55 protein-coding genes and 4 tRNA genes (1 of these 59 running past the window's edge) are annotated in these 56,513 nt (G+C 61.9%); 12 read left to right on the forward strand and 47 right to left on the reverse strand.

All coding sequences use genetic code 11. The annotated features are described in order from the left end of the window. Positions 1–534 precede the first annotated feature (534 nt). The 9 genes from BUA26_RS19945 to drt2 form a co-directional block, all read right to left on the reverse strand. On the reverse strand, positions 535–888 hold the full coding sequence (locus tag BUA26_RS19945) for a hypothetical protein (RefSeq protein ID WP_143154124.1): 354 nt from the start codon (positions 886–888) through the stop codon (positions 535–537). Between the two features lie 21 nt (positions 889–909). Then, positions 910–1,866 carry an RHS repeat-associated core domain-containing protein gene (locus BUA26_RS00005; protein WP_083572813.1) on the reverse strand — a complete coding sequence of 319 codons (957 nt, stop codon included), beginning with the start codon at positions 1,864–1,866 and terminating at the stop codon, positions 910–912. 110 nt (positions 1,867–1,976) lie between these two features. Beyond that, positions 1,977–2,246: a YlcI/YnfO family protein gene (locus BUA26_RS00010; RefSeq protein WP_072756920.1), complete on the reverse strand. Its 270-nt coding sequence runs from the start codon at positions 2,244–2,246 to the stop codon at positions 1,977–1,979. A 181-nt stretch (positions 2,247–2,427) separates the two neighbouring features. Then, positions 2,428–3,171, reverse strand: coding sequence for a Type 1 glutamine amidotransferase-like domain-containing protein (locus BUA26_RS00015; RefSeq protein ID WP_072756921.1), 744 nt, complete (start codon positions 3,169–3,171; stop codon positions 2,428–2,430). Between the two features lie 304 nt (positions 3,172–3,475). Continuing rightward, a complete protein-coding gene (locus tag BUA26_RS00020) occupies positions 3,476–3,979 on the reverse strand; it encodes a hypothetical protein (RefSeq protein WP_072756922.1) in 504 nt (167 codons plus the stop codon). A gap of 125 nt (positions 3,980–4,104) precedes the next feature. After that, complete coding sequence (locus BUA26_RS00025; protein WP_072756923.1) at positions 4,105–4,749, reverse strand: XAC0095 family protein; 645 nt, start codon at positions 4,747–4,749, stop codon at positions 4,105–4,107. A gap of 539 nt (positions 4,750–5,288) precedes the next feature. Next, positions 5,289–5,639 (reverse strand): hypothetical protein, encoded by a 351-nt coding sequence (locus BUA26_RS00030; protein WP_072756924.1) that lies wholly within the window; start codon positions 5,637–5,639, stop codon positions 5,289–5,291. 78 nt (positions 5,640–5,717) lie between these two features. After that, positions 5,718–7,031, reverse strand: coding sequence for an ATP-dependent nuclease (locus BUA26_RS00035; protein ID WP_072756925.1), 1,314 nt, complete (start codon positions 7,029–7,031; stop codon positions 5,718–5,720). Between the two features lie 84 nt (positions 7,032–7,115). Then, a complete protein-coding gene (gene drt2 / locus BUA26_RS00040) occupies positions 7,116–8,387 on the reverse strand; it encodes an antiviral reverse transcriptase Drt2 (protein ID WP_072756926.1) in 1,272 nt (423 codons plus the stop codon). 464 nt (positions 8,388–8,851) lie between these two features. Here drt2 and BUA26_RS00045 point away from each other — a divergent pair, with 464 nt between their 5' ends. Together BUA26_RS00045 and BUA26_RS00050 are read left to right on the forward strand one after the other, a co-directional pair. Next, entirely contained in the window at positions 8,852–9,772 is a 921-nt protein-coding gene (locus tag BUA26_RS00045; RefSeq protein WP_072756927.1) for a hypothetical protein, read from the forward strand. Next, positions 9,769–10,503 carry a TIGR02391 family protein gene (locus tag BUA26_RS00050; RefSeq protein ID WP_083572815.1) on the forward strand — a complete coding sequence of 245 codons (735 nt, stop codon included), beginning with the start codon at positions 9,769–9,771 and terminating at the stop codon, positions 10,501–10,503. Before BUA26_RS00045 ends, BUA26_RS00050 begins: the two co-directional genes overlap by 4 nt. Positions 10,504–10,625: 122 nt before the next feature. On the opposite strand, the gene BUA26_RS00055 is transcribed toward BUA26_RS00050, so the two are convergent. From BUA26_RS00055 to BUA26_RS00135, 17 genes are all read right to left on the reverse strand, one after another. Then, a complete protein-coding gene (locus tag BUA26_RS00055; RefSeq protein WP_072756928.1) occupies positions 10,626–11,933 on the reverse strand; it encodes a hypothetical protein in 1,308 nt (435 codons plus the stop codon). Positions 11,934–12,289: 356 nt separating this feature from the next. After that, positions 12,290–13,213 (reverse strand): ChaN family lipoprotein, encoded by a 924-nt coding sequence (locus BUA26_RS00060; protein WP_143154125.1) that lies wholly within the window; start codon positions 13,211–13,213, stop codon positions 12,290–12,292. 77 nt (positions 13,214–13,290) lie between these two features. After that, positions 13,291–14,493, reverse strand: a complete 1,203-nt coding sequence (fabV, locus tag BUA26_RS00065) for an enoyl-ACP reductase FabV (protein ID WP_072756930.1) — start codon at positions 14,491–14,493, stop codon at positions 13,291–13,293. A gap of 420 nt (positions 14,494–14,913) precedes the next feature. Further along, positions 14,914–15,249: an antibiotic biosynthesis monooxygenase family protein gene (locus BUA26_RS00070; protein WP_072756931.1), complete on the reverse strand. Its 336-nt coding sequence runs from the start codon at positions 15,247–15,249 to the stop codon at positions 14,914–14,916. Between the two features lie 132 nt (positions 15,250–15,381). Beyond that, on the reverse strand, positions 15,382–15,780 hold the full coding sequence (locus BUA26_RS00075) for a VOC family protein (RefSeq protein ID WP_072756932.1): 399 nt from the start codon (positions 15,778–15,780) through the stop codon (positions 15,382–15,384). A 57-nt stretch (positions 15,781–15,837) separates the two neighbouring features. Beyond that, a complete protein-coding gene (locus BUA26_RS00080; RefSeq protein WP_143154126.1) occupies positions 15,838–16,347 on the reverse strand; it encodes a hypothetical protein in 510 nt (169 codons plus the stop codon). A 400-nt stretch (positions 16,348–16,747) separates the two neighbouring features. Next, positions 16,748–17,485 (reverse strand): copper homeostasis protein CutC, encoded by a 738-nt coding sequence (locus tag BUA26_RS00085; protein ID WP_072756934.1) that lies wholly within the window; start codon positions 17,483–17,485, stop codon positions 16,748–16,750. After that, complete coding sequence (locus BUA26_RS00090; protein ID WP_072756935.1) at positions 17,482–18,561, reverse strand: glycosylasparaginase; 1,080 nt, start codon at positions 18,559–18,561, stop codon at positions 17,482–17,484. Before BUA26_RS00090 ends, BUA26_RS00085 begins: the two co-directional genes overlap by 4 nt. 79 nt (positions 18,562–18,640) lie before the next feature. Then, a complete protein-coding gene (locus BUA26_RS00095; RefSeq protein WP_072756936.1) occupies positions 18,641–18,844 on the reverse strand; it encodes a cold-shock protein in 204 nt (67 codons plus the stop codon). A 408-nt stretch (positions 18,845–19,252) separates the two neighbouring features. Continuing rightward, complete coding sequence (locus BUA26_RS00100) at positions 19,253–19,996, reverse strand: S-methyl-5'-thioinosine phosphorylase (RefSeq protein ID WP_072756937.1); 744 nt, start codon at positions 19,994–19,996, stop codon at positions 19,253–19,255. Between the two features lie 46 nt (positions 19,997–20,042). Then, a complete protein-coding gene (locus BUA26_RS00105; protein ID WP_072756938.1) occupies positions 20,043–20,597 on the reverse strand; it encodes an NADPH-dependent FMN reductase in 555 nt (184 codons plus the stop codon). Positions 20,598–20,644: 47 nt separating this feature from the next. Then, positions 20,645–21,193, reverse strand: a complete 549-nt coding sequence (locus tag BUA26_RS00110; RefSeq protein ID WP_072756939.1) for a hypoxanthine-guanine phosphoribosyltransferase — start codon at positions 21,191–21,193, stop codon at positions 20,645–20,647. Beyond that, positions 21,190–22,206 (reverse strand): beta-N-acetylhexosaminidase, encoded by a 1,017-nt coding sequence (gene nagZ, locus BUA26_RS00115; protein ID WP_072756940.1) that lies wholly within the window; start codon positions 22,204–22,206, stop codon positions 21,190–21,192. The genes BUA26_RS00110 and nagZ overlap by 4 nt, the downstream gene beginning before the upstream one ends. Beyond that, positions 22,200–22,721, reverse strand: a complete 522-nt coding sequence (locus BUA26_RS00120; protein ID WP_072756941.1) for a CYTH domain-containing protein — start codon at positions 22,719–22,721, stop codon at positions 22,200–22,202. The genes nagZ and BUA26_RS00120 overlap by 7 nt, the downstream gene beginning before the upstream one ends. 159 nt (positions 22,722–22,880) lie before the next feature. Further along, positions 22,881–24,218: a 23S rRNA (uracil(1939)-C(5))-methyltransferase RlmD gene (gene rlmD / locus BUA26_RS00125; protein WP_072756942.1), complete on the reverse strand. Its 1,338-nt coding sequence runs from the start codon at positions 24,216–24,218 to the stop codon at positions 22,881–22,883. Positions 24,219–24,414: 196 nt separating this feature from the next. Then, the gene (locus tag BUA26_RS00130) at positions 24,415–25,023 is read right to left on the reverse strand and encodes a YdbL family probable chaperone protein (protein WP_072756943.1); all 609 of its coding nucleotides are present in this window, start codon (positions 25,021–25,023) and stop codon (positions 24,415–24,417) included. A gap of 48 nt (positions 25,024–25,071) precedes the next feature. Further along, positions 25,072–27,093: a translocation/assembly module TamB domain-containing protein gene (locus tag BUA26_RS00135; RefSeq protein ID WP_072759865.1), complete on the reverse strand. Its 2,022-nt coding sequence runs from the start codon at positions 27,091–27,093 to the stop codon at positions 25,072–25,074. A 45-nt stretch (positions 27,094–27,138) separates the two neighbouring features. On the opposite strand from BUA26_RS00135, the gene BUA26_RS00140 reads away from it, so the two are divergent. Beyond that, entirely contained in the window at positions 27,139–27,876 is a 738-nt protein-coding gene (locus BUA26_RS00140; RefSeq protein ID WP_255368096.1) for a response regulator, read from the forward strand. Positions 27,877–28,022: 146 nt separating this feature from the next. Here the strand turns inward: BUA26_RS00140 and recO are convergent, their stop codons facing one another. The 11 genes from recO to BUA26_RS00195 form a co-directional block, all read right to left on the reverse strand. Further along, a complete protein-coding gene (gene recO / locus BUA26_RS00145; protein ID WP_072756945.1) occupies positions 28,023–28,745 on the reverse strand; it encodes a DNA repair protein RecO in 723 nt (240 codons plus the stop codon). A gap of 66 nt (positions 28,746–28,811) precedes the next feature. Further along, positions 28,812–29,744, reverse strand: a complete 933-nt coding sequence (gene era, locus BUA26_RS00150) for a GTPase Era (RefSeq protein WP_072756946.1) — start codon at positions 29,742–29,744, stop codon at positions 28,812–28,814. Positions 29,745–29,905: 161 nt separating this feature from the next. Then, on the reverse strand, positions 29,906–30,565 hold the full coding sequence (gene rnc, locus BUA26_RS00155) for a ribonuclease III (RefSeq protein ID WP_072756947.1): 660 nt from the start codon (positions 30,563–30,565) through the stop codon (positions 29,906–29,908). Positions 30,566–30,568: 3 nt separating this feature from the next. After that, complete coding sequence (locus tag BUA26_RS00160) at positions 30,569–30,952, reverse strand: DUF4845 domain-containing protein (RefSeq protein WP_072756948.1); 384 nt, start codon at positions 30,950–30,952, stop codon at positions 30,569–30,571. A gap of 158 nt (positions 30,953–31,110) precedes the next feature. After that, the gene (gene lepB / locus BUA26_RS00165) at positions 31,111–32,022 is read right to left on the reverse strand and encodes a signal peptidase I (RefSeq protein WP_072756949.1); all 912 of its coding nucleotides are present in this window, start codon (positions 32,020–32,022) and stop codon (positions 31,111–31,113) included. 57 nt (positions 32,023–32,079) lie between these two features. Beyond that, complete coding sequence (lepA, locus tag BUA26_RS00170; protein ID WP_072756950.1) at positions 32,080–33,873, reverse strand: translation elongation factor 4; 1,794 nt, start codon at positions 33,871–33,873, stop codon at positions 32,080–32,082. A gap of 196 nt (positions 33,874–34,069) precedes the next feature. Further along, a complete protein-coding gene (locus tag BUA26_RS00175; protein ID WP_072756951.1) occupies positions 34,070–35,542 on the reverse strand; it encodes a DegQ family serine endoprotease in 1,473 nt (490 codons plus the stop codon). 204 nt (positions 35,543–35,746) lie between these two features. Then, positions 35,747–36,430, reverse strand: coding sequence for a sigma-E factor negative regulatory protein (locus tag BUA26_RS00180; protein WP_255368097.1), 684 nt, complete (start codon positions 36,428–36,430; stop codon positions 35,747–35,749). Between the two features lie 24 nt (positions 36,431–36,454). Next, positions 36,455–37,036 (reverse strand): RNA polymerase sigma factor RpoE, encoded by a 582-nt coding sequence (rpoE, locus tag BUA26_RS00185; protein ID WP_178368504.1) that lies wholly within the window; start codon positions 37,034–37,036, stop codon positions 36,455–36,457. Positions 37,037–37,254: 218 nt separating this feature from the next. Continuing rightward, positions 37,255–39,819 carry a putative bifunctional diguanylate cyclase/phosphodiesterase gene (locus BUA26_RS00190; RefSeq protein ID WP_072756953.1) on the reverse strand — a complete coding sequence of 855 codons (2,565 nt, stop codon included), beginning with the start codon at positions 39,817–39,819 and terminating at the stop codon, positions 37,255–37,257. 45 nt (positions 39,820–39,864) lie between these two features. Further along, complete coding sequence (locus tag BUA26_RS00195) at positions 39,865–40,359, reverse strand: hypothetical protein (protein ID WP_072756954.1); 495 nt, start codon at positions 40,357–40,359, stop codon at positions 39,865–39,867. Positions 40,360–40,661: 302 nt separating this feature from the next. Between BUA26_RS00195 and BUA26_RS00200 the strand changes: the two genes are divergently transcribed. Then, positions 40,662–42,722 (forward strand): 3-hydroxyacyl-CoA dehydrogenase NAD-binding domain-containing protein, encoded by a 2,061-nt coding sequence (locus BUA26_RS00200; protein ID WP_072756955.1) that lies wholly within the window; start codon positions 40,662–40,664, stop codon positions 42,720–42,722. An 80-nt stretch (positions 42,723–42,802) separates the two neighbouring features. Here BUA26_RS00200 and BUA26_RS00205 read toward each other — a convergent pair whose 3' ends face one another. The 5 genes from BUA26_RS00205 to BUA26_RS00225 form a co-directional block, all read right to left on the reverse strand. Then, positions 42,803–43,396 carry a DUF2058 domain-containing protein gene (locus BUA26_RS00205; RefSeq protein ID WP_072756956.1) on the reverse strand — a complete coding sequence of 198 codons (594 nt, stop codon included), beginning with the start codon at positions 43,394–43,396 and terminating at the stop codon, positions 42,803–42,805. A 27-nt stretch (positions 43,397–43,423) separates the two neighbouring features. Continuing rightward, on the reverse strand, positions 43,424–43,648 hold the full coding sequence (locus tag BUA26_RS00210; protein WP_072756957.1) for a SlyX family protein: 225 nt from the start codon (positions 43,646–43,648) through the stop codon (positions 43,424–43,426). After that, on the reverse strand, positions 43,645–44,988 hold the full coding sequence (locus BUA26_RS00215; RefSeq protein WP_072759869.1) for a UDP-glucose dehydrogenase family protein: 1,344 nt from the start codon (positions 44,986–44,988) through the stop codon (positions 43,645–43,647). The genes BUA26_RS00210 and BUA26_RS00215 overlap by 4 nt, the downstream gene beginning before the upstream one ends. Positions 44,989–45,138: 150 nt before the next feature. Then, positions 45,139–45,891, reverse strand: coding sequence for an FKBP-type peptidyl-prolyl cis-trans isomerase (locus tag BUA26_RS00220; RefSeq protein WP_072756958.1), 753 nt, complete (start codon positions 45,889–45,891; stop codon positions 45,139–45,141). Positions 45,892–46,056: 165 nt separating this feature from the next. Continuing rightward, positions 46,057–47,823, reverse strand: coding sequence for a cation:proton antiporter (locus BUA26_RS00225; protein ID WP_072756959.1), 1,767 nt, complete (start codon positions 47,821–47,823; stop codon positions 46,057–46,059). Positions 47,824–47,993: 170 nt separating this feature from the next. Between BUA26_RS00225 and BUA26_RS00230 the strand changes: the two genes are divergently transcribed. From BUA26_RS00230 to BUA26_RS00240, 3 genes are all read left to right on the forward strand, one after another. After that, positions 47,994–48,069: transfer RNA gene (locus BUA26_RS00230), tRNA-Ala, on the forward strand. A gap of 9 nt (positions 48,070–48,078) precedes the next feature. Further along, positions 48,079–48,154, forward strand: a tRNA-Glu gene (locus BUA26_RS00235). A gap of 30 nt (positions 48,155–48,184) precedes the next feature. After that, positions 48,185–48,261, forward strand: a tRNA-Asp gene (locus BUA26_RS00240). Between the two features lie 75 nt (positions 48,262–48,336). Here the strand turns inward: BUA26_RS00240 and BUA26_RS00245 are convergent. Both BUA26_RS00245 and BUA26_RS00250 read right to left on the reverse strand, forming a co-directional pair. Then, positions 48,337–48,798, reverse strand: a complete 462-nt coding sequence (locus BUA26_RS00245) for a DUF1249 domain-containing protein (protein ID WP_072756960.1) — start codon at positions 48,796–48,798, stop codon at positions 48,337–48,339. A 26-nt stretch (positions 48,799–48,824) separates the two neighbouring features. After that, a complete protein-coding gene (locus BUA26_RS00250; protein WP_072756961.1) occupies positions 48,825–49,640 on the reverse strand; it encodes a posphoenolpyruvate synthetase regulatory kinase/phosphorylase PpsR in 816 nt (271 codons plus the stop codon). Positions 49,641–49,872: 232 nt separating this feature from the next. Between BUA26_RS00250 and ppsA the strand changes: the two genes are divergently transcribed. The 3 genes from ppsA (at position 49,873) to BUA26_RS00265 (ending at position 53,434) form a co-directional block, all read left to right on the forward strand. Beyond that, on the forward strand, positions 49,873–52,245 hold the full coding sequence (gene ppsA / locus BUA26_RS00255; RefSeq protein WP_072756962.1) for a phosphoenolpyruvate synthase: 2,373 nt from the start codon (positions 49,873–49,875) through the stop codon (positions 52,243–52,245). A gap of 100 nt (positions 52,246–52,345) precedes the next feature. Next, a tRNA-Ser gene (locus BUA26_RS00260) sits at positions 52,346–52,435 on the forward strand. A gap of 297 nt (positions 52,436–52,732) precedes the next feature. Continuing rightward, positions 52,733–53,434 carry a PP2C family protein-serine/threonine phosphatase gene (locus tag BUA26_RS00265; RefSeq protein WP_072756963.1) on the forward strand — a complete coding sequence of 234 codons (702 nt, stop codon included), beginning with the start codon at positions 52,733–52,735 and terminating at the stop codon, positions 53,432–53,434. A 25-nt stretch (positions 53,435–53,459) separates the two neighbouring features. Here the strand turns inward: BUA26_RS00265 and dnaQ are convergent, their stop codons facing one another. The 3 genes from dnaQ to BUA26_RS00280 are packed head-to-tail and all read right to left on the reverse strand — an operon-like array spanning position 53,460 to position 55,322. After that, positions 53,460–54,170: a DNA polymerase III subunit epsilon gene (gene dnaQ / locus BUA26_RS00270; RefSeq protein ID WP_072756964.1), complete on the reverse strand. Its 711-nt coding sequence runs from the start codon at positions 54,168–54,170 to the stop codon at positions 53,460–53,462. Beyond that, positions 54,167–54,610: a ribonuclease HI gene (gene rnhA / locus BUA26_RS00275; protein ID WP_072756965.1), complete on the reverse strand. Its 444-nt coding sequence runs from the start codon at positions 54,608–54,610 to the stop codon at positions 54,167–54,169. Before rnhA ends, dnaQ begins: the two co-directional genes overlap by 4 nt. A 25-nt stretch (positions 54,611–54,635) precedes the next feature. Beyond that, positions 54,636–55,322 (reverse strand): methyltransferase domain-containing protein, encoded by a 687-nt coding sequence (locus BUA26_RS00280; RefSeq protein ID WP_072756966.1) that lies wholly within the window; start codon positions 55,320–55,322, stop codon positions 54,636–54,638. Positions 55,323–55,572: 250 nt separating this feature from the next. Between BUA26_RS00280 and gloB the strand changes: the two genes are divergently transcribed. Then, the gene (gloB, locus tag BUA26_RS00285) at positions 55,573–56,337 is read left to right on the forward strand and encodes a hydroxyacylglutathione hydrolase (protein WP_072756967.1); all 765 of its coding nucleotides are present in this window, start codon (positions 55,573–55,575) and stop codon (positions 56,335–56,337) included. Further along, on the forward strand, positions 56,334–56,513 hold the beginning of the coding sequence (locus tag BUA26_RS00290) for a transglycosylase SLT domain-containing protein (RefSeq protein WP_343124216.1). The gene runs 1,029 nt beyond the window's last position; only the first 180 of its 1,209 coding nucleotides appear in the window; the start codon lies at positions 56,334–56,336; the stop codon falls past the right edge of the window. Before gloB ends, BUA26_RS00290 begins: the two co-directional genes overlap by 4 nt.

The following is a 56,513-nucleotide window of genomic DNA, read 5'->3' on the forward strand; positions in this document are numbered from 1 at the left end:
ACCCCAACCACGACATCGCCCATCCGATAACGGCCAAGCCCAAGGCAAAGTTGGCAGCTGTCGTCCTCTTCATATGTTCAAGCCCTTAATTTCACCCGTGAAATCGCACTATCTCGATCGGATAGGTTAGCGGTCCAACGTCCGTTATGGGTCGAAAACGGACATCGTCGAGCAACGCCCTGGACCACTTCATCACGACTGCAAACGGCTGACCACTTTGGGCAGCGAACTGCCCACGGGGCAAATGGATGGCGAAGCTGGTCAGTTCATTGGCCTGAACTGGTCAGCTGTGATGGCAATGGGTGGTCGGTTCGGTGGCGATACGCAGAAATGATCCCAGGCACCTTTTCCCGACTTCATTAAACGCTCGGCTATCGGACGCCGACGGTTGTGGATGACTAAGCCATGAGTGCCTAATTAACGTATCCGAAAAACCCGGGCCAGCTCAGGCTCACTTATTGCCGTGAGAAAGTGACCTGACCCCGATCTTTGTTTCAGGATCGAGGCAATACAAGACGCGCCCCTTTAATTTATCTACGCAGAGCACAAAAGCTTTAATTGAATATTCCTCAATGTTGCCTGTTCCGGCGTATCTATGGTTCCTTCCGCTGTAACTCGATATGCTTGGCAGTCCTGCTCCGGACGCGGACGAATGAAGCAAGTGGCCGAATAAGTAAAATAGTGCAGTCCATCGCGATCATTACGGCGAACGGTTTCATTTTTACATGGCCCAAGAGTAGCTTTAAAAACATAATCTGTTGCTTTAATCTGCTTAATAAGCTCCATGCTGTTATTGTTAAGATCAGGAGTGGAAGCTAACGCAACCGATTGAAAAAGCGCCGCGAATAAAAAGGCAGCCATGACACTATTAAAATAAATTTTAATCATAACAATTTCCTGTAGAAAAAATTACTGCTGACCTGCCTCATGAATATGATTTTGGTGATCCTCAGACACGCTAGGCAAAGGTTGTGAAACTCCGCCAGGGGTGTAAGTTTTTTCTTGGAATATTGGACCGAAATTTTCTTGAATATTTGGCTCATTCCTAAACGCATTCTGTAAAGAAGTAACGGCGTTATTGTTAGATTTATCGCCAACATGTTCTCCATTAACTCTATTTATATCCACCGCTTTAGCAGAGTAATGATTACTGTGGATTGCATGTACGCCACCTGTAGTGCTATTAATATTAACAGATTGGACCCCCGATTTTGTAATAGCACTTTCAACCATGTTAGCAGTTTTTGTTGTCAGCGGTTGATTTGGGCTTGCTCCCGCCGGATTATCGTTCTTAAAAGTTACGGCAGATACATACCCCGCTTGAACATTTCGGCCTATCGATGAATTTAGCTTGATGCCCTCCATTCCATTGACGGGTGGAGGCTGTGAATTCGCGCGAGGCAATACACTATCAATAGTTGAATGAACGCACATGCTGTCCACACATGTACTTTTACCAGTTGGGTCGGTATTCAAAATTGGGTTGTTGTTAACGTAATCGTACCGGCTGAAGTTGAAAACGTTACCAGGTGTCGGATCGATGGGGTCAGCACTCAGGAAGCGCCCCGTACTGGGATCGTAATAACGCGCCTGCATATACACGAGCCCAGTGTCCGGATCGTTCACATGCCCCGTATACCCAGGCCCGTTCGGCGCCGGGCTCATGCTCGCCACCGCAGTGCCATACGGCGCATAGTCGTAGGTGGCAATGATGGCGCCGCTGGCGTCGGCCTTAGCTAACACTGTGCCCTGCGGATCAGTGTAGTAGTAATGATGCGTCCCTGCGTGCAAAAAGCCAGAAGAAAACAGGACAAAAAAACCGCCAACCCACCGACGGCTAGACCACCTTTCCTTCCGATTGCACATATCCCTTCCCCTTGCATGCTCCGATGTCGTTGCAGGAGCCTACAACAAACTCTGACTTAAACTCTGACTTAGAATGCAAGTCGCCTCCCCCGTGAAGCGGATCTTGAACGTCATACCGAGACTTTCTTTGCCATGGCCAATCGCGCTTCGAGCTTTTTCAGCACCGCACCCGACGAAAAGTACACCCCCGTACTCTTCGCCTGATCCCTCGAAGCCAGTCCACGGGAGATGAAGGCGGTCTGCTGCTGGCGCTGCTGAATGTGCGCCCGCAACGCGGACTCGACAAAGCCGGACAGACTTTCTCCGTCACGCAAGAGCTGTTCTGCAGCCTCGCGCAGAGCTGGCTCCACACGCAGCGAGGGGATGGTCGCGGTCTTCATGAAACCTCCTGATGCGATGCCATTGCGATACATAGTGGCGCATTCAGCGACAGGGGCCAATCGCACTGGCCCGGCATGGTATGTCGCCCGCTCCTCGCTCACGCCGGTTTGCGAACCGCGCACCTGTCGAGATCGCGGTCAGGTTCACTTTCTCACGGCAGTAAGCGAACCTGACCCTCTTTTAGCCCGCCGTCGGCAAGAACAATTTCCACTGGCCTTCGGAAACGACTTGAACGGCACCGTGATTCACGGCGATGGCGGTCTGATCATCGATGGCATAGACCGGCGCCGGTATCTTGGCGGCCCATTTTTCAGCGTTCTCCAAGGAGGCATCCAGGTGATTCGGGTTATCGAGGTGCGGGATCAATGCAAAGTCGACCCACCCTGCTCCGTGGGCCGTGACCAGAAGGCTGGCGACCTCACCCTCTGCGGTGGTGAACGAGAAGTTCTCAGACGTCAGCGCATCGCGATGACCACTGGGCGGCTGGGTGTAGTTTTCTGAAAATGTCGAAGACACCGCCATGCTCCCGGCGCTCACACCCACGTAAACCCATTCATGTCGCAATGAAGGCAGCAGCTCGGCGAGGCCGGATCGACGCATCCAGTCAGCCAGATAGACAGGATCACCGCCCCACACCAACAGGGCATCCGCCTCCTCCACCAGGGGAACCCAATCTTCTTTGGCGAGGCTCGGCAAGGCGGTGAGTTCCAGAACGCCCAGCGACTTCCAGCCCAGTTCGCACAAAGGGCTTCGCGTTTTTCCAGCGAACGCCTGCCACGCCATGGCAGCATGGCGCGGATAGGCATACATGGCGGTGGGAATGAAGAGCGCGCTGCACTCGGCGATGGGCTTGCCCAACAGCTCGACCAGTGCGGCGTGGATGCTGGCGTTGGTGATGCCGCCAGACGTCAGAAGAAATTTCATGCGGTTTCCCTCGTTTCGGTGAGCGTGTTCAGCAACTCATAGGTCGACGAACGGCGTCTGCCGTATTCGACAAAGGGTCCGTTTTTCTTTTTCGGAAACCGGGGTCGGCGCGGTACACAGGGGAGGTGATGTACCGCACCACCGGGTAGGCGCGTCAGGGGGGTAACGCGCCATGCCTTCAGGATCGAGGATGCGAGGACGTGAGCGAGGGCGAAAAACGTCGCTCAAAACAAAACGGCCCCGGATGATTTCCGGAGCCGCTCTGATGATGCCAGCCATGCTGAGCGCTAGTCAGCAAACGGGGCTATTTCTTGCTCAGCTGTTCCGCGAGCTTGGTTCCAAAATCGACCATGTGCGCGACCTGATCGGGAGTGAAGCGGTATGCATCCTTGCAGATGCGAAGCTCGATTGACTTACTGCGTAGAAACCCGGCCAGCTGATCTGGCGTCAATGATCCCTGCCAGCGCTCTAGCACCTTTTTCGTCATCCGGACTTCATCGTAATAGAAGGGCGTCAGCTGCACGATCTCGCCGTCGACGAGCCAACGGGTGTCGTTGCATCGCAGATATCGCCAATGGTCACTTTTGAGCAGGATCTCCATATCGATGCGATGGACTTGCCCGTACTCTACCCTGGCATCCCAGAGTATCAGCGGACCGCCCATGGCCAGCACATCAATAGACATTCGATCGCTTTCGACAAAGACCCTGCCAGGATCGAGCGTTAAGACCCGTACGGTCGGCTGCCTCGCGATTGCCGCGAACGAGATGCTGAGCAAGATAGCCGCGAGAATGCTGGATAGCTTCATGCCTATTTCCCCTGTGAGTTGTCCAGGGCGCACATTAATGGAAGCCGGGGTCGGAGTGCGCCGTTCTTTAAGGCAACACTGACCCCGGTTTTGTCGGACGCCTGCTTCTCGTCTTGATGGACCGGCTATTGGTAGGTAGGCAACTGCCGCGCGACATGCGACGCGTGGCCCGCGGGCAAACACGCTCGCCCCGCATGGTAGGTGGCCCGCTCTTCGCCCACGCCGGTTTGCGAACCACGCGCGTGCCCGAGCCTCTGCGATTCCACCTGGCGGATGATCTCGCGCACCGCCCTCGCGTCGTTGAAGATGGCATCCCCCAACACCGACAGTGTGTGGTCGGCGAACTCGGCCTCATCACTGGCGATCACCACATCGCCATGGGCCACGATCATGGCGATCAGCCGGTTGAGCGTGTCGATCTGGTCCATGGTCATGCCGAAGCGGTAGCGCTCATCCGCGCCGCCGGGCATCTCCTCTGCAGGCTCCGCGCCGGCCTCGGCCCCAGCCGCAGCCTCGCTCTCGGACCGGTAGGCCGGCCACGACATCTCGTCCAACACCAGCCCCACCTGCTCGGCCAACAATTCCAGGCAGATCGCCACCTCGCCCACGCGAATCTCGGCGGTGCACTCCTGTTCCTCGTCCGCCCTCCGCGGTTGCGCCAGATGCGACAGGAATTCGGCATACTCGCGCAGCTTCTTCAGCCGCAGTTGGCTGTCCTCCGGCAGGAAATAGCCCATCGTTTCCAGATCTTCCGAATCGAACTTAGACATGGTCGCCTCCTCATTCCATCGAAGTGCCCGTCCACGGCATGACGACGGACGGGGTGTCGGGAGGTTCGAAACCGCTAAGAGCCGGCGGGCGTATTCCCCCGAAGGGTGTTGTATTAGCCGCCCTCCCGACGCAGGAATCACGTCGGCTTGCACCTGCGAACAGGTACAAAAAACCCACCGGTTTGTCGGAGGTGGGTACCGCTCTTAGGGGAGTTTCGACGCTCCTTGAGTTGGAGTCTGCTATTGCAGCTGGAGGGTGTCAACAGCTGCGCTTTGTCCACTGCGCTGCGCACCTGACGCACAGAAGTGGGAACTCCTCGGAATTATGCAAACGCCTGAACTAAGCCGCGCCGCGAAGCGGCGGCGGCTTGTGCATATTCCACTCGAAAGTCGGCCAGTATGATTAGTCTCTGCCGACGCCAATCGGCAGAAACCGATCCGTTGCAGCCGGTGGCGAACGGCTTCTTTCGAGAAGACCCGTCTTCAGCGCTGGAGTTAAGCGGCGGCGAAGCCCGAAGCCGTCCGCCTTGGACGAATAGTCAGGGATCAAGCGCGACATGCGCTGATGCTGCAGCAGCGATAACAGATTGCCAAGCGGTTAGCGAAAGGAGCTGCTCAACGTTGGGCACATGCTCCCCGATCTGCGTAAGTGCACTCTCAAACGCATTGTTGAAGTTACTTAGGATGACAATTTCTGTGGGGCTGAATGCCGAACGGAATAGTTTGCTGTCCGGATGAAAGTCATCGGCCCACCAACAAGCAAACTCGTCGTAAGCATAGCCTTCGCTTTTGCAGACCTCAGTTTGAAATCTACGTTGCTCCTCAGCCGACGCGAAGAATTTCAGCAAGTGGATGCGCGACGTTCTAAACGTAAGTGCATGCTCATCCATTCAACTAGGCCCCAACGTTTGACATGAGCAGCCGCAAATGGGCGAAGTCCGCTTGTGAATGCCCGCTCGATGGGGGAGTTAACCCACCCGTTCCGCCAGTGCGTGCAGGAAGCGAGCTTCGAACTCTTCGTGCATCGCGGTATCGGCTTGAAGCAATGACACCACTTTATCAACAAGTTCGCTCTTGTTGTACGAGAGTCCGTTCCTAGAAATCACATCGCCAACAATCGTGATTTCGGAGCCTGCGCCAAAGATCTTGTCGATGATAGCGGGTGGGTAGTAGTACTCGATGCCATTCTTCGGCCAAACAACGATGTTCCCTGTGGGGATGCCCATCGCCACTAACTGGCCTGGTAGGCCAGCTGAGTGAACGGAGTCCAAAACAACAAAGATTCTGTCCTTATATGGGCTCCGCTGTATGTCGGAGAAGATCCCTTTGACGACGTTTAGAATTTCCTTGATGCGGCTGTCCGAATTCGCGGAAATTACACTGACTTGAGATTCTGGATGCCGCAGAGAGACTACGCGCTCGATGAACTTGTCGTCGCACTTTCCTTCAACGAGGACGATCGCCGAGGGCAAGTACAAGGTCTCGAATCGATTCCCAAGAAGGAAGAAATGAATTCCGTTGAAGTCCGACTGACTTTGGATCGGTTGAATCGAAATTTCATCGCCAACCTTTTGTACCGTGTAGTTGTTCGAAATTCGAGCCCGGTCTAGGAAGATCGTGGAATGCGTGGCGAATACTAGTGTCTTGATGTGAGGGAAGTACCGAGCGCGATGCTCCCGATCGAAGAGAAAGTCAGCCAGAATTCCTTGGGCTTCTGGACTGATCCCGAGTTCGGGCTCATCGATTAGGAAGGTATCGTAGTCAGCGTCAAGAAGACTCGTTACCAAAGTCGTGATCAGTCTGAATCCCGAACTTGTGTAAGAGATGTTGTGCCCGCCACACGAGATGTACTTCTGAGACATCGAGTTATCTTCGACGGTTTGGCGCCATTCAAGCTCCACGCCTAGAAGTGTTTTGATGATCTCAGCGAGACGGATGCGCTGACCGTCAGAGAGCTCTGCGATAGCTTGTTGCAAGTTTACCGGCGAATTGTCGATGTTCTGCTGCTGCTGTTGCCACTGCTGCACGAACTGGCTCCATCTATCGCTTCGTCTATTCTGATTCGGCGTGAAGTGGCCAAGAAGATTGAAGTTTTGATAACGTGCGGGACCCAAATATGAGGCGGACTGCCCCCACTGTTGCGTCAATGACTTCAAGAGGAACGACTTACCGCAATTGTTTCGCCCAACAAGTACGGAGTACTCCGAGTCGCGAATGGCTTGGAGTGAGGCGGCCGAAGAGTCGGCGAAATGCGTTCCTGGTTTTTGGTCGTATTGGTACATGGACGCTCGCGAAGGGTGGGCTAACAAAGATCGGAGTCAGGTTCACTTTCTCACGGCAGTAAGTGAACCTGACCCTGATTGTCCTCAAGATCTATCCCGGGCGCGAATGGCGCGGTCAAGAGCCGACCACCGTCGCGCGACCTGTCCGGCAATGGCAGGGCTCTTCGCGATTTTTGCGGCCCGATGAGCATAACTAACGAAATTCTGGTGCCCGGTGAATGTGTAGGCGCGATTCAATTTACCACGTTTAATCGACACACTAGTCTTCGCAAGACCCGCGTTCCTAGCCGCTTTAGACCGGGCAATGTCGGCCACGCGCACACCCTTTCGAAGACGACTGTAGAAACGACCAACACTGCCCGAACGAAGCAGTATTTTTTTCCCATTGAAGGTCAAACCCAGATATTGAAGTGGTTTTTGGATGCTTGTTCCGGGAGGGCCGAAAGTGCATTCTTCCAGCTTCTCCTTCTGTACTTCCAACTTGATTTCCGGGACGAGAGTTTCGATAAATGCTTTAGCGGCAACAGCGCGATGCGGCGGCACGACACACAGCACGTCATCGCAATAGCGACGGTAGAACCCGCCCCAAGCGAAAACCTGATTTGCCACGCGCTCGTCGAATTCAAGCATGTAGATGTTCGAAAGGGTGGCGCTGATGGGCGTGCCTTGGGGGATGCCTTTAGCATCGGGATTGACCTTCAGATGTTTGCCCTCCACGACGAGCTTACGAAATTGTTCGGGCGAGCAAATGCGCTTTCGGCCCGAGGCCTTCGGTGCATAGCGACTGATGCCAAACAAGGCGTAGAGCACGACTTGCTCGACCTTGGCATTACGGGTCAACGAGTGGTAGATGCTGTAATGATCGGCAGGTAGAGCATTCCTCCCTAACACCTCACTCCATTTCTTTTTCAGCAACTGATGGTCCAGAGCATCGAAAAAGCCGCTGATGTCATAGGCGAGCGCTGTGCAAGGGCGATGCGCTTCAATCCAGGTAAAAGCGTCGAGCGCAAAATGGACGTTGCAGCGGCCATCGCTAGTCCGAAATGCGGTCACGGCTTCTCCAAGCCCGCGAGCAGTGAGCAGCGCCTCGTAGCGTTTGGTGAGCTGCTGGGAGTAATAGGCATAGAGCGCCGCATCTCGGTGGGACGCGTAGCAGATGGGTCGCGTCTTTTTCTTGACTTGGAACCCGCTGGCATCCCGCCAAACCTTTTTCGTGGTCACGCTGGCCATAATCAAGGGCAGAAACTGCCACTTGGCCACGGTTGCCGGGGTCGAGACGAGTTTCAGCAGAGCTTCCCGGGGGATCCGCTCATCGAGGTGTAAATAGGACCTTGGGCGAAGTGGGTCGGCAGCCATGGGAGTTAACTGAGGGAGAGGGTCGCGGCAACCCATACTAGCTCCCTCAGCTTCCGGAATCCCGAAGGTATCCTCGAAAGTGGCACGCCACCAACACCGCGGTCGCAATCATACTGATGATAAAGTCATCACTGAGGAAACTACTCGTGGACATCGCTGCCCATCTGATAGCTAGTCAGCTATTCGCCTTGATGTGGGCGGGCGGCGGGGTGACCCCGTCGACCGTTGACATCGCAACAGACTCCCGCGTCACTGTTGCCGACGCGGTAAGCAAAAGTTAGGGGCTCACGGCGGCCACGTCAACAACCTTCCTACCCATGTGTCCCTATATCCATCCTTTTAACTTCCTCCGCCCCGGTTCCGACGTGGGTTTCGGCGTGTGAGACCTGCTCGCCTCAGGACGAGCCTTGTCAGTTCACTCCCAGTCCCCATGTGGACAGAGACCCCCATCGAACAGGGCAACGATGACCACCATCTATCGCGTCGGCACTTGGCAGGAACTCTTTGCCCTCCCCAACTTTGAGAAGGATCCAGTGCATAAGGATCTGATCAGCAAGGGGGACCTCGTCAGTGAGTACGAGATGACGCCCAGCGACGGGCTCAGGCCATGCGGCATTCTCAAGTGCGAGACCGATCATCGTCACGGCTACATCGTTCGGCTCCCAGATCAGCGGTTGAGTCATGTGGGTCGAAATTGCGGGAAAACACATTTCGGCGAATCCTGGTCCCGCGTCCGCAAGGCCCTTACCGCTGCACAGAAACTGGCCGCCAAGACCAAGGCTATCGACGAACTCAAGGCCGCGATCCACACCGAATTGAATCGCTGGCCTGTGTTTGATGCACCGGCATTCCTGGCTGCACGATTGGCCCTGACCCACTTCGATCGCCTGCCAGAGAAACTTCGGTCCAGCCTGGAAAGCCGGGCTCAGAGCGGTGACGTCGCTGTTCATGGATGGCGCACACCAACGGACGAGGACAAGCGCCTAGCCAAACTGCATGACCAGAGGCTCCCCACCTCCATCCGGTTTGATCGCGGCCCCCTTCAGGGGTTGCGCGGAATCAACCGCAAGACGCGGATCGACTACCTGATCGATCGGCACGGCCCATCGCTGATCCAAGAAGCCCAGTCGCTGGTCGACGCACCGGACATTCGATCGGACGACTTGAACACGATGCTGCGTCGCCTCACTGCGTTTCCTGATGGCCTCGACACCGGCATCAAGCACCTACTCACCTTCCTGACCGATGCCAACCTCAAGGTGGTTACGTACCTGCTGGCCGCCCAAGATCTCGGCATCGTCGGTCTTCGGTACGATGTTGGTGATCAGAACGGCTTCGTTCTCTCGTACAAAACTTCCTCCATGTCTCCGCGCGCCACTCGATGATGCAAACACTGACTTCCCTCATCCCTGACGTCGACGTGTTGGTTAGCCTCTCTCAGGAGGAGCTCGCAGGGGTCGTCCTGCAGTTGGCCAAAGAGCACCGACAGAACAACAAAATTCACATTCAGGCGATCGCCTCACACATCAACGGCACGGTCGGAATGAACAACGGCTACCCGCAGAAGCGCCTCCAGGAGGCCGAGATCGCACTATCTGAAGCCTGGAACTGGCTCACCGTCCAAGGTCTTCTGATCCCCGAACTGGGAATTAATGGTAGCAACGGCTGGATGCTGCTCGGTCGACGTGCGGAGGCGCTGCTCGTCAACAACGGATTTAAGAGCTACGCGCAAAGCGTGAACTTCCCAAAATCACTTCTGCACCCAGCAATTGCCGATGAGGTTTGGATTGACCTTGCGCGAGGCGATCTTGAAACGGCTGTATTCAAGTCATTTCGAGCGGTCGAAATCGCGGTGCGCGCAGCGGGCAAATTTGAGGATACGGATGTGGGCACGCAGCTCATGCGCAAAGCCTTTGACAAAACAACAGGACCACTGACTGATCTCCAGCAGCCTGAGGGAGAGCGTGAGGCGTTGGCGCACCTTTTCGCGGGCGCCATCGCCTCGTACAAGAATCCCCATTCACATCGTACCGTGACGATAAGTGACACGGGAGAGGCCCAAGAGATGGTGATCCTTGCAAGTCATCTGCTGCGCATCGTCGATAGCAGGCAGTGATCGCTAACTTCACCGCGAGGTAATTGGCGAAAAACCGCGTTGCGAAACGGGTCAGTGTGAGCTGGCCCTTGTTTGATGGATAAGCTTTATTACAACTGGTTCGTGGGCTCAAGGGTGTGCGGCTAATTATTTAAGTCTGCGCGCGCCGCCTTCAGAATGTCCTTCAACAATTCAGCAAATTTATCTGGCGACATTTTTTTAAGCACACGCGCTAATGCGTCATGAATCGGACTTACCGGCTCATCGTTTGCTATGACTCTGACCGGATTGGCGCCGAAGTTCTCAATAGCGGTACGTCGAAGCAAATCAAGCATCTCTTTATCTTCTCCCATCTCCGAACGGTACCCAACGAAGGAAAGCGCAGAGGCTTCCTTAAAGGCATAGTCTTCTGTGAGACGGGAAAGTTGCCCGTGTTTCCTTGCCGCGAACCAAGTCAGCCAAATACCTGGACTGAGAATTAGTACGTGTGTCACATAAGTGAACACACGCTCAAGAGGTGGCGCTGCGGAAGCAGTGGATGTGTCTTTGATCGGGGACGCCAGAGCAATCGTCTTAAATCCAAATAATGCCAGAACATCTCCCAGCGATATCAGGGCTCCTAGGAACAAAAGAATCAATCCAGCGACAAATATTTTTGTCCAAATCGATTGATCTCGCTCCAAGCTTTCCCGCCGATCCTTGAATGATTTGGCGAGGCCAATCTTGCTGGCACCCTGAAGCGTTTCTTCAACAAAATTTCGCTTCCGTACAAACTCGTCAATCAGCTCTTTCTGAGTGCTGACGTCTCCGTTCAGGTCAGTGACCAAGTCATCAACCACAATCTTCGCTTGAGTTGCGGCTGAAGCGCTAGCAGTCGCGTTGGTCTGAGCATTACCAGCTTCGCGCTCGTGCCCCTGAATTCTTGCTACCGATTCCTTGACCGCGCTTTCAAAGTTTGAAACAGCCCCTTGTGAGGATGTCGCAGCTTGTTGCGCGCTTACCGCTAACTGGGCGGCATTTTGGATGAGCTGAACATTGGCTCTAACCTCCTTGATGGTCGGCGCTGTAACGATGCTTGAACCCTGTGTTGGATCCGGCGCAACCCACGCTATCAGTTTGCGAATTTCCCAAAGGGCGATCAGCATCAACTGAGGCCGATTATTCCCGAGGAACCAGTCGGGACCGTTTCCAATGCCTTGCTGCACGTAACTCTGGATAGTATTGATCTGCTGAGTGATGTTTGGCCAAGTCAACGACTTCATAGCGGGATCAACTTTATTAATTTCCGCGTATTGGAGGCCAGATATACAAAGCGTGAACCAGTCCAAAATGCTTGATACCGGTATTTCATTGCCCCCCGAGTCTTTAATCACATTGGGTAACTTCGAGGCGAATTCCTCCCATTGGATTTTTAATCCAAGCAGCTCGTTGGCTTGCGGCATTTCACTCATAGATCCCCCGTTAGTATGACATGACTGGTGTGGGCTAATTTAACGTAAACTCTCGGCGAAAACGCTGGTTATCGCGCACTTGCAAACAGAGTTAAAAAAATGGTGTGAGATTTTTCTGTCATCTGAAAGAAAAAGTGGTATTCGAAAACTCGGGTAGCGAAAACTCGAGTCATTGTGCGCTTTTGAAGACTGTATAAACTGAGGAACACAGTTGGGAGGCCGTTTGTCGTCTGCACCCCTCTCACTCACCCCTCCAAACGATCAAACCGCAGATCCGAAGATCGGGGTCAGATTAACTTTCCCATTGCAGGTAAGTGAACCTGCCCCAATAGTTTTCGCCACTGCGGCCAAAACCTTTACGGCGTCGCCTTCCCGGCCGGAAGCGCAGCTGTTATCGTCGATAACCAGAGCCTCACCACGGCCGGCCCCTTCGGTTCTGCAGAATCACTGACGAACTGCGGCAGGTTGCCTTTGGGCACATTCGTGCTGGTGTACGTATGGACAGCACAGCCATCCTGCTGGCAATTCCAGGTGGCGTTGGTCCGGGCGAACGGAAGCACGACGTAGGGGCGTTCGCTTGCCAGACGATCAACCACCGAGGGACCGAGCTTCAAAGATGGCGGGTTGTCGCTGCCATAGCGGGCATGGAAGTTGCCCATCAACGCAATGACGAGCTGTCGCGAATCACTCTTGTCGACGGCGCGCTGAATTGCTTGAGCCATGCTGCTTTCCTTGAACTTCTGCGGGCCGCCCGCGCTCGCTATCGCGGCTTGATCGCCGTAGTCCGGCTCCATCGCGAAGACTTCCAGCTTGGCGCCCTCGGCGCGCAAGGCACGCGCCGTATCGATCAAGCGCAACATGGCCGTGCTGGAGCGGCCATCCTGCATTGACCAGAATGGGCTCTTCAGAAACATCGCCTGATCGGCGGCGCTGCCGGCAGATTGCAGGTAAGCGTCCAGGGGGGCCTGTTCGGAGCCTTGCATTTCCAGGCCGAGTCGCACCGTGCGCGTCGGCAGTGCCTCCCTCACGAGGGAGGCCACTAAATCAGGAGCTTCGTTACTGCCGTGGACTTCCCCGACGATCAGTAGGCGCCGGTCGGTGACAGCGCAGACGACGGCCTTGGCGGCTTGAGATAGCGACGTGACTTTTGCCGCACTTGCCGGTGCACAGTGTCTCGAGTCGATATCGGCCGGTGGGCGCTTTGCTGCGTGGCTGCTTGGCGCCGTCAGCACCATCAGTGTCAACGTTGCCAGCCATTTGCGCGAATTGAATCCGGTCATCCGTCATCCCCCTGGTCCGTGGGCGCATTCGATCCGCGCTCCGGTCGATTCAATCGAAGGAGCGCAGATCTTTCAAGCTAAATCTCCAAACAATCAAACCGCCGATCCGCCTCCACCTCCGCCTCATAGTCCACATCCCCCCGGTCAAACCCGAACAGCTGCAAAAACTCGTGCTTGTAGCCGGCGTAGTCGGTGATCTGCTTGAGGTTTTCGGTGGTGACTGTAGGCCAGAGGGTTTTGCAGGGGATCTGCACGTCGTCGCGCAGCTCCCAGTCGTCCAGCCGCAGGCGGCCTTCGTCGTCGGTGGGTGCCGCTTTGCCATCAGCACGGTAGAGGCGGTCGTGGAAAAGGCGGTTGGCCTGTTCGATGGGGCCTTCGTGGATGCCCTTCTCCTTCATGATCTTGAAGGCGATGGACACGTACAGCGGGATCACCGGGATCGCGGCGCTGGCCTGGGTGACGACGGACTTCATCACGCCGACGTAGGCTTCGAGGCCGGGGTGGCGGCTGCGCAGTTGCTTGGCGGTGTTGTCCAGGTGCTGCTTGGCCTGGCCCAAAGTGCCGTGCCAGTACATCGGCCAAGTGATCTCGGTGCCGATGTAGCTGTAGGCGACGGTCTTGGCGTGCTCGGCCAGTACGCCGGCGGCGCTCAGCGCGTCGATCCACAGCGCCCAGTCCTCGCCGCCCATCACGGTGACGGTGTCCTTGATTTCCTGCTCGGTGGCCGGCTCGATGGTGGCCTCGATCACGGTGTCCTTGTTGGTGTCGACCGAGGTGTTGGTGAACGGCTTGCCGATGGTCTTGAGCGCCGAGCGCACCACTTCGCCGGTGTCCGGCAGCTTGCGCACGGGCGAGGCCAGCGAATAGACCACCAGGTCGATCTGGCCGCCCATCTCGTTCTTGATGATCTCGATCGCGCGGGCGCGGGTTTCGTTGGCGAACGCGTCGCCGTTGATCGACTTGCTGTACAGGCCGGCCTGCTTGGCCGCCTTGTCGAACGCGGCGGAGTTGTACCAGCCGGCGGTGCCGGTCTTCTCCGGGCTGCTGGGCTTCTCGAAGAACACGCCCAGCGTGGCCGCGCCGTAGCCGAACGCGGCGGTGATGCGCGAGGCCAGGCCGTAGCCGGTGGAGGCGCCGATCACCAGCACGCGCTTGGGACCCTTCGCCGCATCGTGGCCCGCGGCCTGGGTGACCTTGATCTGGTCGAGCACGTTGTGCTCGCAACCGACCGGGTGGGCGGTGATGCAGATGAATCCGCGGACTTTGGGCTTGATGATCACTCGATGGCTCCTGCTGCTGTTCGGCAATTCGCCATATTAACCAAGCTGGGGGGCCATGCGCTGCCGTAGGGAGGTTCGGGTGGCCCGTTTTACTCGTCATCCCGGCGAAGGCCGGGATCGCAGTTGCTCGTGCAGTTGCTCGTGCGAAAGACCGGATGGATGACTGGCTTTGTTGCTGAAGAGCGATTCCGGCCTTCGCCGGAATGACGATATTCGGTTTTGCTCGTCATCCCGGCGGAGGCCGGAGAAGTGTTTCAACAGCGAAGCTGGTCATCGCCGTTGCTCGTGCGAAAGACCGGATGGATGACTGGCTTTGTTGCTGAAGAGCGATTCCGGCCTTCGCCGGAATGACGACATGAGGGAACGAGGCATTCCGAGGGAGCGACTTCGACTGAAGCCCACTTCGGAATCGCCACACGCTCAGGCGACGTCATGCGGAAGCGGGACGAGGAAGTCCGCTACCGGCTCAAGGATGATTTCCGGCAGGCTTTCGGCAATGGCTCCACGCAGTTGGGCCCAGGCTTCGGGATCGACCGAGGGACGGGCCAGACCTTCCGCCTTGGCCTCGGCCGATGGCCACTGGGTGTAGCTGTACCAAATATCGTCGGGCCCGCGATGCAGACGCGAGCCCAGCGAGCCCCGTTCGCTCACCAGCAATGGAGTGACCCGCGACCAGGCCTGGACAAAGGCTTGTTCGGCCCCGGGGTGCAGGCGCCAGCGGTAGAGGGCGCAGAAAACAGTATGGGCGTTGCTCATGGACTCTCACTATGTTGTACACGGCGCATGCGGTTCGCAGCGCCAATGTTGGGATCAAGCAATGCCGGAAGGGTCTGCCTCGAACAAATGACTAGCCCGCAGGATCCCGTGTCTGAATCGCGCGGGTCACTTCTATTCCGGCATGGCGCCTACGTGGAAGAGTCCCCAGCCATGGCCGTCCGGGTCGACAAAGCTGTGCGAGTACATGAAGCCCAGATCTTCCGGCTTGTCGTAGGTCGAACCGCCCGCGGCGAGCGCTTTGGCAACGAGGCTATCGACTTCATCGCGACTCTCGCACTGGAGGTTGAGCAAGACTTCGACAGCCTTGCTCGTGTCGCAGATGGCTTTGGGCGTGAACTCCTGAAACCTGGCGTGCGTGGTCAGCATCACCGAAATCGTGTCGCTGATGACGATGCACCCGCCAGTCTCATCGCCGAGCTGCGGGTTCCGTGAAAAACCGAGTGCCTCGAAGAAGGCCAGTGACTTCGGGAGGTCGACGACCGGGAGGTTGATGAATATTTGTTTGCTCACAGGTCGGTCCTCTGTGTTGATGGTGGTGTGGATATCCGCTGCAGCCTAGTGCTGGAGTTAGGCCTCACCGCGATAGATACTCTGATCGCAGTGGTAACGATTGTCAGGGTTGAGCGCGCGCAGACGCTCCACTTCAGCCCAAGTCGAATCCCAGGATCCTTCGGCCGAGAGTGGCCTACCAGGATATTCGTCTTCGAGCTGCTGGAACACGCGCCATACCGGCAAGTCAGAAGCTGCGCTGGAATCAAAGTAGGCATCCAGGAAACCCGGAAACCAGCCTGAGTCCATGCCCATGGACATATGCTCCGTACCCCCGAGGAAGACCAAGCCCCAAGGGTTACGGGGACCGAAACCATTCTCGCAGTACGCGATGCCAGTGTTGGATGCCTTGTGTTCGAGCACAGACCAGCAAGGATAGGCTTCGTCGGCGGCACCGTAGTCCCAGCCGCGCATAACTGGGTTCGGCGAAACCAATAGTGCTCGCACATGAGCCACGACCCGAGCATCATCCAGCACGGCAAGTTCGGCTTCGACTATTTCGAGCAGTTGAGCAGCAGTGATAGTCACAGTGAGGCCTAACGCCAAGTAGATTTCGAAATGAAGTCTAATCCTGCAGCCTGTCTCAGAAGAACCAATTCCCTTGCGGACTTCGTTCTCAAAGCACCCATAGCCTGGTTGCCTTGTTGCAGCCTGAACCCGCCAACCCATCCCGCAGCAAGTCAGGGTGATGCAGCCGCGGCATTCAAAGCCGCGACCATGCCTCGTATCTGCTCGGCATCACTGCCCAGCTCGCTGCCTTCCATATCACTCAGCAGCGGTCGTCGATGGTGCATGCCCGACGGCAGCTGGTGTTTGGCGGATGACCACGGTGGGAGCGGCTTCAGCCGCGATGCTTTTGTTTGTGGGCTCTGAAGCAAGGGCATCGCGACTGAAGTCGCTCCCACAGGGGCTGTGCAGGCCGCGAAATTCAGGGGTTCTCATGGACCTGGGCTTGCAGTGCGACAACGAGCGCACGCACCTGCTCCACATCGCTGCCCAGCTCGCCGCCTTCCATGTCGCTCAGCAGCGGGCGCCGATGGTGCATGCCTGACGGCAGCTGGTGTTTGGCGGAGGCGTGGAATTCATGCGCGCCGGTGGCGGCGGCCAGCGCGGCGATGTTCTGCGCGGTGACACCGGCGCCGGGCATCACGACAAGACGTCCCGCGGCTTGCACCACCAGCTGGCGGATCAGCGCCGCGCCATCCGGCGCGCTGGCCTGTGTGCCCGAGGTGAGGATGCGTTCGCAGCCTAGCGCCACGATATCTTCCAGCGCTTGCGCCGGTTCGCGGCTGAGATCGAACGCGCGGTGGAAGGTGATGCCCATGCCCTTGGCCGCGGCGATCAGCGTACGGCAGCGCGCCACATCCACGCCGCCATCGGCATCGAGCGCGCCGATCACCACGCCATCGCAGCCCAGCGCAACGCAGACTTCGATGTCGCGCCGCATGGTCTCGCATTCCAGCTCGCTGTAGAGGAAGTCGCCGGCGCGCGGGCGTATCAGCACGTACAGCGGAATATGCAGGTGTTCGCGGGCCAGCGCGATCTGCGCCCGCGAAGGGGTCAGCCCGCCCAGCTCCAGTGCGGTGCAGAGTTCGACCCGCCCTGCTCCGCCTTCCTGGGCGGCCAGCGCGGAGGCGACGGAGTTCGCAGCGATTTCGAGGATCATGAGTAGTTCGTCGTGTAGACGCTCTGCGCGGGGATCAAACCGTCCTGCTTCTTCGCATCGCATACGGCGTAGGAGAAGCCGCGCTGGATCGCGTACGCGCCGACCTCGCCCGCGCGGTTCATCGCCAGGAAACCGACTTGCAGCGTCTTCGACGCCTCCGGGCGGCGACGGACGATGCGCATCACCGCCTCCTTGCACGCTTCCTGCGGCGAGCGGCCCTGGCGCATCAGCTCGACCACCAGGAAGCTGCCGGCATTGCGTATCACTTCCTCGCCGACTCCGGTGGAGGTGGCGCCGCCGATCTCGCCGTCCACGTACAGCCCGGCGCCGATGATAGGGCTATCGCCGACGCGGCCGCGCATTTTCCACGCCATGCCGCTGGTGGTGCAGGCGCCGGCCAGGCGGCCTTGCGCGTCGATCGCCAGCATGCCGATGGTGTCGTGGTTGTGGGCGCCGCCGGGCATGCCAGTCTTGCCCTTGCCATAGTCATGCACTTCGCTGTTGATCGAGGGCTGGTACTTCGCCGTCTTCTGCCACTCGTGCCAGGCCTTTTCGGATTCCGGCGTGAGCAGCTCTTCTTTCTTGAAGCCTTGTTCCAGCGCGAACTGCAAGGCGCCCTCGCCGACCAGCAGCACGTGCGGCGTGCGCTCCATCACCCGTCGCGCCACCGAGATCGGATGGGCGATGTGTTCGATCGCCGCGACCGCGCCGCAATTGCCATCGGCATCCATGATGCTGGCGTCGAGGCTGACGTGACCATCGCGATCGGGATAGCCGGCCCTGCCGACGCTGTGATTCTTCAGGTCGGACTCGGGCACTTGCACGCCGGTCTCGACCGCGTCCAGCGCATGGCCGCCCTTGCCGAGGATCGCCCAGGCCGCCTGGTTCGCGGCGATGCCGAAGTCCCAGGTCGAGATCACCCGCGCGGTCGTCGTTGGCGGCGTGCGAGGTGCGGGACCGGCGGCCAGCTTGCCGCTTTGGTCTATCGGTCCGGCGGCCAGCTTGCCGCCCCAGGCCAGCATCGAAGCGGAAGCTCCCAGTAGGGAAGCCTTGAGGAAACGTCGGCGATCAGTCATCACTTTCTCCAGGTCACAAAGCAAAAACCCCGCACAGGATGCGGGGTTTCCTTCTTGCTGTACAAGGTTGCCTGGTTGATCAGGCAGCTTCGACGGCCGAAGCCTGGGCGCCCTTCGGCCCCTGGGTGATGTCGAACTTCACGCGCTGACCTTCCTGCAGGCTGCGGAAGCCCTTGCTGGTGATCGCCGAAAAATGGACGAAAACGTCCGCCCCTCCGTCCTCAGGCGAGATGAAACCGAAACCCTTGGCGTCGTTGAACCATTTGACCGTACCAAAACTCATTGCGCGAACCTCTGGATCCATGAATGGGTGCGCCAGGCTTCGCGCTGAACCACCTACTTCCCCCGGTTCGCCGCCCTGGCTGGCGAAAAGTAGCAATATGTGAAGGCCGAGCGCAATACGAGAAATACCCGGGACACGCAAAGCCGGACGCCGTACTCAGCTTTTCGGCATATGAAGAGTGTCGAAACTCAGCCATGCTTCTGCCGTTCGCCCCCGGATCAAGTCCGGGGCAGGCTCTGAGCGTAGGCCGTAAGGCCGCACGCGGGGAGTGGCCATGGATGGCCACGGCTTTGAGGAGCGAGGAAGTCGAAGGGCACCAGCGAAGAAGCGCTTCGACTCCGCTCGCTGACGCGAGCTACGCTCAGCGCGAACGGGGGGGTTCACTTTACGGCTGAGTTTCGACACTAATCAGCTTTTCGGCATGGCGGCGAGGATGCGCGGCACCTCGGCGGTGGCTGCCGCCAGATGCGCGAAGATTTCTTCGATGCTGATTTCCGCCTCGTCGCCGCAACCGGCAGCGAAGTTCGCGACCAGCGCCAGACACGCGTAGTCGAGCATCAGCTCACGCGCCAGCGCGGCCTCGGGCATGCCGGTCATGCCGACCAGATCGCAGCCGTCGCGCTTCATGCGGGCGATCTCGGCCCGCGTTTCCAGCCGCGGCCCCTGCGTCGCGCCGTAGCAGCCGCCGCCGATCACCGCGATGTCCGCCGCACGCGCCGCCGCCAGCAGTTGCAGGCGCAGCGACTCGGTATACGGCTCGCTGAAGTCGATGTGCTTCACCTCGGCGCCGTCGACATCGCAGTAGCTGGTGTAGCGGCCGTGGGTGTAGTCGATGAGTTGATCCGGCACCACGATTACCCGCGGGCCCAGGTCGCCACGGATGCCGCCCACCGCATTGACGCCGATCACCCGGCGCGCGCCGAGACTGTGCAGCGCCCACAGGTTGGCGCGATAGTTGACCCGATGCGGCGGCAAGGTATGGCTCTCGCCGTGGCGAGCCAGAAACGCCAGGCGCTTGCCGGCGAAATCGCCGATCACCACGTCGCCCGAGGCTGTGCCGTAAGGCGTGTCCACGCTGTGACGCGACGCGTTCTCCAGGCCGGGCAAGTTGTACAAGCCGCTGCCGCCGATGACGGCCAGATCGATGTTCACGGGTCAGTCCTGCTCTTGATGGATCGCGAGTTCGGAGATCGCACGCTCAACCACGCAGAGCGGCGAGCCGGGTCGCATAGCTTTGCAGATGGCGGGCCAGTGCGTCACGGGTGCGCTCGTCGGCCAGGCGGCCGTCGACGATCTTGGTATGCGCCTGAAACACCAGCACCTCGCCTAGCGGCTCCGTCTGCGCACCGGCGCGGCGCAGGACCAGGCGCAACTGGTCTTGCGCGCGCACCGTGCCGGTGATGCCGGGGCTGGCACCGGCGATGCAGACGATCTTGCCGGCCAGCACCGCCGTGTGGCGGTCCCTGCCCGATCGCGAGGCCCAGTCGATGGCGTTCTTGAGCACGCCGGTGATGCCGCCGTTGTATTCAGGGCAGGCCAGGAACAAGCCATCGGCGTTATCGATCGCCTGTTTCAGGGCGGCGACGGGTTCGGGATCACCTTGATCCTCGACGTCCTGATCGAACAACGGCAAGTCATGCAGTCGATGGATGGCGATGGACATGCCGGCCGGCGCCAGTTCCTGCGCGGCATGCAACAAGGCGGTGTTGAAGGAGGCCGCGCGCAGGCTGCCGGAAATGCCGAGGATGTTCATGCACGATAGTCCTGTTCTGTTCGCACGATGGGGCGTCGCGGGAGGAGCTACCTCAGCGCATAGATACCGGGGAGATTGCGGCCCTGTTCGTAGTAGTCCATGCCATAGCCGAACACGTAGCGATCCGGCAGCTCGACGCCGTTGAAATCGGAAGCGATGCCTTCGACCAGACGGTCGTGCCGCTTGGTGCACAGGCTGACGATCAGCACCTTTTTCGCGCCGCGCACATAGCAGTCCTCGCGCACCGCCTTCAGCGTGTGGCCTTCGTCGAGGATGTCGTCGACCAGCAGCACCACGCGACCGGCCAGCGGCACGAGCGGTTCACGCAGCCAGTGCAGCTCGCTGCCGGAGGTGGCGCCGCGGTAGCGCGTGGCATGCACGTAGTCGAATTCCATATCGGTGCGGATAGACAGCGCCAGCTGGCCGGCGAAGATCAGCGCGCCGTTCATCACGGTGAGGAAGACCGCGCGTTCGCCATCCAGCGCGGCGTCGATGCGCCGGCCCATGTCGGCGATCACGGTGTCCAATTCGCCGCGCCCGTGCAGCAGATCCGACTGTGCCAGCGCATCGGCAAGCGAAGGTATGGGGGTATTCATGCGATTCCTTGAACGGCGTGCAAGGCCGTGATGCGCGCCACGAAACGGTCGCGCTGCGGATTATTCGTGAGGCTGTCCCAGCTCGCGCCCAGTGCGCCACGCAAGGCTGCCAGTCGTGCCGGCATCGGCGACGCCTCGCCTTGCATCGCGGCGATCGCCTCGTCCACGACCTCGGGGAAGCAGGCCAGCACCAGATCGCAACCGGCGCCCCGATGCGCCCGCACACGCTCGCCCACGCTGCCGGCGGCGCCGGCGGCAGCCATGCTGATGTCGTCGCTGATCACCGCGCCGGCGAAGCCCAGCTCGCCGCGCAGGATCTGTCCTATCCATACTCTCGAATAGCCGGCCGGCTGGCTGTCCACCGCCGGATAGGTCACGTGCGCCATCATCACCGCCTCGACCCGCGCCTCGATGCACTCGGCGAACGGCAGCAAGTCGTCGCGGCGGATCTCGTCCAGGCCGCGCGGATCGATCGCCTGCGCCTTGTGCGTATCGGTGGCGACCGACCCATGCCCCGGGAAATGCTTGAGCACCGCCGCCATGCCGCCCAGGTGCATGCCGCGCACGTAAGCCTGGGCCAACTCGGCGGTCACCGCCGGATCGGCGTGGAACGCGCGCAGGCCGATCGCCGCATTGCCGCGGGCCAGGTCGACCACCGGAGCGAAACTGAAATCGACGCCGCTGGCGCGCAGCTCGCTGGCCATCACCCAGGCGTGCTCTTCCGCCAGCCGCACCGCTTCGGTCGGGTCACGCGCGTAGACCGCGCCGATCGCCGCCAGCGGCGGCAGCCGGGTGAAGCCGTCGCGGAAGCGTTGCACCGGACCGCCTTCCTGATCGACCGCGATCAACAACTCCTCGCCGCCGGCTTCGCGGATCGCATCGCATAGCGCGATCAGCTGCTCGCGCGATTGATAATTGCGCGCAAACAACAGCACGCCGGCCACGCCCGGCGCGGTGAGCCAGCGCTTCTCATGTTCGGCCAGTTCCAGCGCGGCCACGCCGATCATTAGCATGCGGCATCCTCGGCAGCGCGCTCGGCCGGCGACCACTGCCGGTAGGGATGCGCGATCAGATTGACGTTGTAATAGCGCGTCAGCGTGCTCACCTCGCGGCCCAGCCATGCCGGCCGCGGAAACGGTGCATCGATCGCCGGCAATTCGATCTCGGCGACGATCAGCCCGTGGTTGTCGCCCTCGAACTCATCGACCTCGAACAGCATGCCGTCGACCCGCACATGATGGCGCACTTTCTCCAGCACGCCATCGCACAAGCTGTCCAGCAAGGTCCTGGCATCGGCCACCGGTATCGGGTACTCGAACTCGGCGCGCGCGATGCCCGGCGTGGCCGCCTTGATATTCAGCCACGCCTGTTCACCGGCGAGGCGGGCGCGCACCGAAGCGCGCGCATGGCCGTCGCGCAGCGCCTGTGCACCGACCAGGTAACCCTGCGCGATGGGCTCGCTGTGTTCCACGGCTGCACGCCAGGCGTCGCTGGCCAGCAGAAATTTTCGTTCGATCTCGATGGGCATGGAGGTCAGGAGTGAGTGGAGAGAAGTGAGGAGTGCGAGAGGGCAAAGGCAGGCGCGTCAGGCGCACCCTGCCCCGCCCGAATCGACATGGCGACGGCGAACAGTGGCACGCGTTGGCTTTCTCTCACTCCTCACTCCTCTCCACTCGTTCCTCGCTCTTCAGCGTTCGAACAGCGCGATCGACTCGACGTGCGCGGTATGCGGAAACATGTCCATCACGCCGGCCGACTTCAGCTTGAAGCCATGCTGGTTGACCAGGATGCCGGCATCGCGCGCCAGCGAAGCCGGATGGCAGGAGACGTAGACGATGCGGTGCGTCTGCTTGTGCGGCAGATACTCCAGCACCTTGTCGGCGCCGGCGCGTGGCGGATCGAGCAGCAGCTTGTCCCACGGCTGGCGCGCCCAGTCCGCGGCGCGCTGATCCTCGAACAGGTTCGCCACCTGGAAGCGTGCGTTGTCGATGCCGTTGCGCGCGGCGTTCTGCGCGGCGCGTTCGACCAGGCCGTGCTCGCCTTCCACGCCCACCACTTCGGCGACACGGCGCGCGATCGGCAAGGTGAAGTTGCCCAGACCGCAGAACAGGTCCAGCACGCGATCGGTCGGCTGCGGATCGAGCAGCTCCAGCGTGCGCGCCATCATGCGCTGGTTCATGTCGGCGTTGACCTGCACGAAGTCCAGCGGATGGAACTCCAGTTCGACGTCGGCGACGGCCGCGTCGCCACTGGCGATGCGGAACGCCAGCCGCGGGTTCTCGGGCCACAGCGGATGCACGCTGCTGTTGCCGCCCGGCTGCAGATAGATCGCCAGCCCGTGCTGCTGGCCGAACGCGGTCAGCGCCGCCAGATCGCGCTCGCTCAGCGGCTGCATGTGGCGGAACACCAGCGCCATCAGCTCGTCGCCGGCGGCGAACTCGATCTGCGGGATGGTGTCGACCGCGTCCATCCCGCTGAGCAGGTCGGCGAGCAGGCCGACCTTGGGACCCAGCGCCGGATGCATCACCTCGCACTGCTGGATCTCGGCGACGAAGCGCGGGTTCTGCTCTTCGCGGAAACCGACCAGCACGCGGCCCTTCTTCATCACGTTGCGCACCGACAGACGACCTTTGCGCCGATAACCCCACGGCTCGCCGGTCAGTGGCGGCAGCCACAGCTGCGGGCTGACCTTGCCGATGCGTTCGAAGTTTTCCGACAACACGCGCTGCTTGGCCGCGATCTGCGATTCGGCATCCAGATGCTGCAGCGAGCAGCCGCTGCAATGCGCGAAATGCCGGCAGCGCGGTTCGACCCGATGCGGCGACGGCACGATCACTTCGACCACGTCGGCCTCGTCGAAATGGCGATGGCGTTTGCGCAGGCGGGCCATGACTTGTTCGCCCAGCAGCCCGCCACTGACGAATACCGTCTTGCCGTCGATGCGGGCCACGCCGCGGCCGTCATGGCTGAGGTCGGTGATGTGGGCTTCGAACGGAGTCGACGGAACGGAGTTGGATCGGGACATGAGGCTCGGATGGATAAGGCCGCTAGGGCTGGCCGCCGATTATCCCAGATCGGCCCGGATGACGCCTGGCGTCATCCGGGGCCTGCATGGAGCCCCTTTTTGTAGGAGCCCGCGTGCGGGCGATGCTTTTGGTGAATACGCGAAGAGCATCGCCCGCACGCGGGCTCCTACACAGGAGCAGCGCGCGACCGCGCGCTTATTTCTTCTGCCAGGCCCCGGCGGCGTTCTGGTAGTACCAGCCGGCGCGCGCCTTATCGATCCAGGTCTTGGCGAAGGTGGCGCGGATCTGCGGTGCCCACTCGGGGTGGTTGTTGGCGTTGGCGATCTCGCCGTACAGCGCGGTGCGGTCGCGGTTTTCGTCGGCCACCGTGGCACTGGCCTGCGCGCGCTGGCTCAACGGCACCTTGGCGGCATCGCGCATGGCGACCATGCCGTCGTTGGTGAAACCGACCGCGCCGCTGTCCAGCAGATCGCCCAGCGGGCCCTGGAAGCGGTCGTGCATGCGTCCGCGAATCGCCTCGGTGGCAGGGGTCTGGATACGGATGTTCGGCGTGTCGGCGGCGTAAGCGGCCGGAATCAGCAAGTCAAGCAGCATCGCCGAGGGGGGCTGGGCATCGCTCTTCGCCGCCGGCTTCTGCTCTTTCGGCGCCGGTGTGGTGGCGGGACTAGCCGACTCCAGCACGTTGCCGATGAACTGATCGGCGGCTTTCTGCGCCGCCGCCTCGGGGAAATACACGTTGATGGTGACGCAGCCGACCAACGCCACGGCCAGCGAGGTCAGGATGACGTAGACGAGCTTGCGCATGACAGACTCCAGCGGTTTGGAATACGGAAAGAACAGACGACCCGTCGATCAGCGGATTTGCGGGGCAGAGCCATTGATGGCTTCGCGCAACCGTCGCACCAGCGTCGGCCAGTCGACCTGAGTCTGATGGCCGATCACTTGCAACCGCGGCAAGCCGCTGCCTTCGACGATAGTGTAGCCGTCGCCGGTGGTCTGCAGACCGCTCATCTGGCAGACCGTGCCCTGCAACGTGCAATTGAGGCCGATCTGTTTGTAGCCGAAGGTCTTGAACAGTTTCAGCATGGCGCCTTGCAAGCCGGCGGCGATGCCTCCGCCGCCGACGGCGGTGAGGTTGTTCACCGCGCGCTGGCTGATCCGTCCACCGCTGCCGGCGAGCAAGCTCGCCTTGAACGCAGCCGGACTCCAGTCGACCAGCCGCAGGTCGTCGATCGAGCCGTCCATCCGTCCGGTGATGCCGCCGAAATCGAACACGCTGGTGATCGCCGCCAGATCCAGCTGCTTCATGGCGATGTCGCCATTCAATACCGGGTTGGGCCCGAACGGCTGCTGCAGCGAAAGCCGGGTGACGTCGACGAAGCCGCCGAACAGGCTGGCCGACAGCCCGCCCTGCAATTCGAAGCGGTCATCGACCCAGCGCAGCGAGGGAATGGCGCCGCCCAGCGTGCCGGGAAATGCCGGCCAGCCCATCGCCTGGCTGAACGCTGTCATGTCCACGCCGGTCAGCACCGCCGATGTCGACAATCGCTGCCCTTTCGCCGCCGCCGGACGCCAATCCAGATCGCCGATGCGCAGGCGTCCCTTCAACACCGGTACCTCGAGCGGTTGCTGCAGGCTGAGCGTGCCGGCATGACTGCGCCACTGCGACTGCGCGGCCCCGTTGAGCACCCGATAGAACTGCACGCTGCGCCAGGCCAGCGTGGTCGCCGGCCGTTCGCCCTGACTCGCCCAGTCCAGTCCACCGCGCAAGTTGTCGATCGCCAGCCGCCCATCGGCGTCAGCCAGATTCAGCCCATCGGTCGTGAACGCGAAGCCATGCGGACCATCCGCGCGCAGATCCACGCTGCCGCCGAGCTGACCGACGATATGCATGTCGCGCAGGCCCAATGTGGCCAGCCAGGCTTGGCCGTAGCGCTGGTAGGCTGCGGGGAAACTTGCGTGCAGGCGATCAAGCTTGAGCATTTTCAGCTCGCCTTTCGCACCGAATGCCAGCGCGCCGTCGAGCTGCAGCGCATCGGCATCATTCACCCGCAACCGGCTCAATTCGATCGCGCCGTTCTGCGCATCGGCGTGCAGGCCAAGCTGCACCGGATGATCCGGCAACTTGGCGTAAAGCGGGCCCAGCAGCAACTCGCCGCCATGCAGGCTGGCATCCAGATCGATCCGGGCCGGCCCACCGGTGCTATCGAGGCTGAACCGGCCCGTGCCGTTCAGCCCCTGCCCGGCCAAGGTCCCGGTCGGGGTGTCGAAGCCCGCGCCATTGAGCGTGAATTGGCCGGAGGATTGCAGTCCGGTATCGCGCAGATCCAGCGCCAGTTCGGCATCCACCCGGCCGCTGGTAGGACGGCCTGACCACACCGTGCTCAGCAGTCCCTGCAGCCATCCCGCGGGAAGATCGTTCAAGTGGATCTGCGCGTGCGTGGTTTGATCCAGCGGCAATGCGGCGCTCGCGTGCGTCTTGCCCTGCAGGATATCGATCAGCAAGGTATTGGCCGACGTGCTGAGCTGGACGTTCACATGGGCATCGCTCAGCGCCCCGCCCGGAGCGCCGGCCACACGTGCCGTGCCGTCGAGAGTCCAGAGCAGGTGTTGGTCCCGTTTCAGGTTGCCATCGAGGTTCAGGCCCAGCCGCCGCCAGCCCATCGCCGGCACGTCCGCCTGGCCGGCACGCAATTGCAGCTGAAGTCCGCCGGCAGTGTCCTCACCGAGCCTGACGGTCACCGTCTGCAAATGCACGCCAGGCAAGGTGATCGACTTCGCCGTCAGCAGCACGTCCGCCCGTGCGGGCAGCATCCAGCCCAGCCCCAACAGGAGGCAGCAACACAGCAAAAGATGGCTTGATGTCGGACGCATGTCGCGCCATTCTGCCAAATTAAGCTGAACGACATGGATTTCGTCATGACCAGCCATCCCGCCAGGCCCGATTTCGCCCCTACCGATGCCACCGGTCCACGCGTACTGGTGGCCGACGACGACCCCGGCAGCTGCCGTTTCCTGTGCGACGGGCTGCGTTCGCTGGGTGCCCGGGTGGAAACCTGCACGGATGGACGGGCGGCATGGGAACGCGCCCGCACCGAGGCGTTCGACCTGTTGTTGCTGGACTGCCGCATGCCCGGCGCCGGCGCCTTGTGGATTCTCGGCTCGCTGCGGGGCGACGCGCAGGCACGGTCGACCGACGGCGTGGCGGTGGCCACCACCGCCGAGCTGGACCCGGGCGACCGTCAGTCGCTGCTTGCGGCCGGCTTCAGCGAGATTCTGATCAAGCCCTGCAAACTGGCCGATCTGCAACGCGTGCTGGCGCTGGTGCAGCCCGAGCAGGCTGATGCCTCTGTACTCGATAACCATGCCGCGCTGACCGCCACCGGCGACGCCACCACCATGCAGGCGCTGCGGCTGCTGTTGCGCGAAGAGCTGGCCCTGCTCCATCAGGAACTGGACTCGCTGAGCCAGAACCATGCCGGCTTCAGCGAACGACTGCACCGGCTGCGCTCATCCTGCGGCTTCTGCGGCGCTACCGCGCTGTCATCGCAAACCATCCTGCTGCAGCAACAGCTGACGCAACACGGCGCAACCCCGGCTGCACTGGCAAGATTCCGCAAGGCGCTGCTGGAGACGCTGCAGGCGCTCGATCACTGAGGATGCTCTGATCAACCTCTATTTTCGTCATTCCCGCGAAAGCGGGAACCCAGTGTCTTTCATCATGTAACACGTGGATACACAAAGGCACTGGATCCCGGATATCGCTTCGCGATTCCGGGATGACGAGCAAAATCAGACGTTCCCTAACGGTTCGTCGGTTGCCGCGAAACCGCCATCGCCAGCACGCGCCAGGCACGCAATTCGCCGCCGCCCAGATGAAATCGAATGACGTCGCGCATCATGTCGCGCAGCGCTTTCAAGCCGATGTTGTCGGGCATCTCGTCCTGCTCCAGCGCCAGCAGGTCGCTGCCGCGCAGGGCGTGCGCGCTGCCGGGAGCACAACGCACGGCACCTTGCTCGACCATATAACGATAGGACGCCTCGGGCAGCAGGGCTTCGCCGGTGGCCGAGTCGTATTGCAGCTGCAGGCCGTAACCGATCGCCTCCAGCAGGTCGCGCTCGAACCGGCGCAGGCTCCACGCCAGCGATTCGCCGGCGGCCAGCCGCGCCAGCGTCTGCGCATAAGCGTCGAACAGCAGCGGGAACGGGTCCTGCCGCTCGGTCAGGCGAACCACCAGTTCGTTGAGATACAGCCCGGCCAGACCGGCGTCGCCGGACAGGCGCACGGGGGCTCCCACCACCTCGACCGCAGTCAGCGTGGCCATCTCGCCACGCAACAGCAGATCCATCGCCAGCGGATGGAACGGTTCCAGCTGGGCGCGGCGCAGGCGCGCGCGTTCGCCACGCACGCCCCGGGCCACCACCCCGAGCCGGCCATGTTCGCGGGTCAGGCATTCCAGCAACAGCGACGTCTCGCGGTAAGGCCGCGCGTGCAGGACGTAGGCGGGTTGCTGTTCAAGGCGCATGGGGAACCGACAGTGACGAATCGGAACAACCCGGCATGGCCGTGGCGATTCCCGACTCCATGGGGCTTAATCCGTATAGCCGAATTTCTTCAACATGTTCTCGTCGTCGACCCAGCCCTCGCGCACCTTCACCCAGAGCTTGAGGAACACCTTGCGCTCGAACATGCGCTCCATGTGGCGCCGGGCGCTGGTACCGATGGCCTTGAGCTGGGCGCCGCCGTTACCGATCACGATCGCCTTCTGGCCGTCGCGCTCGACCCAGATGATGGCGTGGATTTCGGCAATGCCGTCGGGACGGTCGTTGAACTGCTCGATCTCCACCGTGGTCGCGTACGGCAGCTCCTGATCGAGCCGCAGCATCAGCTGCTCGCGCACCATTTCGGCGGCGAGGAAGCGCTCGCTGCGATCGGTGACTTCGTCCTCGCCGTACACCGGTGGCTGCACCGGCAGGCGCTTCAGGATGGCCTGTTCCAGCTCCTTCAGGCCTTGCTCCTTGAGCGCGCTGACGTAATGAATTTCGTCGTAGCTGTGTTTCGCCACCAGATCGGCCACGAACGGCAGCATCACCGTCTTGTCCTTGTTCAGATCGACCTTGTTGATCACCAGCAAGCGCGGCGACGATTGTTCGACCAGCGCGGCGTACAGCGCCTCGTCCTCGTCGGTGAAACGGCCGGCCTCGATCACCTGTACCACCAGGTCGACATCATTGATCGCCGAACGCGCGGCGCGGTTGAGGCTGCGGTTCATCGCCCGCTTGGCGCCACGGTGCAGGCCGGGCGTGTCGACATACATGATCTGGCCGGCTTCGGTGGTGTTGATGCCGAGGATGCGATGGCGCGTGGTCTGCGGCCGCGGGCTGATGATCGACAGGCGATATCCGATCAGCGCATTGAGCAGCGTGGACTTGCCCACGTTGGGACGGCCGGCCAAGGCGACCGTGCCGCAGCGGAAATTCTCATGCGGCAAGGTGCCGGCGGCTGGATCCAGTTCGTGGTTCATGACGTGATGTGCTCGACAAGTCGGATGGCAAGTGTAGTGCTTCGCCGGAAGCGGCATGCTGCCGACGAGCGCGCATGCCGCGGCGGACGGCGGCGCAAGGCCCGCGCCGGCTGGCGCATGGATGAAGATGAACGCGTCAGGATCCGAGGCAGGGATCCGGTTCAGGGTTTGCGCGGCTGCTCCAGCAACCGGTTCAGCACGATCTCGGCCGCGTCCTGCTCGGCGGCGCGGCGGCTGCTGCCGCGAGCCTCGGCCGCCAGCGGCAACGGCTCGTCGATCGCGCAGCTGACATCGAATGTCTTGGCATGATCATCGCCATGAGTGGCGGTCAGCTCGTATTGCGGCAGCGGCCAGCCACCTGCCTGCAGATGCTCCTGCAGCCGTGTCTTGGCATCCTTGGAGGATCGCCGCAACGCCGCGATACGCTCGCCGAACAGCGCGCGCACGACATCGCGGCAGGCGTCGAAACCGCCATCCAGATACACCGCGGCGACCAGCGCCTCGAACGCGTCGGCCAGGATCGAATCGCGCCGGAAACCGCCGGTCTTCAACTCGCCGGGACCGAGTTTCAACTCGTCGCCCAGCTCGAGTTCGCGGGCGATCACCGCCAGTGCCTGGCCGTTGACCAACTGCGCGCGCAGCCGCGACAGTTCACCTTCGTTGGACTTGGGGTGAACTTCGAACAGCAACTCGGCGATGATGGCGCCCAGCAGCGCGTCGCCGAGAAATTCCAGACGCTCGTTGTTCGGTTTGCCGATGCTGCGGTGGGTGAGCGCCAGCAACGCCAGCGCCGGATCGCGAAAACGATAATTGAGCTTCAAAAGTTACTGACTCACATTGCCCTGCAACGGCACGCTCTTGTTGAAGTGCAGCAGGAAGTCGATGTTGTACATGAACGGAATCTCCTTGTCGTAGGAGACCTGCAGCTGGCTGGCACCACCGGCATCGCGCTTGATGGTGATGTCGGCGGGCTTGATGGTGGCGTCGTCGACGTACTGGAAGCCCATCTTGAACATCAGGCCACGGCGGATATCGTCCAGCGTCTTGCCGTTGGTGCCCTCGCTGGCGACCTGGTTCATCGCCTTGACCACACCCATGTATTCGGAATACGACGGCACCAACTTCATCGCCATGTAGCCGAGAAAGGCCACGATGGCCATGATGATCAGAAACCCGATCAGGGTGACGCCCGACTGCTTCGATTTCATAGTCCCCTCGCTATGCCGCATGGTGCGGCGTGCCCGTTGTCTGTGCCGATCGCCCGCTCGATCCGCCTGTCGTGCCGATTATGCCGTGGATTCTCGCACTGTTAGCAGCCCGGCGTACGGGACGTTTCGACCCCGTCACGCTTTGGACCATCGACAGCTCAATGGATCACCGTGCCCATCCGCGAGAAATCCACGCCACCGGTACCCCAACCCTTCCAGCTCATCCAGATCAGGAATGCCTTGCCGGCCAGGTTCTGTTCGGGCATGCAGCCCCACCAGCGGCTGTCGAGGCTGTCGTTGCGGTTGTCGCCCATCACCAGGTAGCAACCCGCCGGCACCTTCGAGGGCACCCGGTCGTTCGGAATCGAGTTGGGCGTGGTGTAGGCCGGCATCTGCGCCGTGGTGTGGTTGACCACGCTGCCGTCCTCACGATGGAGGTGCTCGTTCCAGACCGTGGCCCCCATGTTCAGCATGATCTCGTCCACGCTGCGCTGCGGATTGCCCTGATACGGGCCGACTTCGTCCGCTTTCACGGGCTCGCCGTTGATCAGCAGGTCGGCGCCATGCACCTCGATGCGGTCTCCGGGCAGGCCGATTACCCGCTTGATCCAGTTCTGCTGCTGTACCGGCGCATGCGGATCGTTGCAGCTCATGTCGCCGCTGCGCACCAGCGCGCCGCCGTCATGGCACAGATAGCCGGGAAAGCGGAATACCACCACGTCGCCGCGCTTGGGTTCGCCGAGATCGACGAACTTGTTGTTGAACGCCGGCAGGCGAAGGCCATAGGCAAACTTGTTGACCAGGATGAAATCGCCCACGTCCAGCGTCGGCATCATCGAACCGGAGGGAATCCGAAAGGGTTCGGCTACGAACGAGCGCAGCAGCAACACCACCAGCACCACCGGGAACAGCGAACGGGCCCAGTCCACCGGCATCGGATCGCGATACTCGGCACGCGCTGCGTCGAGGCGCGCCTTGCGCTTCTTGTACAGGAACAGGCGATCCAGACCCCATACCACGCCGAACAGCACGGTGAGGCCAAGCAGAATCGCCGAAAAATCAAATTCCATGCCTTAACTCCAGGTTGCCAGGCAGATCATCGCTGATCATGCCTATTCAGATCGGGCTTATTTATCCACTCTCAGTACGGCGAGGAAGGCTTCCTGCGGAATCTCCACCCGGCCGACCTGCTTCATGCGTTTCTTGCCTTCTTTCTGCTTTTCCAGCAACTTCTTTTTGCGGCTGACGTCGCCGCCGTAGCATTTGGCCAGCACATTCTTGCGCAGCGCTTTCACGGTGGAACGCGCGACGATCTGCGCGCCGATCGCGGCCTGGATCGCCACGTCGAACTGCTGGCGCGGGATCAGATCCTTCATGCGGTCGACCAGCTCGCGACCCCGCCGTTCGGCATGCGTGCGATGCATGATCAGGCTGAGCGCATCGACGCGCTCGCCGTTGATCAGCACGTCGGTACGCACGAACGGACCCGCCTCGAAACGATCGAAGTGGTAGTCCATCGAGGCATAACCGCGCGAGACGGATTTGAGCCGGTCGAAGAAATCCATCACCACTTCGGCCAGCGGCATCTCATAGCTGATCTGCACCTGGGTCGCCAGATACTGGATCGAACGCTGCACGCCGCGCTTCTCCTCGCACAAGGTGATCACGTTGCCGATGTAATCCGGCGGCGTGAGGATATTGGCGACGATGATCGGTTCGCGGATTTCCTGCACCAGGCTGGAATTCGTCGGCAGCTTGGCCGGGTTGTCCAGCATCAGGATCGAGCCGTCGGTCTTGAGCACCTCGTACACCACGGTGGGTGCGGTGGTGATCAGGTTCAGATCGTATTCGCGCTCCAGCCGCTCCTGCACGATCTCCATGTGCAGCATGCCGAGGAAGCCGCAGCGGAAGCCGAAGCCCATCGCTTCGGAGGACTCCGGCTCGAAGAACAGTGCGGCATCGTTCAGACGCAGCTTGTCCAGCGCCTCGCGCATCGCCGGATAGTCGTCCGAGGACACCGGGAACAGCCCCGCGAACACGCGCGGCTGCATGGTCTGGAAACCGGGCAACGCCTTGTCGGCGGGCTTGCCGGCGTGGGTCAACGTATCGCCGACCGGCGCGCCGTGCACATCCTTGATCGAGGCGTTGATCCAGCCCACCTCGCCGGCGCCGAGCTTGTCCAGCTTCTTGCGCTTGGGCGTGAATACGCCGACGTCGCCGACTTCGTGGGTCCGTCCGGTGGACATCACCAGCAACTTGTCGCCCGGCTTGATCTCGCCCTGCATGATGCGCACCAGCGACACCACGCCAAGATAATTGTCGAACCAGGAGTCGATGATCAGCGCCTGCAGCCGGTCGGTATCACGCGGCTTCGGCGGCGGAATGCGGGCGACGATCGCCTCCAGCACCTCGACCACGTTCTGGCCGGTCTTGGCACTGATCGCCACCGCGTCGGTGGCATCGACGCCGATCACCGCCTCGATCTCGAGTTTCACTTTCTCGACATCGGCGGTCGGCAGGTCGATCTTATTGATCACCGGCACCACTTCCAGCCCCTGCTCCACCGCGGTATAGCAGTTCGCTACCGACTGCGCCTCGACGCCTTGCGCCGCGTCCACCACCAGCAGTGCACCTTCGCAGGCGGCCAGCGAGCGGCTGACTTCATAGGAAAAGTCGACATGCCCGGGGGTGTCGATGAAGTTGAGCTGATAGGTCTTGCCGTTGCGCGCGGTATACGGCAGCGACACCGACTGCGCCTTGATGGTGATGCCGCGCTCGCGCTCGATCGGATTGGTATCCAGCACCTGCGCTTCCATCTCGCGATCGGCCAGGCCGCCACAAAGCTGGATGATGCGATCGGCCAGCGTGGACTTGCCGTGATCGATATGGGCAATGATGGAGAAGTTGCGGATCAATTCCATGGAGCGCTGGCGGCCTGTCGGGCTTGGGTTTCACTGCCGCGCACCATGCGCAGCAACACATCACCTGAGAATGATGCTAACCCGGCATTATCGCATGGAACCCGCCCCGCCCCGCCACCGCACCGCGCGGATGCGGCAGGCTAGCCATCCAACGGACGCGGATGGCTACCCTGCCGCTCGTTGCGACAGCGGTCGATTACTTGTTGTCCGGTATCGTCAGGCCGATAAAGCTGCTCTGGTCGCCACGACGCACCAGCAACAGCACCGTGCTGCCTGGCTTCACTTCCTTGGTCGCCGCCTGGAACTCGGCGACACCGCCGACCTTCTGCTGGTTGACCATCAGAATCACGTCGCCAGCCTGCAAACCCGCCTGCGCCGCCACCGGGCCGGTGATGTCGCCAATCACCACGCCCTGCTCCGACTTCAGTCCCAGCTGCTTGCGGGTGTCGTTGTCCAACGGCTGCACGGTCAAGCCCAATGCCGTCGAACCGCTTCGGCCCGATGGCGGCATGACGCCCTTGTTGTTCACCGCATTCTGATCGCGCGACGCCTCATTGACGGTGACCTCGAGCGTCTGCTTCTTGCCGTTGCGCAAGATATCCATGGGAACCTTGCTGCCCGGCTTGGTCATGCCGACCAGCGGAGGCAGGTCCGCAGCCTGCTGCAACGGCTGACCGTTATAGGACAAGATGATGTCGCCAGCCTGGATGCCGGCCTTGGCCGCACCGCTGCCCGGGGTGACGTCGACCACCGCAGCTCCCGCGCCGTTGTCGAGCTTGAACGCCTTGACGATATCGTCGCTGACCGGCTGCATCGTCACGCCGAGTTGGCCGCGCGACACGTAGCCCTTGCTCTTGATCTGCTGCACCGCATTCATCGCCACGTCGATCGGGATCGAGAACGACACGCCCATGTAATCGCCGGTGTTGGAATATATCTGCGAATTGACGCCGACTACGCGGCCCTGCAGATCGAACAGCGGACCGCCGGAATTGCCGCGATTGATCGGCACATCGGTCTGGATGAACGAGGTATACGGCTGGTCCTGCTGGCCGAGGTTGCGCCCCACCGCGCTGACGATGCCCTGCGTCACGGTGTAGTCGAAACCGAATGGCGAGCCGATCGCCAACACCCACTGGCCCGGCTTCAGGCTGCGCGAATCGCCAAGGCTCACCGCCGGCAGGCTGCCGCCGGCATCGACTTTGAGCACGGCGATGTCATAGGTGGGATCGGTGCCGATCACCTTGGCGGTCAGCGTGCGCCTATCTTGCAGGCGCACGGTAACCACGTCCGCATGATCGACCACATGGTTGTTGGTAAGGATGTAGCCGTCGCTGGAGATGATGAAGCCCGAGCCCAGCGAGGTGCGCTTCTGCTCCTGCGGCGACGGCATCATCGGCATGCCGAAGAAACGCCGGAACATCTCGGCTTGCGGATCGTCCGGCATGCCCTGCCCGGGCATCGAATCGCCGCCGGTACTGCGGTTCGCACCTTGTTTTTCGCCGCTGTACTTGGCCTCGACATGCACTACCGCGGGTGCATTTTTCTGCACGATGCCGGTGAAATCCGGCAACGTTGCCGCAGCCGGCGTCTGCGCCTGCACCGCGTTGACGCTGGCAAGACCCAGCAGTGCGCAGCACGTCAGCGTGCGCATGATGGAATGTTTCATGACTCCTCCTTGGTTGACTTCAATCGGGAAGACTTCGGGCTGATTGCTTCAGGCTGATTGCCTCAGTCTGGTTGGATGACTTCAACGGCTGCGCGCCGCGGCGGATCCGGGCGCGCGCCTACCGCCCGCTGGTGCGGGTGGAGGGGCGGCGAAACCATTGGGGGTGAGCGAGTGCGGGCAATCACACGCGAACTCGCTTGTTGCCTACTGCGCGACAGCCTGGCCCTGGCGCGAGGTGCCCGGTGCAGCCTGTTGTCCAGCCTGCTGCTCGGGGTCGAGCAACAGAAGATAGCTACCGTCCTTGTTGTCGAGCGTGCGGTAGCGCGGCATCGACGGATAGGTCGACAGACGACGCGCATATGCCGGCTGGTTCTGACCGAAAGGCGCACCCAGCGTGGCCGAAGCCTGCTGGCTGAGCAGTCCGGCAGAATTGCCGCTCAGCCATGGCGGCACGGCGGCAGGAGCGGTCGGCATGCTGATCGGCCGCGCGGCGGCGACTGTGTTGGTCTGCCGTGTGGTCGATGCGGTCAGGCGCTCGGCATCGCCGGTAGGCTGACCGATCATCAGGGCGGCGGCGGCCACACTGGCGGCAATCGCGCCACCGGTCGACCAGCGCAGCCAATGGCTGCGCCTGGATATCGCCGCAACCGGCGCCGACTCCTGCTCGATCGCCCACATCACCCGCGCCGCAAACCCGGCCGAAGCCATGGGTGGCAACTGCCGGCGCAGACTGTCACGGGCGATATGGTATCGAGCCCAGCTCCGCTGCAGCGACGGATCGTGATCGAGCCGACGCAGCAAGAAGCGCAGCTGCTCCTTCGACAACTCACCATCGATACCGGCGGAAAGGCTTTCCGAGGCATCTGGATTCAAGTCTTCTGGATTCATGCCTGCCTGATTCATGTCTGATCCTCAGCGGTCCGACAACAGGGGCCGCAGCTTTTCGTCGATCGCTTCACGTGCCCGGAAGATGCGCGAACGCACCGTACCGATCGGGCAACCCATCGCTTCGGCGATTTCATCGTAGCTGAGGCCGTCCACTTCACGTAGCGTAATGGCTGTCCGCAGCTCTTCGGGCAAGGCTTGGACAGTGGAAAATACAGATTGTTCAATTTCCTGGCGCATCATCTCGCGCTCGGGTGTGGCGCTGTCGTGCATGCGCTCGGCACCGGCCATGAACTCGGCGTCGTCGGCATCGATGTCGCCTGCCGGCGGACGCCGGCCCATTGCCACCAAGTGGTTCTTGGCGGTGTTCACCGCAATCTTGTACAGCCAGGTATAGAAAGCGCTGTCACCGCGAAACGAGCCGATCGCCCGCCACGCGCGGATGAACGATTCCTGTGCGATGTCCTCGCACTCGGCATGGCTTCTTACATAGCGCGACACCAGCCCGATCACCTTGTGCTGGTATTTGCGCACCAGCAGGTCGAAGGCCCGCTTGTCTCCTTGCTGGACACGCTCGACCAGCGCGCGATCCAGTTCGTTTTCGCCCATCCGGGCCGTATCCGTCGTCAATGCCGTCATCCGCTGCGGAGCTTGTTTTGAACTGAACGCGGCGCTCAGACCACAGTCGGGCGCCCGAGTTCAGCATGCGTGGGTATCGCCTCCACCATAACGCACCGCCTGTTGGCTGGTTGTCATGTGCGACCAGGCTCATCCCCCGGGCCCATCACGGACCCACATCCGCTGTTATGGGGACTCCGATCTCCGGCTCAAGCCGGCTCGGCCACGCGTCCTTCCAGCAGGCGCTGCCGCTCGGCCAGCAACTTGTCGAAGCTGATCGGCTGCAGCGGCCGGCAGAACAAGTAACCCTGCAGCTCATCGCAGCCATGGGTACGCAGGAACTCCATGTGCTGCTCGATCTCCACGCCTTCGGCCACCACGGCGCGCTTCAACCGATGGGCCATTTCGATGGTGGCGCGCACGATCGCTTCGTCGTCGGGGTCGACACCGATATTGCGTACGAAGCTCTGGTCGATCTTGATCCGGTCGGCCGGCAGGCGGCGCAGGTAATCCAGCGAGGCCGCACCGGTGCCGAAATCGTCGATCGCGATGTGGCAGCCCAACTTGTGCAGCGCGTGCAGGTTCTCCACCAGATTGGGGGCAGCCTTGATGCTGATGCTTTCGGTGACCTCCATCTCCAGCAAGGTGGGATCCAGGCCGGTTTCGCGCAGCACCTTGGCGACGGTATCCAGCAGTTGCGGTTCCATCAGCTGTACCGCGGACAGGTTCACGCCCAGACGCAGCCGCAATCCGTAGCGCTGCTCCCATTCCTTCGCCTGGCGGCAGGCGGTACGCATCACCCATTCGCCGATCGACACGATCAGCCCGGTTTCCTCCGCCAGCGGAATGAACACCGCCGGGCTGATCATGCCAAGCTCGGGATGCTCCCAGCGTATCAATGCCTCCATCCCGACGATGTCTTCGGTCTCGGTGTTGACCTGGGGCTGGTAGACCACGCGCAGTTCACCGTTACCCTCGGCATGGCGCAGGCGGCTTTTCAACGCCATGCCATGTTCCCGCGCGTATTCCGGGCTGACTTCGTAGATCTGGAAATTGTTGCGGCCGAGATGCTTGGCCGCATACATTGCCTCGTCGGCATGCTTGAGCAGAGTCTGCGCATCGCCGGCATCGTCGGGGAAGAAGCTCAAACCCATCGATGCAGTCACCTGCAGTTCGGTGCCGTCCTCGAGATAAAGCGGCGTCTCCATCACCTGCACGATCTTCTCGGCCACGCGCAACACGTCGTCGTTCTTCACGATATGCCGCAGCACGATGGTGAATTCGTCGCCGGCATAGCGGGCCACGGTGTCCGAGGCGCGTATGCTGCCGCACAGGCGCTCGGTGACTGTCCGCAGCACCTGATCGCCGGCAGCGTGGCCGTAGGTGTCGTTGACTGCCTTGAAGCGGTCGAGATCGACGAACAACACGGCGAAGCACTCGCCGTTGCGGATCGCCTCGCGGATGATCGTTTCCAGCCGGTCGTTGAACAACAGCCGGTTCGGCAAACCGGTCAATGCGTCGACCAGACCCTCGGCACGGCCCTGCTCGCGCGTGCGCCCCAGCTCCAGCACTTGCGCGAAACGGGCCGCAGCACAACGCAACACCGGCTCGATGATGCCCATCTCGCCGAAGCCCTTGCGGCTTCCCGCCAGCATCGCACCGAGCACGGTATGGCGCTCGTCGTACAGCGGCAGACCGGCAAAGCCGGCCAGGTCGAGATGCTGCAGCAAGGGGTCGACCGGCGCCAGCCGTTTCGCATCGGACCGATACAGAATCGGCTTGCCGCCCAGCACCAATTGCAGGGAGCTTTGCAGTTGGGCTGGCGGCCATACCGGGTCGTCGCCGCTCCACAATTGCAGCGTCTGGGTCGGCGCATCGGCGCCGTCCTGACGCGCCGACCAGACGGCGAGATAATCCAGCCCCAGTTCGTCGAACAACAGACGTCCGGCGGCAATCTGCGCATCGACGCCACTGGTCGAGGCAAACATCCGCGACAGCAGCGACAAGGCGGCTTCGGCGCGCAGGTCGGCGCGATCGCTGCGGAACATCAGCGCCAGCGCATCGCGCCCGGCATGCCGTATGCGCCGCACACTGGCCTGGCCGGTATCGGCTCCCTGTGCCGACCTGCGCTGACAGGGATGCCAGCTGCGGTCAGCCTCGGCCAGCACCTGCGCGATGGGAATGCCCTCGAAGCGCAGCACGCCGGTCAATGGCAGGCCTTCCCACTGACTGGCGTGCAGACGGCTATGCCGGGCCAGCGTCGGGCTGACCTCGAGCAGGCGATGGGTTTGCGCATCGGCAATCAGCCACTCGCTGTCGCCTTCTTCAAAGACATAGCGGTAATCCTCGGGTGCCCCATCGGCTGCCGCAGCGGCCGTCTGGCGCAGGCCCGGATCGCCACTTTGCGAGCGGCGCCAGCGTGCCACCAGTTCGGTGTCGATCCGTGTGGCAGAAAGCCAGTCCGCGATCCCTGCCGGCAGATCGGCCGGGCTGAGCGAGGCCTCCTCTGCGAGTACGGCAATCAGGGGCGTATCCGCCCCGCCCGGCAGGCGCCGCAATTGCTCGCAGCTGTTGCGAGCCTGCCGTTCGTCGCCGGCCAGCACCATCACCATCAGTTGCAACGGCGGTACCGGCGGCCGCCCCTCCAGCAGGATCGCCGCATGAGCCACATCACGTGCGCTGTAGATCTGCGGGTAACCCGCGTGATCGAGCGCATCGAACAGACTGCGACGCAACTCGCGCTGTGCAGCGACTACCAGAATGCCGGAGTTCATGCGCGGGTATGCCTCAAAAGTATCCGGCCTCAAAAGTATCCGGTCTCAAACCAGCCAACGGCCGTCGCGCAGGCGAAGACGCCGCGGCAGGCTGTCTTCACTGCTCAGGTGTACCGCCGCGTCCCCCAAATGTTCGGCCAGTGCCGCCGGCGCATCGATCAATACGACGCGGCGCAGGTATTCCTTCGGTGCACGAGCCAGCTGGCGCAGCAACGTGGCATCCATCGCCGACAGCGGCAACTCCAGCCCCAGCAGGAAATAAACGCCGAAGTGCATGCTCTGCCGCATGTAGCGCAAGGCATTGCCCAACCGTTGGCAGTCCGGTACCCGTACATGGGCGTCGCGCAGGCTGCTCAGGCCGGTATCGGGCTGCCACAGATATACCGCCTGCCCGGTATGCCGGGCGATCGCACGGACCTGGTCGATCAAGGCGTGGACGTCCTTGCTGTCCAGCACAACCAGACCACTGGGAGCCGCCAGAATCCGCCCGAAAATCTCGGTGCCGGCTTGTGGTGGAACGGAGGCCATTGCGGAAGTCATTGCGTCCCCGTCCCGTAGCGTCAGCAGTGCCATGATGAATCGTCAGGCCAGCAATGGAACGTGTGACTTGTCGGGCATGGCCCGGCCGTTGCACGCTGCCCATTGAACCACGATGTGTCGCCGTTCAGCATGTGCGGCTCTTGCCGCAACCCCATGCCCCGCCCAGTCGGCCTTGGCAGGCCACCCGGCGGTTACCGGATTTCACACCGGCGCCACAGCGTGGTCAAGCGAGCCCGTCACAACTCGCAATCAAGACCGCAGAAAGGTATGGTTCAGACCTCCTCCACCATGCCTTTATCCCCATGTTCGAAGGATTGCGCTTCAACCACTGGAAGACCGGCGAAGGCGACGACGGCGTTGTCACACTGACGCTGGACCGCGCCAACAGCAGCGTCAATGCGATCTCGCGTGCGGTACTGGATGAGCTGGAGCAGATCGTCGAGCGGCTGGCGATCGAAAAGCCGGCCGGCGTCATCATCCATTCGGCCAAGCCATCGGGGTTTGCGGTGGGTGCCGACATCAAGGCATTCGTCGAATACGCCAGACACGATACCGTGCTGGAGAACATCGAGCACGGCCAGCGCGTCTATGAATCGCTGGCGCGGCTGTCCTGCCCCACGGTAGCCGCCGTCCATGGCGCCTGCATGGGCGGCGGCACCGAGCTGATCCTGGCCTGTCGCCAGCGCATCGCCGCTGACGACGACAAGACCCGGATCGGGCTGCCCGAGGTGATGCTCGGCATTCATCCCGGCTGGGGCGGTACCGCCCGCCTGCCTCGTCTGATCGGCGCGACCGAAGCACTGCCGCTGATGCTGACCGGCAAATCGCTGTCGGCCAAGCGCGCGCTGGCGTTGGGTGTAATCGATCGTATGGCGCGCCCCGAGGAACTGCTGGTCGAGGCACGCTTGTTGCTCCGCCACCCGCAACCCCGCCCCTTCGCCCGGCGCGCCGTGGCGTGGCTCAGCAATACCTGGCTGGCACGGCAGATCCTCGCGCCGATGGTGTTCAAGCAGACCGCCGCGAAAGTACGCAAGGAGCATTACCCCGCACCGTTCGCGATGATCGACGTGTGGAAGCGTGGCGGCTCGGACATCCGGCAGCGGCTGAAGATCGAAGCACGCTCGGTGGCTAAGCTGGCGAAAACACCGACCGCGCAGAACCTGATACGCATCTTCTTTCTGCAGGAGCGGCTGAAGGGTCAGGCTGGCGATACGGATCCCGGCATCAAGCACGTGCATGTCGTCGGTGCCGGGGTGATGGGCGGCGACATTGCCGCCTGGGCCGCGTTCAAGGGCTTCGACGTGACCTTGCAGGACCGCGAGATGAAATACATCCAGCCCGCGCTGGATCGCGCCCGTCAGTTGTACGAGAAGAAGCTGCATACGCCCGAGAAAGTCGAGGCCACCGTCCGCCGTCTGCGCGCCGACGTCGACGGCAGCGGCATCGCTTCGGCCGATCTGGCGATCGAGGCGATCTACGAAAATGCCGCGGCCAAACGTGAGCTGTATGGAAAGATCGAGCCGCAGTTCCGAGCGGACGAGATCCTCGCCACCAACACGTCCAGCATTCCGCTGGATCAGCTGCGCGAGGGCCTCGATGCACCGCAGCGCTTCCTCGGCCTGCATTTCTTCAATCCGGTAGCGCAGATGCCGCTGGTCGAAGTGGTACGCCATGACCGGCTCGACCCGGCCATCGAGAAACGCGCACTGGCCTTCTGCAAGGCGATCGGCAAACTGCCGGTGGCGGTCAAGGGCACGCCGGGCTTCCTGGTCAACCGCATCCTGATGCCGTATCTGCTCGAGGCGATACGCCTGTACAGCGAGGGCGTGCCGGGCGCGGTGCTGGACCGCGAAGCGAGGAAATTCGGCATGCCGATGGGCCCGATCGAACTTGCCGACACCGTAGGGCTGGACGTCTGCGTATCGGTTGGCAAGGGGCTCGCGCCGTTCCTCGGACTGGAAGTGCCGCTGGGCCTGGACGACAAAATCGAAGCCGGCAAGCGCGGCAAGAAAGACGGCCAGGGCCTGTATGTCTGGCAGGACGGCAAACCGGAGAAACCCGAAGTCGACAAGGACTACACGATGCCGCCGGACTTGCAGGAACGCATGATCCTGCCGATGGTCAACGAGGCCGTCGCCTGCCTTGCCGATCGCGTGGTCGACGATGCCGACCTGCTCGATGCCGGCGTGATCTTCGGCACCGGCTTCGCGCCGTTCCGCGGTGGCCCGATCCAGTACGCGCGCAGCGAAGGCGTCGACAAGCTCAAAGCCAGGCTGGAACAGTTGGCCCAGCGTTACGGCAAGCGCTTCAGCCCGAAAAACGGCTGGGATAACCCGGCATTGGCACCTGACAGCGAGCCATGAGTGCGTGGGAGTGAGAAGCGAGTGAGAGCGGACATATAGCCCACTCGTTTCTCACTCCTCTCCACTCACTCCTCGCCCCATCACCACATCAGATCGTCAGGCACGCCGTCGTCACCCACCCCACCCGCGTTCGGATCGACCAGCAGCGCCACCAGATGCGCATCGATGGCCTGCACCCGTTCGGCGATCTCGCGACTGATCAGCAGATAACGACCGCCCTGCTGCACCACACCCAGCTCGCCGGCATTGAGCGCCGCCAGTTGCGCCGCATCGACATGCACCCGACGGATCTTGCCGCCGTATTCGAAATTGCGTGCCTGGTCGGCGTCGGCCTTGTTCAATGCCTTGCCGTCGAGCAATTGTTGAATCTGCAATTTGCGCTCGCGCCGCAGCCTGGCCTGTTCGGCGGCTTCCTGCTCTACCCGCTTGCGTTCGTTCGCTTCGGTCTGCGCGCGTATCGCATACGCCTTGGCCAGATCGATTTCTTCCCGGCTCTGGGCCGACGGCCGTGCCGGGCGTGACTGCGCATACGGCTTGCCACCTTTGCGTGCAGGCTTGCTGGACGGCGGCGGCGGGCGCTTCGGTTCGCGCATCCGGTCTTGTTGAACCCGGTCCTGTTGAACTTGTTTCACGATGCCGCTCTTGAGCAGTTGATCGCGCAGGGAATCGGCCATGCTGATGTTCCGTGATCGGTATGAGTATCAGTAGTGCGGCGGCGGCGGCTCGTTGTGCGGATCATCCGCCGGCCCCGTGCGCATCGACGAGAGTTCACCGCGCAGGTCGCGCAACGCCCGCTCCAGCGCGGCAATGCGTTGCGATTGGTCGGCATCCGCCGCCGTCAACGCCTGCACCGCGTCGTCGATGAAGGTCAGCTTGACCTCCATCTCGTTGAGTCGCTGTTCGATCGTCTCGTCGCGACCATTCATCGACGCATCTGCAGGCTGCGGCCACGACCGATACCGTAGTAGGCCAGGCCTGCCTCCTCTACCGTGGCCGGCTCATACAGATTGCGTCCGTCGAAGATGGCCGGCTCGGCCAGTGCGGCGCGGATACTCGCAAAATCCGGACTGCGAAACGCCTTCCATTCGGTGACCACAGCCAGTACGTCGGCACCTTGCAGAGCGTCGTTGGCGTGCTCGCACAGCACCAGGTCATCGCGATCGCCGTACAGTCGATGGGTCTCTTCGCGCGCTTCCGGATCGAACGCGCGCACTTTCGCGCCGGCATTCCACAATGCCTCCATCAACTGTCGGCTGGAGGCTTCGCGCATGTCGTCGGTATTCGGCTTGAACGCCAAACCCCACAACGCGATCGTCTTGCCCGCCAGTTCGCCGTTGAAGTGGTGCGAGATCAATTCGAACAGCTTGGTCTTCTGCTGCCGGTTGACCGCCTCGACCGCACCGAGCAGGCGCGCTTCGTAGCCGTAACTGTGAGCCGTGCGCTCCAGTGCCTGCACATCCTTGGGGAAACACGAACCGCCGTAGCCGGCACCGGGGTAAATGAAGTGGTAGCCGATCCGCGGATCCGAGCCGATGCCCTGACGTACCAGCTCCACATCGGCACCGACCCGTTCGGCGATGTTCGCGATCTCGTTCATGAAACTGATCTTGGTCGCCAGCATCGCATTGGCGGCGTACTTGGTCAGCTCGGCGGAGCGCTCGTCCATCACCACCATGCGATCGTGGTTGCGATTGAACGGCGCATACAGCTTGCGCAATACCGCTACCGCGCGCGCACTGGAGGCGCCCACGATGATGCGGTCCGGCCGCAGGCAATCGTCCACCGCCGCGCCTTCCTTCAGGAATTCCGGGTTGGACACGACGTCGAACTCGACGGTCGCATGGCGTGCAGCCAGCTCCGCGGCAACCGCTTCACGCACGCGATCGGCAGTACCGACCGGCACGGTCGACTTGTTCACCACCACGGCATAACGATCCAGATGCCGGCCAATGGCCCTAGCCACCGCCAGCACGTACTGCAGGTCCGCGCTGCCATCCTCGTCCGGCGGCGTACCGACAGCGATGAAGATCAGCTCGCCATGCGCAATCGCCGGCGCGGCATCGGTGGTGAAATCCAGTCGGCCACTGGCATGGTTGCGCCGGACGATCGCCTCCAGACCGGGCTCGAAGATCGGAATCTCTCCGCGCCTCAGGCGTTCGACCTTGGCCGTATCGATATCGACGCAAACCACGTGATTGCCCATTTCGGCCAGGCAGGCACCGGTGACCAACCCGACATAGCCGGTACCGAAAATCGTGACCCTCATCATCGTCGTGGCGACTCCATCGAAAACCAGCCGTCTATTCTAACCGTGTAGCACCGAGCAAAGACTGCAGACGGTCCCTACAAAAGCAGAAGGGCGCGAATCGCTTCGCGCCCTTCTGGTTCGCACGGTCGTGAAACCGTGACTGATCTATTACTTGCCGCCCGGAGCAGGACCGGCCGCGGTCGGACCCGTGCTGACCAAGGTCACGTCGAAGATCAACGTGGCATTCGGCGGCATCGGCGGCTGCGGCTCGGCACCGTAGGCCAGCGACGACGGAATGAACAGCTTGTAATGACCGCCAATCTGCATCAGCTGTAGACCTTCGCGGAAGCCCGGAATCACGCCAGCCAGCGGGATCTTGGCCGCACCCGGCGGATTGTGCTTCGCAGAAGCATCAAACACCGTACCGTCGACAAAGGTACCGGTGTAGTTGATCTCAACCGTATCGTTCGGACCCGGACGGGCACCCGTACCCTGGCTGATCACCTGGTACTGCAGGCCCGAGGCCGTGCTCTTCACGCCAGGAGCGGTCTTGTTCTTGGCCAGGAAAGCGTCGCCTTCGGCCTTGTTCTTGGCGCCGAGCTTGGTCATCTCAGCCTGGTACTTGGCCTGGATCTTCGCCATGAAAGCGTCGTGCACCTGCTTGGCTTCGGCATCGCTCATGGTCGGCTTCTGGCCAGACAGGGCGGCCTTGACTGCATTCGCCACGGCATTCGGGTCCAGTTCGTCGCGCATGATCGGCGGAACCTGGGAAGCAATTTCCCAACCCACTACGTAGCTGGCCTTGGCTTTGTCGACGGTACCGGCAGCGGCGCCGGCCGTCTGGGCGGACACGCCCGCCGTCATGCCCAGCGCAACGGCCATCGCGACCGCCGTCAGCGTGGGACGCAGAAAATGCTTCATTCGTAACTCCCTCAGGTTTGGATATGCCGGCATTGCCGACCGGAGCGCCCCCCCTATGGAGGCAGGCCTCGCATTGTGCGGTGCTTGTCCGGTCTTGGCAACGATTCAGGGTTCTGACCGTCATCCGGCAGAAAGGTTCACCTCCCGTCATCGCGGCCTGATCGGTCAACCGGTGCCGTGTCCGGGAGACCCCGGCTTGTCTAGCGTTTCCTTCAACGCGGCCTGCAAACGCGCGTGCATCTTCACCAGGCTACGCCACAATATGACAGCCAGCACCACGCCGAGCACCACCAGTGACAACGCGATACCGCGCGGCGGCAGGATCGCCGAGCCCAGTGCGCTGACAAGCAACGCCAGTGCCAGCAAGGTGACCAGCGGGATGATACGGGCCAGCACGTTGCGGATGGCTTGGGTGTACGAACCGGCAAACCGTTCGCGTATGCCGATCTCGGCCAGCAGCATGCCCAGCGCTTCGGCCTTGCGATATATCGCGATCAGCATCGGCAGCGACAGGAACAGCGCACACGCCCAGATCAGCGTGTGGCGCAGATCACGATCAATGCCGAAAATCGAGAACCAGTTCCAGTTGTGTGCATTGACGTAGGCACCCATCGTGAACAACGTCACCACCAACAGGATGTTGATCGCGATATGCCACAGCAGTCGCCGGAAAATGGCGGCGATCGCCGCGTTCTCGTTGACCGGTTTGAGATTTTCCAGCCAGCCGCTGTAGCTGCCCGCGAGCAACTTCACCGAACGCGGGGTCACCCGGCTCAGGCCATTCGCGAGTCCGCCGGCCGAGCGGGTCAGATACGGCGATGCCGCCATGCACAGCACCGACACCGCTACTGCAATCGGATAGATAAAAGGACTGATCACGTGGAGCGACAGCCCCAGCGTGGCGATCACGAACGAGAATTCACCGATCTGCGCCATGCCCAGACCCGAGCGCAACGCGGTGCGTGCGTCGTGACCGACCACGAAGATGCCCAGACTGCACACCAGCGTCTTGCCGACAATGACCACCGCCGCGATGAGCAACGCCGGCAGCGCGTATTGCAGCAGCATGGCAGGGTCGATCTTCAAGCCGATGGCCACGAAGAACAGCGCCGCGAACATGTCACGCAATGGCTCGACCAGATGCAGCACGCGCCCCACGCTGCGCGATTCGGCCACTACCGCTCCCGCCAGAAAAGCGCCCAGTGCCACGCTGAAACCCATCCAGGCCGCCAGCAGGCTGGCGCCGAAACAGATGCCCAACACGCTGACCAGCAGTGTTTCGTCGCGATCGAAACCGGCCACGTAATCCACCAGCCGCGGCAGCAGCAGCAGGCCGAGAATCATCCCGACAACCACAAAAAGCCCCAGATGACCGATCAGCGTGAACGCCGCTTCCGCCTGCACCGAGCCGCCGATCGCCACCGCGGTAAGCAGCGTGAGCATGAGGATGGCCAGCACGTCCTCGGCGACCAGCAACCCCACCACCAGATGGGCAAACGGCTGCCGCCGCTGCCCTCCCTCGGTCAGCGTGCGCGTGGCCACCATGGTCGAGGACAGCGAGATGATCGCGCCCAGAAACAACGCGTCCATGCCGGTCCAGCCAAACAGCCCACCGAGGCCATAGCCGATCCACAACATCAAACCGACCTCGCCCACCGCCACCACCAATACGCCGATGCCAACCTCACGCAACTTGCGTAGGCTGAACTCCAGGCCCAGCGTGAACATCAGCAGCACGACACCAAGATTGGAGATGTCATCAATCGCACGCGGATCGTCCACCAGCATGCCCGGCGTATGCGGCCCGATCAGCACACCGGCGAGGATGTAACCCAGCAGTACCGGTTGGCGCAGGCGCTGGAACAGGATCGTGGTGGCGCCGGCCACGATCATCACCACCGCCAGATCGCGGATGAAACCGATTTCGTGCATGCACCGACTCTTCATCTACGCAAGTCACTGCAGCTTAAACGAACCACGGACAACTGCCGCCGGCCGATGACCTGGTGGCACGAACCGGGGCCGATTCCTTGCGTCATCCACCGTGAAAAAAAGCTTGACGGATATCGGGTCCGACCCTATTCTTCTCGGCTTCCAGCGGCGGGGCCATAGCTCAGCTGGGAGAGCGCCTGCATGGCATGCAGGAGGTCGGCGGTTCGATCCCGCCTGGCTCCACCAACTTGAATTGTCCCCATCGTCTAGAGGCCTAGGACATCACCCTTTCACGGTGGCGACCGGGGTTCGAATCCCCGTGGGGACGCCAAGTTGGCTCGCAAAGCTGGAAAAGAAATGTGGAGCGGTAGTTCAGTTGGTTAGAATGCTGGCCTGTCACGCCGGAGGTCGCGGGTTCGAGTCCCGTCCGCTCCGCCACTACGAAACGGAAAGCCCGCCTTGTGCGGGTTTTTTGTTGCCTGTCGTTTCGTCATCGCCCATGCGGTAAGCAGGTCAATCCTCGCGCTCCAGCGTACCGATGGAATGCCCCTGCTCGACCAGATACTCCAGCCAGCGCGACAGAAATCCGTTCATGCGCAGGCGATGCTGGAACACGGTATGGGCCGGCGGAAACGGCCCCAGCACCTGCCATAGGTGTCGTCCGGGATGACAATGCAGTGCTTCGGCCACATGCGCGTCGGTGTACATGCGCAACTGCGCCGACGGCGCGCGCTGACCCGTGTGCGCATCGACGAAGTCGTAGGTGAGTTCCAGCTCCAGCGTATACGGATGGCATTCCTGCACGTGCAGATGCACCGCCAGCCCATCATCGACATCCGAAACGTAGCGACCCGGAGCGAGCTGCTGTGGCGCGAACAGCCGAGTCAGCCGGTGATAGTTCTCCGCATACAGCCCCATCAGGAACTCGAAGCGTCCCGGCAGCAGGCTATTGCGATTGTCCAGTACGGCACTCATGAAAAGTGTGGCGACTCCAGTGGTAATCAGAACATGGTCCGCTCGATGCCGAAGCGGTCGAAGATCTTGCTGGCGATCTCCTCGATCGACACATGCGTGGTGTTGAGGCTGGGAATACCGGCCTGGCGCATCAGCCGATCGGCCTGTTCCAGCTCCCAACGGCATTGTTGCAAGGTCGCATAGCGGCTTCCGGCACGACGCTGTTCGCGAATCTGCGCCAGCCGCTGCGGATCGATGGTCAACCCGAACAGCCGATCCCGGTACGGGCGCAGACGTGCAGGCAGTTCGAGTTTCTCGAGGTCATCGTCGGTCAGCGGATAGTTGGCGGCACTGACGCCGTAATGCAAGGCCATGTAGAGGCAAGTGGGCGTCTTGCCCGAACGCGACACGCCGACCAGGATCAAGTCGGCATCAGCGTAATTCACGTCGATGCCATCGTCGTGCGATAGCGCGTAATTGGTCGCGTTGATGCGCGCCTCGTACTTGTCGAAGTCCACCATGCCATGCGAACGATTGACTGCGCCGGAACGCTTGGCGCCCAGTTCGTCTTCCAGCGGACCGATGAACGGTGCGAACACATCCAGCATCAACGCCCCACTGCTGGCCACGATCTCGCACAGCGCACGCTCGGCCATGGTGTTGACAACGATGGGCCGCTGGGCGCTTTGCGCGTAGTGCGTCTTGATGCGCAACGCGGCCGCCTCTGCCTTCTGCGCGTTATCGGTGAACGGCAGCCGGTGCTTGTCGAACTGCACGCCCTCGAATTGCGCCAGGATGCTGTTGCCGATCGTCTCCGCGGTAATACCAGTGGAGTCTGAGATGAAGAAAACCGTGCGCTGCATACCGTATCCCGATCGCGTAGGTGCGTTTGTTCGCACCTTAACCCAAGCGGAAAACGCTGTCGCCGATTGACTGCCGGCTGACTGGTATGCCGTTGGAATGTGATCTGGAGTCAATGGTCTTCTTGTGCTGCGCACCATCGGCAGCGGACAATACCAGTCCTTTGCAGCCCGCTTCCGGCCTGCCTGCCGCACCCATACCTTTATCCCACTGAATGCTCTTGAGGAGACACCCTTGAACGATCTGGTGCTTTGGCTCGACCAACTGCGCATGACTGACCTGGGCAAGGTTGGCGGCAAGAACGCCTCGCTCGGCGAAATGATCGGCAATCTCGCCAAGCTTGGTGTGTCCGTGCCGGGCGGCTTTGCCACCACCGCCGATGCGTTCCAGCAATACCTGGAAAAGAGCGGCCTGGCCAAGCGCATCCAGGAACGCCTGGCTTCGCTCGACGTCGATGACGTCGATACGCTGGTGGCGGCAGGCAAGCAGATCCGTGGCTGGATCGTCGACACCGCCCTGCCCGACGAACTCGAGCAGGCGATCCGCGCGGCCTATATCAAGCTGTGCAAGGACGCCGGTGCCGACGACATCGCCGTCGCCGTGCGCTCCTCGGCCACCGCCGAGGATCTTCCGGACGCCTCGTTCGCGGGCCAGCAGGAAACCTTCCTCAACGTGGTCGGCATCGACGACGTGCTGCACAAGGTGAAGGAAGTCTTCGCCTCGCTGTACAACGATCGCGCGATCGCCTATCGCGTGCACCAGGGCTTCAAGCACGAAGACGTATTCCTCTCCGCCGGCGTGCAGCTGATGGTGCGCTCGGACGTGGGTGCGTCGGGTGTGCTGTTCACGCTGGACACCGAGTCCGGCTTCCGCGACGTGGTCTTCGTGACCGGCAGTTACGGCCTGGGCGAAATGGTCGTGCAAGGTGCGGTGAATCCCGACGAGTTCTACGTATTCAAGCCCACCTTGAACGCCGGCAAGCCCGCCGTACTGCGCCGCAACCTCGGCGCCAAGCAACTGCGCATGGTCTATTCCAGCGCTCCCGGCGAACGCGTCAAGACCGAGGACACGCCCGCCGAACTGCGCAACCGGTTCTGCATCAACGACGAGGACGTGCAAGAGCTGGCGCGCCAGTCGCTGATCATCGAAAAACATTACGACCGCCCGATGGATATCGAGTGGGCGAAAGATGGCCATACCGGCAAGATCTACATCGTGCAGGCGCGCCCGGAGACGGTGAAATCGCGCTCGCATACCACCCAGCTCGAACGCTTCCACCTCAGCGAGAAAGGCAAGGTGCTGGCCGAAGGCCGTTCGATCGGCCAGAAGATCGGCGCCGGCAAGGCCCGCGTGATCCGCTCGCTGAGCGACATGAACAAGGTGCAGCCGGGCGACGTGCTGATCGCCGACATGACCGATCCCGACTGGGAGCCGGTGATGAAGCGTGCTTCGGCGATCGTCACCAACCGCGGCGGCCGCACCTGCCATGCGGCGATCATCGCGCGCGAGCTGGGTGTACCTGCCGTGGTCGGCACCGGCAATGCGCTAGAGCTGATCCCCGATGGCGCCGAGGTCACCGTTTCCTGCGCCGAAGGCGACACCGGCACGATCTACGAAGGCATTCTGAAGTTCGAACGCGTCACCGCCGATCTGGGCGATATGCCCGAGGCGCCGCTGAAAATCATGATGAATGTGGCGAACCCGGAGCGCGCGTTCGACTTCGGCATGTTGCCCAACGCCGGCATCGGCCTGGCCCGCCTGGAGATGATCATCGCCAGCCACATCGGCGTGCATCCGAAGGCATTGCTCGAGTACGCCAAGCAGGACGCCGAGACCAAGGCGAAGATCGACGAGCGCATCGCCGGCTATGCCGATCCGGTGAGCTTCTATGTGGATCGCCTCGCCGAAGGCATCGCTACCATCGCCGCCTCGGTCTACCCGAAGCCGGTGATCGTGCGCTTGTCGGATTTCAAGTCAAACGAATACGCCGGCCTGCTGGGCGGCTCGCGCTACGAGCCGCACGAAGAAAACCCGATGATCGGCTTCCGTGGCGCCAGCCGCTACGTCGACCCGAGCTTCGCCGAGGCGTTCGGACTGGAGTGCAAGGCGGTCAAGCACGTACGCGAAGTGATGGGCCTGGACAATGTCTGGGTGATGATCCCGTTCGTGCGCACCCTGGGTGAAGGCCGCAAAGTGATCGAGGTGCTGGCGAAGAACGGACTCAAACAGGGCGAACACGACCTGAAAGTCATCATGATGTGCGAGGTGCCCTCCAACGCCTTGCTCGCCGATGAGTTCCTCGACATCTTCGACGGCTTCTCGATCGGCTCCAACGACCTGACCCAGCTCACTCTCGGTCTCGATCGCGACTCCAGCATCGTCGCTGGCCTGTTCGATGAACGCGATCCGGCGGTGAAGAAGCTGCTGTCGATGGCGATCAAGACGGCTCGCGCCAAGGGCAAGTACATCGGCATTTGCGGCCAGGGTCCGTCCGATCACCCCGATCTGGCCGAATGGTTGATGGACCAGGGCATCGAGTCGGTGTCGCTGAACCCGGATACCGTCGTCGACACCTGGCTGCGGCTGGCGAAGAAAAAGGCTGGATGAGCCGCCCATCCGGTCGAAGCTGGCGTATGTCCTGCATGCTTGTCACGACCGGAAGCACCGCGTAAACTTGCCGGCTCGCGTTGACCATGCGAACCCCTTCGGAGAGGTGGCAGAGTGGTCGAATGTACCTGACTCGAAATCAGGCGTACGTGTAAGCGTACCGTGGGTTCGAATCCCACCCTCTCCGCCAGAAAAGCAAAACGCCCCCTCGCGGGGCGTTTTGCTTTTCTGGCGGAGAGGGTGGCGTGGACGAACCCTCCCGGGTTCGACAAATTCGTCCGGAACGAATTTGGACAGCCGCAGGCTGGCCCCGCAGCGCAGCGGAGGGGTTCGGCCCAAGGATGGGCCGAACAATCCATTGAAACGTCCAAACACCTCGAGGTCCCACTGAGAACCTCTTTTTGCATTAGCAACTTTCCCCCACGATTCTTTTGCGCCCATCCCCCACATCCGGCATGCTGCACCCATTCGCCTCACCAGACCCGCCATGATCGAATTCGGACACGGAACCCATGTCGGCCTGCGCCGCACGCGCAATGAAGACACCTATTACGCTGATGCGTCACTCGGCCTGTTTCTGGTGGCCGACGGCATGGGCGGTCATCAGCACGGCGAAGTGGCGTCGGCGCTGGTGCGTGACGCGGTGGTCGATCTGGTCACCCGCGGGCGCAGCCTGATCGAGGCGGTGCACGGCGCAGCCGAGCAACTGCTTGCGCATGCCCGGCACACCGCCGACGACCTGCCGATGGGTACCACTATCGCCGTACTGCGGACCGCCAGCGACAGCTACGAGGTCGCCTGGGTGGGTGACAGCCGTATCTACATGTGGAAGCAGGAATTACGGCAGATCAGCCACGACCATTCGCTGGTCCAGGCGCTGGTCGAGGCCGGCCAATTGGATCCGGCGCAGGCCTCGAAGCATCCGCAACGCAACGTGCTGACGCAGGCACTGGGCGTGACGGCTCCCGAACAACTGCATATCGGCATGGCGCGCGGCTCGCTGGAGCCCGACATGGGCTTTCTGTTGTGCAGCGACGGATTGACCGAAGACGTCAACGACACGGTGATCGCAGGCACAGTGGCGCGTACCGACCTGGCTGCACAGGAATGTGTCGATCAACTGCTGCTGAGTGCGCTCGACGGCGGTGGCGACGACAACATCAGCGTGATCATCGTACGCTCCTGCTGAGTCTTGCCCGCGGCGGCATGGCTCCTCAGCCCGGTCGACGCCACACACTCCGGCCATCCGCGTTCTTGTCCAGCGCATCCAGGCAGCGTTCGTGCTGCAACAGCTCCTCTGGCGATGCACGCAGCACGAATGGACGCGTGTGCATGACCACCGGCGCAATCACTGCCACCGCATTGACTTGCCCGGCGGCGCCTTCAAAGCCCAAGTCGAACGCCACTTGCCCCGAGGTCATCGCCAGATAGACGTCGGCCAGCAACTGGGCGTCGATCAGACCGCCATGCAGATCACGCCGTGAGTTGTCCACGCCGAGCCGTTTGCACAGCGCGTCCAGGCTGTTACGTTGGCCAGGATAGCGTTCGCGCGCCATCGCCAGGGTATCCAGCACACTGCAACGGTCGCCGATGCGACCAGCGCCGTTATCCAGCCGCGCCAGTTCGGCATCCAGGAATCCGATGTCGAAACTGGCGTTGTGGATGATCAGTTCCGCACCGTCGATGAAGGCGAGGAACTCCTCTACTACCTCGGCGAAACGCGGCTTGTCGAGCAGGAATTCGTCCTCGATACCGGTCACCAGCCGGGCACCTTCGTCGATCGCCCGGTCCGGGTTGAGATAAGTCTGATAATGCCGGCCGGTGAGCCTGCGCTCGACCATCTCGACGCAGGCGATTTCCACCAGCCGATGGCCCTGGCGGACTTCCAGACCGGTGGTTTCGGTATCGAGAACGATCTGCCTCATATCCCGGCCTTCATCAGCTCGGCCTGTTCGCGCGCAGCCACATCGACCCGTTCGTTCTCGATGTGGCCGTTGTGGCCCTTCACCCATTTCCAGCGCACCTGGTGGGTGCTGACCGCCTCGGACAGACGTTGCCACAGGTCCTGATTCTTGACCGGCTTCTTGTCTGCAGTACGCCAGCCATTGGCGCGCCACTTCGGCACCCACTGCTCGATGCCCTGCATCACATAGCGCGAGTCGGTGATGAGCATCACTTGGCAGGGCCGTTTCAATGCCTCGAGCGCGCCGATCGCCGCCATCAATTCCATCCGATTGTTGGTGGTGGCGGGATCGCCGCCCACAACCATGCGTTCACTGCCCTTGGCACGCAACAGCGCGGCCCAGCCGCCCGGGCCCGGATTGCCCAGACAGGCACCGTCGGTAAATGCTTCCACTTCGCTCATCGTTGCTCACGTATTCCATTGAAAGTCACAGTGCCGAACTGCGCCGCGCACCCGGCGATAGTTGACTGTTGGGCGGCACGCGTACCGGCACCGGCTTCAGTCGCAGCGGCGTGGCCATGCGTCGGCGCTTGCGCGCGATCAGCACATAGCCGCCCCCAAGCGGGTTGGCCGCCGTCACATGCGGCTGCGTCAGGCCGGGCCACAGGCGGCCGACCCGCTGCACCCGCTCGACCTCCATCCCGTCCTGCTGCAGGAGGTGTCCCAGCCGCAGCGGCGTCTGCAATGCCCGCAACTTGCTGCGGGCGCGCCAGCAGAACCACGGTGCCCATCCACTGATCGGATGCACCCCGGTCAGCGCAAGTACGCCGCCCGGCGCCAGAATGCGAACGGCTTCTGCAAGCAGGGCAGATGCGCTCGGCGCCACTTCCAGCACGTGCCGCAGCAGCACCAGCTCGAACGCGTCATCGAGGAACGGCAGCGGCTCATCCGCCGCCGCCCGCAGATCACCCCGATAGCTGCCGTCCTTCAGGTGCAATGTGGTCCAGGAACCGAGCATCGGCAACGCTGGCGGCGCATCGTCGCCGGAAGCAGCCAGCAACAACGCATGCGTACCGAAGCAGCGCTGCAGCTCGGGCGTCAACACGCGCGTCTGCTCATCCAGCAATCGGCGCAACGGCGCACTGGCATAGATGTCGTTATCGCGTTGATGCATGCCCTACCCGCTCTTTATCTATGCTCAGAGTGTAATGGCTGCGAGCCATCGGCAGCAGATCACAGGCCAGACGGAACTGTCGCACGCGGCTGAACAGTCCGTTGCCGGGTTAACGCTCTTCTAACGAGCGGCCGGCGAAGCCACTTTATAGTCCATCGCTTCACGCGCGCCCCGGATGGCAGCGTCCGTCGTTGAGCCGGGAAATAGTGCCCGACCTGTCGGCTGTTCCTCGAACGCAGCGGAGCTCGTCTTGCATCTCATACCGTTACCGGCGCTGGCCGACAACTACATCTGGCTGCTGCACGACGACGATGGCAACGCCATCGTGGTCGATCCGGGCGATGCCGCCGTCGTCGAGCACGCGCTGACTGCGCGGCGATTGGCATTGCGGGCGATCCTGCTGACCCACCATCACCCCGATCACATCGGTGGCGCTGCGGCGCTGCGTGCGCAGCATGGTGTCCCGGTATATGCGCCCGTGGATGAACGCATCGCCGAGGCGACCGAACAGGTGCGCGATGGCGACTGGATCGAACTAGCGTTGCCGCATGTCCGCTTCCAAGTGCTCGCGATTCCCGGCCACACCCTCAGCCACATTGCCTACGTCGGGGCTGGCCTGCTGCTGTGTGGCGACACCTTGTTCAGTCTAGGCTGTGGTCGGCTGTTCGAAGGCACGCCAGCCCAGATGCTTGCCTCGCTGGACCGATTGTCGATGCTGCCGGGGGAAACATGGGTGTGCGGCGGCCACGAATACACCGAGGCCAACGGACGTTTCGCGCGCACCATCGAACCGGCCAATCCCGAGCTGCAGCAGCGGCTACAGGATGTTGCCGAATTGCGCGCCCGGCACCGACCCACCTTGCCGGTGGCGCTCGCCGGTGAACTGGCGACCAACCCCTTCCTGCGTGTCGACACCGATGCGGTTGCCGAGTGGTGCCGGCGGCAAGGCGTTGGCACCGACCGCGTTGCGCGCTTTGCAGCGGTGCGCGCAGCCAAGGATGGATTCCACGGATGAGAAAACATTTCCGACCCTTACCGCTGCTGCTGCCGCTCCTGTTGGCCGCGTGCGTGGGCGCGCCGACACGCTCACCACACCAGCCGGCCATCAAGCCACCGACGACCGTGCTCACCACTCCCGGGATACAGGTCGCGCCTCCCATCGATAAGCCATCGGTGCCGCCGTCGGCCGAT

Origin of the sequence: Rhodanobacter sp. OK091, from assembly GCF_900142825.1 — a bacterium.
In the GTDB taxonomy this organism is placed as follows: domain Bacteria; phylum Pseudomonadota; class Gammaproteobacteria; order Xanthomonadales; family Rhodanobacteraceae; genus Rhodanobacter.

Excerpts from the sequence above, each read along its gene's own strand:
- BUA26_RS19945 (WP_143154124.1), bottom strand. The coding sequence starts at position 888 with ATGATTAAAATTTATTTTAATAGTGTCATGGCTGCCTTTTTATTCGCG.
- BUA26_RS00005 (WP_083572813.1), bottom strand. The coding sequence starts at position 1,866 with ATGTGCAATCGGAAGGAAAGGTGGTCTAGCCGTCGGTGGGTTGGCGGT.
- BUA26_RS00010 (WP_072756920.1), bottom strand. The coding sequence starts at position 2,246 with ATGAAGACCGCGACCATCCCCTCGCTGCGTGTGGAGCCAGCTCTGCGC.
- BUA26_RS00015 (WP_072756921.1), bottom strand. The coding sequence starts at position 3,171 with ATGAAATTTCTTCTGACGTCTGGCGGCATCACCAACGCCAGCATCCAC.
- BUA26_RS00020 (WP_072756922.1), bottom strand. The coding sequence starts at position 3,979 with ATGAAGCTATCCAGCATTCTCGCGGCTATCTTGCTCAGCATCTCGTTC.
- BUA26_RS00025 (WP_072756923.1), bottom strand. The coding sequence starts at position 4,749 with ATGTCTAAGTTCGATTCGGAAGATCTGGAAACGATGGGCTATTTCCTG.
- BUA26_RS00030 (WP_072756924.1), bottom strand. The coding sequence starts at position 5,639 with ATGGATGAGCATGCACTTACGTTTAGAACGTCGCGCATCCACTTGCTG.
- BUA26_RS00035 (WP_072756925.1), bottom strand. The coding sequence starts at position 7,031 with ATGTACCAATACGACCAAAAACCAGGAACGCATTTCGCCGACTCTTCG.
- drt2 (WP_072756926.1), bottom strand. The coding sequence starts at position 8,387 with ATGGCTGCCGACCCACTTCGCCCAAGGTCCTATTTACACCTCGATGAG.
- BUA26_RS00045 (WP_072756927.1), top strand. The coding sequence starts at position 8,852 with ATGACCACCATCTATCGCGTCGGCACTTGGCAGGAACTCTTTGCCCTC.
- BUA26_RS00050 (WP_083572815.1), top strand. The coding sequence starts at position 9,769 with ATGATGCAAACACTGACTTCCCTCATCCCTGACGTCGACGTGTTGGTT.
- BUA26_RS00055 (WP_072756928.1), bottom strand. The coding sequence starts at position 11,933 with ATGAGTGAAATGCCGCAAGCCAACGAGCTGCTTGGATTAAAAATCCAA.
- BUA26_RS00060 (WP_143154125.1), bottom strand. The coding sequence starts at position 13,213 with ATGACCGGATTCAATTCGCGCAAATGGCTGGCAACGTTGACACTGATG.
- BUA26_RS00070 (WP_072756931.1), bottom strand. The coding sequence starts at position 15,249 with ATGAGCAACGCCCATACTGTTTTCTGCGCCCTCTACCGCTGGCGCCTG.
- BUA26_RS00085 (WP_072756934.1), bottom strand. The coding sequence starts at position 17,485 with ATGATCCTCGAAATCGCTGCGAACTCCGTCGCCTCCGCGCTGGCCGCC.
- BUA26_RS00090 (WP_072756935.1), bottom strand. The coding sequence starts at position 18,561 with ATGACTGATCGCCGACGTTTCCTCAAGGCTTCCCTACTGGGAGCTTCC.
- BUA26_RS00095 (WP_072756936.1), bottom strand. The coding sequence starts at position 18,844 with ATGAGTTTTGGTACGGTCAAATGGTTCAACGACGCCAAGGGTTTCGGT.
- BUA26_RS00105 (WP_072756938.1), bottom strand. The coding sequence starts at position 20,597 with ATGAACATCCTCGGCATTTCCGGCAGCCTGCGCGCGGCCTCCTTCAAC.
- BUA26_RS00110 (WP_072756939.1), bottom strand. The coding sequence starts at position 21,193 with ATGAATACCCCCATACCTTCGCTTGCCGATGCGCTGGCACAGTCGGAT.
- nagZ (WP_072756940.1), bottom strand. The coding sequence starts at position 22,206 with ATGCTAATGATCGGCGTGGCCGCGCTGGAACTGGCCGAACATGAGAAG.
- BUA26_RS00120 (WP_072756941.1), bottom strand. The coding sequence starts at position 22,721 with ATGCCCATCGAGATCGAACGAAAATTTCTGCTGGCCAGCGACGCCTGG.
- rlmD (WP_072756942.1), bottom strand. The coding sequence starts at position 24,218 with ATGTCCCGATCCAACTCCGTTCCGTCGACTCCGTTCGAAGCCCACATC.
- BUA26_RS00130 (WP_072756943.1), bottom strand. The coding sequence starts at position 25,023 with ATGCGCAAGCTCGTCTACGTCATCCTGACCTCGCTGGCCGTGGCGTTG.
- BUA26_RS00135 (WP_072759865.1), bottom strand. The coding sequence starts at position 27,093 with ATGCGTCCGACATCAAGCCATCTTTTGCTGTGTTGCTGCCTCCTGTTG.
- BUA26_RS00140 (WP_255368096.1), top strand. The coding sequence starts at position 27,139 with ATGACCAGCCATCCCGCCAGGCCCGATTTCGCCCCTACCGATGCCACC.
- recO (WP_072756945.1), bottom strand. The coding sequence starts at position 28,745 with ATGCGCCTTGAACAGCAACCCGCCTACGTCCTGCACGCGCGGCCTTAC.
- era (WP_072756946.1), bottom strand. The coding sequence starts at position 29,744 with ATGAACCACGAACTGGATCCAGCCGCCGGCACCTTGCCGCATGAGAAT.
- BUA26_RS00160 (WP_072756948.1), bottom strand. The coding sequence starts at position 30,952 with ATGAAATCGAAGCAGTCGGGCGTCACCCTGATCGGGTTTCTGATCATC.
- lepB (WP_072756949.1), bottom strand. The coding sequence starts at position 32,022 with ATGGAATTTGATTTTTCGGCGATTCTGCTTGGCCTCACCGTGCTGTTC.
- lepA (WP_072756950.1), bottom strand. The coding sequence starts at position 33,873 with ATGGAATTGATCCGCAACTTCTCCATCATTGCCCATATCGATCACGGC.
- BUA26_RS00175 (WP_072756951.1), bottom strand. The coding sequence starts at position 35,542 with ATGAAACATTCCATCATGCGCACGCTGACGTGCTGCGCACTGCTGGGT.
- BUA26_RS00180 (WP_255368097.1), bottom strand. The coding sequence starts at position 36,430 with ATGAATCCAGAAGACTTGAATCCAGATGCCTCGGAAAGCCTTTCCGCC.
- rpoE (WP_178368504.1), bottom strand. The coding sequence starts at position 37,036 with ATGGGCGAAAACGAACTGGATCGCGCGCTGGTCGAGCGTGTCCAGCAA.
- BUA26_RS00190 (WP_072756953.1), bottom strand. The coding sequence starts at position 39,819 with ATGAACTCCGGCATTCTGGTAGTCGCTGCACAGCGCGAGTTGCGTCGC.
- BUA26_RS00195 (WP_072756954.1), bottom strand. The coding sequence starts at position 40,359 with ATGACTTCCGCAATGGCCTCCGTTCCACCACAAGCCGGCACCGAGATT.
- BUA26_RS00200 (WP_072756955.1), top strand. The coding sequence starts at position 40,662 with ATGTTCGAAGGATTGCGCTTCAACCACTGGAAGACCGGCGAAGGCGAC.
- BUA26_RS00205 (WP_072756956.1), bottom strand. The coding sequence starts at position 43,396 with ATGGCCGATTCCCTGCGCGATCAACTGCTCAAGAGCGGCATCGTGAAA.
- BUA26_RS00210 (WP_072756957.1), bottom strand. The coding sequence starts at position 43,648 with ATGAATGGTCGCGACGAGACGATCGAACAGCGACTCAACGAGATGGAG.
- BUA26_RS00215 (WP_072759869.1), bottom strand. The coding sequence starts at position 44,988 with ATGAGGGTCACGATTTTCGGTACCGGCTATGTCGGGTTGGTCACCGGT.
- BUA26_RS00220 (WP_072756958.1), bottom strand. The coding sequence starts at position 45,891 with ATGAAGCATTTTCTGCGTCCCACGCTGACGGCGGTCGCGATGGCCGTT.
- BUA26_RS00225 (WP_072756959.1), bottom strand. The coding sequence starts at position 47,823 with ATGCACGAAATCGGTTTCATCCGCGATCTGGCGGTGGTGATGATCGTG.
- BUA26_RS00245 (WP_072756960.1), bottom strand. The coding sequence starts at position 48,798 with ATGAGTGCCGTACTGGACAATCGCAATAGCCTGCTGCCGGGACGCTTC.
- BUA26_RS00250 (WP_072756961.1), bottom strand. The coding sequence starts at position 49,640 with ATGCAGCGCACGGTTTTCTTCATCTCAGACTCCACTGGTATTACCGCG.
- BUA26_RS00265 (WP_072756963.1), top strand. The coding sequence starts at position 52,733 with ATGATCGAATTCGGACACGGAACCCATGTCGGCCTGCGCCGCACGCGC.
- dnaQ (WP_072756964.1), bottom strand. The coding sequence starts at position 54,170 with ATGAGGCAGATCGTTCTCGATACCGAAACCACCGGTCTGGAAGTCCGC.
- rnhA (WP_072756965.1), bottom strand. The coding sequence starts at position 54,610 with ATGAGCGAAGTGGAAGCATTTACCGACGGTGCCTGTCTGGGCAATCCG.
- BUA26_RS00280 (WP_072756966.1), bottom strand. The coding sequence starts at position 55,322 with ATGCATCAACGCGATAACGACATCTATGCCAGTGCGCCGTTGCGCCGA.